Annotated in this window: 53 protein-coding genes, 5 tRNA genes and 4 pseudogenes (1 of these 62 running past the window's edge); 27 read left to right on the top strand and 35 right to left on the bottom strand. The window is 37.9% G+C overall.

Features of this window, described 5'->3' with window-relative positions; translation table 11 throughout:
• Positions 1–186: 186 nt before the first annotated feature.
• From ABDV70_RS01705 to ABDV70_RS01725, 5 genes are read left to right on the top strand one after another with little or no spacing between them, the layout of a single operon-like run.
• Complete coding sequence (locus ABDV70_RS01705; RefSeq protein ID WP_343594926.1) at positions 187–597, top strand: type IV pilin protein; 411 nt, start codon at positions 187–189, stop codon at positions 595–597.
• A complete protein-coding gene (locus tag ABDV70_RS01710; RefSeq protein WP_343594927.1) occupies positions 591–1,100 on the top strand; it encodes a prepilin-type N-terminal cleavage/methylation domain-containing protein in 510 nt (169 codons plus the stop codon). Before ABDV70_RS01705 ends, ABDV70_RS01710 begins: the two co-directional genes overlap by 7 nt.
• Positions 1,078–1,500 (top strand): hypothetical protein, encoded by a 423-nt coding sequence (locus ABDV70_RS01715; RefSeq protein WP_343594928.1) that lies wholly within the window; start codon positions 1,078–1,080, stop codon positions 1,498–1,500. The genes ABDV70_RS01710 and ABDV70_RS01715 overlap by 23 nt, the downstream gene beginning before the upstream one ends.
• Positions 1,500–2,144, top strand: coding sequence for a hypothetical protein (locus ABDV70_RS01720; protein ID WP_343594930.1), 645 nt, complete (start codon positions 1,500–1,502; stop codon positions 2,142–2,144). Before ABDV70_RS01715 ends, ABDV70_RS01720 begins: the two co-directional genes overlap by 1 nt.
• A 10-nt stretch (positions 2,145–2,154) precedes the next feature.
• Entirely contained in the window at positions 2,155–4,068 is a 1,914-nt protein-coding gene (locus tag ABDV70_RS01725) for a hypothetical protein (protein ID WP_343594932.1), read from the top strand.
• A gap of 202 nt (positions 4,069–4,270) precedes the next feature.
• Here the strand turns inward: ABDV70_RS01725 and ABDV70_RS01730 are convergent, their stop codons facing one another.
• The 5 genes from ABDV70_RS01730 to ABDV70_RS01750 all read right to left on the bottom strand — a co-directional run bounded on the left by ABDV70_RS01730 (position 4,271) and on the right by ABDV70_RS01750 (position 9,671).
• Positions 4,271–5,578 carry an MFS transporter gene (locus ABDV70_RS01730; RefSeq protein ID WP_343594934.1) on the bottom strand — a complete coding sequence of 436 codons (1,308 nt, stop codon included), beginning with the start codon at positions 5,576–5,578 and terminating at the stop codon, positions 4,271–4,273.
• 232 nt (positions 5,579–5,810) lie between these two features.
• Positions 5,811–7,445: a chaperonin GroEL gene (groL, locus tag ABDV70_RS01735; RefSeq protein WP_343594936.1), complete on the bottom strand. Its 1,635-nt coding sequence runs from the start codon at positions 7,443–7,445 to the stop codon at positions 5,811–5,813.
• 57 nt (positions 7,446–7,502) lie between these two features.
• Positions 7,503–7,793, bottom strand: a complete 291-nt coding sequence (locus tag ABDV70_RS01740; RefSeq protein ID WP_000065579.1) for a co-chaperone GroES — start codon at positions 7,791–7,793, stop codon at positions 7,503–7,505.
• 194 nt (positions 7,794–7,987) lie between these two features.
• Complete coding sequence (locus ABDV70_RS01745; RefSeq protein WP_343594938.1) at positions 7,988–8,749, bottom strand: metallophosphoesterase; 762 nt, start codon at positions 8,747–8,749, stop codon at positions 7,988–7,990.
• Positions 8,730–9,671 (bottom strand): diacylglycerol kinase family protein, encoded by a 942-nt coding sequence (locus ABDV70_RS01750; RefSeq protein ID WP_343594939.1) that lies wholly within the window; start codon positions 9,669–9,671, stop codon positions 8,730–8,732. Before ABDV70_RS01750 ends, ABDV70_RS01745 begins: the two co-directional genes overlap by 20 nt.
• Positions 9,672–10,064: 393 nt before the next feature.
• Here ABDV70_RS01750 and ABDV70_RS01755 point away from each other — a divergent pair, with 393 nt between their 5' ends.
• Together ABDV70_RS01755 and ABDV70_RS01760 are read left to right on the top strand one after the other, a co-directional pair.
• On the top strand, positions 10,065–11,903 hold the full coding sequence (locus ABDV70_RS01755) for a phosphoenolpyruvate carboxykinase (GTP) (protein WP_343594941.1): 1,839 nt from the start codon (positions 10,065–10,067) through the stop codon (positions 11,901–11,903).
• A gap of 112 nt (positions 11,904–12,015) precedes the next feature.
• Positions 12,016–12,408, top strand: a complete 393-nt coding sequence (locus ABDV70_RS01760) for a hypothetical protein (protein WP_343594943.1) — start codon at positions 12,016–12,018, stop codon at positions 12,406–12,408.
• Positions 12,409–12,479: 71 nt separating this feature from the next.
• Here ABDV70_RS01760 and ABDV70_RS01765 read toward each other — a convergent pair whose 3' ends face one another.
• Positions 12,480–13,778 carry an MFS transporter gene (locus tag ABDV70_RS01765; RefSeq protein ID WP_343594945.1) on the bottom strand — a complete coding sequence of 433 codons (1,299 nt, stop codon included), beginning with the start codon at positions 13,776–13,778 and terminating at the stop codon, positions 12,480–12,482.
• Between the two features lie 233 nt (positions 13,779–14,011).
• Between ABDV70_RS01765 and ABDV70_RS01770 the strand changes: the two genes are divergently transcribed.
• A complete protein-coding gene (locus ABDV70_RS01770) occupies positions 14,012–14,437 on the top strand; it encodes a hypothetical protein (protein WP_343594947.1) in 426 nt (141 codons plus the stop codon).
• Positions 14,438–14,491: 54 nt separating this feature from the next.
• Here the strand turns inward: ABDV70_RS01770 and ABDV70_RS01775 are convergent, their stop codons facing one another.
• Both ABDV70_RS01775 and folD read right to left on the bottom strand, forming a co-directional pair.
• Positions 14,492–15,163 carry a 50S ribosomal protein L11 methyltransferase gene (locus tag ABDV70_RS01775; protein ID WP_343594949.1) on the bottom strand — a complete coding sequence of 224 codons (672 nt, stop codon included), beginning with the start codon at positions 15,161–15,163 and terminating at the stop codon, positions 14,492–14,494.
• Positions 15,164–15,264: 101 nt separating this feature from the next.
• Entirely contained in the window at positions 15,265–16,116 is an 852-nt protein-coding gene (folD, locus tag ABDV70_RS01780) for a bifunctional methylenetetrahydrofolate dehydrogenase/methenyltetrahydrofolate cyclohydrolase FolD (RefSeq protein WP_343594951.1), read from the bottom strand.
• Between the two features lie 154 nt (positions 16,117–16,270).
• On the opposite strand from folD, the gene ABDV70_RS01785 reads away from it, so the two are divergent.
• From ABDV70_RS01785 to ABDV70_RS01795, 3 genes are all read left to right on the top strand, one after another.
• Positions 16,271–16,344 (top strand) — tRNA-Cys (locus ABDV70_RS01785).
• A 14-nt stretch (positions 16,345–16,358) separates the two neighbouring features.
• A tRNA-Leu gene (locus tag ABDV70_RS01790) sits at positions 16,359–16,444 on the top strand.
• Between the two features lie 224 nt (positions 16,445–16,668).
• Positions 16,669–16,754, top strand: a tRNA-Leu gene (locus ABDV70_RS01795).
• Between the two features lie 94 nt (positions 16,755–16,848).
• Here the strand turns inward: ABDV70_RS01795 and ABDV70_RS01800 are convergent.
• Positions 16,849–17,244 (bottom strand): rhodanese-like domain-containing protein, encoded by a 396-nt coding sequence (locus ABDV70_RS01800; RefSeq protein ID WP_343594953.1) that lies wholly within the window; start codon positions 17,242–17,244, stop codon positions 16,849–16,851.
• A 199-nt stretch (positions 17,245–17,443) separates the two neighbouring features.
• Between ABDV70_RS01800 and ABDV70_RS01805 the strand changes: the two genes are divergently transcribed.
• From ABDV70_RS01805 to lon, 3 genes are all read left to right on the top strand, one after another.
• Positions 17,444–17,529: transfer RNA gene (locus ABDV70_RS01805), tRNA-Leu, on the top strand.
• Positions 17,530–17,707: 178 nt separating this feature from the next.
• Entirely contained in the window at positions 17,708–18,301 is a 594-nt protein-coding gene (locus ABDV70_RS01810) for a 5-formyltetrahydrofolate cyclo-ligase (protein ID WP_343594955.1), read from the top strand.
• Positions 18,302–18,426: 125 nt separating this feature from the next.
• Positions 18,427–20,859: an endopeptidase La gene (gene lon, locus ABDV70_RS01815; protein ID WP_343594957.1), complete on the top strand. Its 2,433-nt coding sequence runs from the start codon at positions 18,427–18,429 to the stop codon at positions 20,857–20,859.
• A 170-nt stretch (positions 20,860–21,029) separates the two neighbouring features.
• Here lon and ABDV70_RS01820 read toward each other — a convergent pair whose 3' ends face one another.
• Complete coding sequence (locus ABDV70_RS01820; RefSeq protein ID WP_343594959.1) at positions 21,030–21,443, bottom strand: RcnB family protein; 414 nt, start codon at positions 21,441–21,443, stop codon at positions 21,030–21,032.
• 376 nt (positions 21,444–21,819) lie between these two features.
• A complete protein-coding gene (locus ABDV70_RS01825; protein ID WP_343594960.1) occupies positions 21,820–22,092 on the bottom strand; it encodes a hypothetical protein in 273 nt (90 codons plus the stop codon).
• A 572-nt stretch (positions 22,093–22,664) separates the two neighbouring features.
• On the opposite strand from ABDV70_RS01825, the gene rlmH reads away from it, so the two are divergent.
• On the top strand, positions 22,665–23,144 hold the full coding sequence (rlmH, locus tag ABDV70_RS01830) for a 23S rRNA (pseudouridine(1915)-N(3))-methyltransferase RlmH (RefSeq protein ID WP_343594961.1): 480 nt from the start codon (positions 22,665–22,667) through the stop codon (positions 23,142–23,144).
• 45 nt (positions 23,145–23,189) lie between these two features.
• Positions 23,190–23,966, top strand: a complete 777-nt coding sequence (locus ABDV70_RS01835) for a class III extradiol ring-cleavage dioxygenase (RefSeq protein WP_343594963.1) — start codon at positions 23,190–23,192, stop codon at positions 23,964–23,966.
• An 82-nt stretch (positions 23,967–24,048) separates the two neighbouring features.
• On the opposite strand, the gene ABDV70_RS01840 is transcribed toward ABDV70_RS01835, so the two are convergent.
• Entirely contained in the window at positions 24,049–24,885 is an 837-nt protein-coding gene (locus ABDV70_RS01840) for a class III extradiol ring-cleavage dioxygenase (protein ID WP_343594965.1), read from the bottom strand.
• A gap of 224 nt (positions 24,886–25,109) precedes the next feature.
• On the opposite strand from ABDV70_RS01840, the gene yegQ reads away from it, so the two are divergent.
• Both yegQ and ABDV70_RS01850 read left to right on the top strand, forming a co-directional pair.
• Positions 25,110–26,477, top strand: a complete 1,368-nt coding sequence (gene yegQ, locus ABDV70_RS01845; RefSeq protein WP_343594966.1) for a tRNA 5-hydroxyuridine modification protein YegQ — start codon at positions 25,110–25,112, stop codon at positions 26,475–26,477.
• A gap of 3 nt (positions 26,478–26,480) precedes the next feature.
• Positions 26,481–26,729, top strand: a complete 249-nt coding sequence (locus tag ABDV70_RS01850; protein ID WP_343594967.1) for a YfhL family 4Fe-4S dicluster ferredoxin — start codon at positions 26,481–26,483, stop codon at positions 26,727–26,729.
• Positions 26,730–27,215: 486 nt separating this feature from the next.
• On the opposite strand, the gene ahpF is transcribed toward ABDV70_RS01850, so the two are convergent.
• The 3 genes from ahpF to glyA form a co-directional block, all read right to left on the bottom strand.
• Complete coding sequence (gene ahpF, locus ABDV70_RS01855; RefSeq protein WP_343594968.1) at positions 27,216–28,781, bottom strand: alkyl hydroperoxide reductase subunit F; 1,566 nt, start codon at positions 28,779–28,781, stop codon at positions 27,216–27,218.
• Between the two features lie 106 nt (positions 28,782–28,887).
• A complete protein-coding gene (locus tag ABDV70_RS01860) occupies positions 28,888–30,015 on the bottom strand; it encodes an acyltransferase (protein WP_343594970.1) in 1,128 nt (375 codons plus the stop codon).
• An 89-nt stretch (positions 30,016–30,104) separates the two neighbouring features.
• Positions 30,105–31,358: a serine hydroxymethyltransferase gene (gene glyA, locus ABDV70_RS01865; protein ID WP_343594972.1), complete on the bottom strand. Its 1,254-nt coding sequence runs from the start codon at positions 31,356–31,358 to the stop codon at positions 30,105–30,107.
• Positions 31,359–31,684: 326 nt separating this feature from the next.
• On the opposite strand from glyA, the gene ABDV70_RS01870 reads away from it, so the two are divergent.
• On the top strand, positions 31,685–32,374 hold the full coding sequence (locus tag ABDV70_RS01870; protein WP_343594973.1) for a DUF3820 family protein: 690 nt from the start codon (positions 31,685–31,687) through the stop codon (positions 32,372–32,374).
• Between the two features lie 304 nt (positions 32,375–32,678).
• Here the strand turns inward: ABDV70_RS01870 and ABDV70_RS01875 are convergent, their stop codons facing one another.
• The 7 genes and pseudogenes from ABDV70_RS01875 to ABDV70_RS01905 form a co-directional block, all read right to left on the bottom strand.
• Positions 32,679–33,836, bottom strand: a complete 1,158-nt coding sequence (locus ABDV70_RS01875) for an aminotransferase class V-fold PLP-dependent enzyme (protein WP_343594975.1) — start codon at positions 33,834–33,836, stop codon at positions 32,679–32,681.
• An 88-nt stretch (positions 33,837–33,924) separates the two neighbouring features.
• Positions 33,925–34,497, bottom strand: a pseudogene (locus ABDV70_RS01880) (insulinase family protein); the annotation flags it as partial.
• A gap of 373 nt (positions 34,498–34,870) precedes the next feature.
• A pseudogene (locus ABDV70_RS01885) lies at positions 34,871–35,589 on the bottom strand (AAA family ATPase).
• Positions 35,586–35,738 carry a hypothetical protein gene (locus ABDV70_RS01890; RefSeq protein ID WP_343594977.1) on the bottom strand — a complete coding sequence of 51 codons (153 nt, stop codon included), beginning with the start codon at positions 35,736–35,738 and terminating at the stop codon, positions 35,586–35,588. The pseudogene ABDV70_RS01885 and the gene ABDV70_RS01890 overlap by 4 nt, the downstream one beginning before the upstream one ends.
• Before the next feature lie 87 nt (positions 35,739–35,825).
• Positions 35,826–36,296 carry an Lrp/AsnC family transcriptional regulator gene (locus ABDV70_RS01895; RefSeq protein WP_343594978.1) on the bottom strand — a complete coding sequence of 157 codons (471 nt, stop codon included), beginning with the start codon at positions 36,294–36,296 and terminating at the stop codon, positions 35,826–35,828.
• Positions 36,297–36,572: 276 nt separating this feature from the next.
• Entirely contained in the window at positions 36,573–37,181 is a 609-nt protein-coding gene (locus tag ABDV70_RS01900) for an alpha-ketoglutarate-dependent dioxygenase AlkB (protein ID WP_343594980.1), read from the bottom strand.
• Positions 37,182–37,259: 78 nt separating this feature from the next.
• Positions 37,260–38,114, bottom strand: coding sequence for a methylated-DNA--[protein]-cysteine S-methyltransferase (locus tag ABDV70_RS01905; RefSeq protein WP_343594982.1), 855 nt, complete (start codon positions 38,112–38,114; stop codon positions 37,260–37,262).
• 739 nt (positions 38,115–38,853) lie between these two features.
• Between ABDV70_RS01905 and ABDV70_RS01910 the strand changes: the two genes are divergently transcribed.
• The 3 genes from ABDV70_RS01910 (at position 38,854) to ABDV70_RS01920 (ending at position 41,548) form a co-directional block, all read left to right on the top strand.
• Positions 38,854–39,846 (top strand): DUF1852 domain-containing protein, encoded by a 993-nt coding sequence (locus tag ABDV70_RS01910; protein ID WP_343594984.1) that lies wholly within the window; start codon positions 38,854–38,856, stop codon positions 39,844–39,846.
• Positions 39,847–39,883: 37 nt separating this feature from the next.
• A complete protein-coding gene (locus ABDV70_RS01915; RefSeq protein WP_343594986.1) occupies positions 39,884–40,915 on the top strand; it encodes a methionine synthase in 1,032 nt (343 codons plus the stop codon).
• Between the two features lie 141 nt (positions 40,916–41,056).
• A complete protein-coding gene (locus ABDV70_RS01920; RefSeq protein ID WP_343594988.1) occupies positions 41,057–41,548 on the top strand; it encodes a flavin reductase in 492 nt (163 codons plus the stop codon).
• A gap of 141 nt (positions 41,549–41,689) precedes the next feature.
• Here ABDV70_RS01920 and ABDV70_RS01925 read toward each other — a convergent pair.
• A pseudogene (locus tag ABDV70_RS01925) lies at positions 41,690–41,797 on the bottom strand (IS982 family transposase); the annotation flags it as partial.
• A 154-nt stretch (positions 41,798–41,951) separates the two neighbouring features.
• On the opposite strand from ABDV70_RS01925, the pseudogene ABDV70_RS01930 reads away from it, so the two are divergent.
• Positions 41,952–42,355 (top strand): annotated as a pseudogene (locus ABDV70_RS01930) (hypothetical protein).
• Between the two features lie 1,145 nt (positions 42,356–43,500).
• Here ABDV70_RS01930 and ABDV70_RS01935 read toward each other — a convergent pair.
• The 12 genes from ABDV70_RS01935 to ABDV70_RS01990 all read right to left on the bottom strand — a co-directional run bounded on the left by ABDV70_RS01935 (position 43,501) and on the right by ABDV70_RS01990 (position 54,379).
• Complete coding sequence (locus ABDV70_RS01935; RefSeq protein ID WP_343594990.1) at positions 43,501–44,199, bottom strand: 4'-phosphopantetheinyl transferase superfamily protein; 699 nt, start codon at positions 44,197–44,199, stop codon at positions 43,501–43,503.
• A 102-nt stretch (positions 44,200–44,301) separates the two neighbouring features.
• A complete protein-coding gene (gene elbB / locus ABDV70_RS01940; protein ID WP_343594991.1) occupies positions 44,302–44,964 on the bottom strand; it encodes an isoprenoid biosynthesis glyoxalase ElbB in 663 nt (220 codons plus the stop codon).
• A gap of 90 nt (positions 44,965–45,054) precedes the next feature.
• The gene (locus tag ABDV70_RS01945) at positions 45,055–45,861 is read right to left on the bottom strand and encodes an AraC family transcriptional regulator (RefSeq protein ID WP_343594992.1); all 807 of its coding nucleotides are present in this window, start codon (positions 45,859–45,861) and stop codon (positions 45,055–45,057) included.
• Positions 45,862–46,030: 169 nt separating this feature from the next.
• On the bottom strand, positions 46,031–50,233 hold the full coding sequence (locus ABDV70_RS01950; RefSeq protein WP_343594994.1) for an AMP-binding protein: 4,203 nt from the start codon (positions 50,231–50,233) through the stop codon (positions 46,031–46,033).
• On the bottom strand, positions 50,205–50,375 hold the full coding sequence (locus ABDV70_RS01955) for a hypothetical protein (protein ID WP_343594996.1): 171 nt from the start codon (positions 50,373–50,375) through the stop codon (positions 50,205–50,207). Before ABDV70_RS01955 ends, ABDV70_RS01950 begins: the two co-directional genes overlap by 29 nt.
• Positions 50,376–50,470: 95 nt before the next feature.
• On the bottom strand, positions 50,471–51,013 hold the full coding sequence (locus ABDV70_RS01960) for a YbhB/YbcL family Raf kinase inhibitor-like protein (protein WP_343594998.1): 543 nt from the start codon (positions 51,011–51,013) through the stop codon (positions 50,471–50,473).
• Between the two features lie 272 nt (positions 51,014–51,285).
• A complete protein-coding gene (locus tag ABDV70_RS01965; RefSeq protein WP_343595000.1) occupies positions 51,286–51,603 on the bottom strand; it encodes a hypothetical protein in 318 nt (105 codons plus the stop codon).
• 104 nt (positions 51,604–51,707) lie between these two features.
• Entirely contained in the window at positions 51,708–51,932 is a 225-nt protein-coding gene (locus ABDV70_RS01970; RefSeq protein WP_343595001.1) for a hypothetical protein, read from the bottom strand.
• 26 nt (positions 51,933–51,958) lie between these two features.
• Positions 51,959–52,654, bottom strand: a complete 696-nt coding sequence (locus ABDV70_RS01975) for a nucleotidyl transferase AbiEii/AbiGii toxin family protein (protein ID WP_343595002.1) — start codon at positions 52,652–52,654, stop codon at positions 51,959–51,961.
• The gene (locus ABDV70_RS01980) at positions 52,647–53,045 is read right to left on the bottom strand and encodes a DUF6088 family protein (RefSeq protein WP_343595003.1); all 399 of its coding nucleotides are present in this window, start codon (positions 53,043–53,045) and stop codon (positions 52,647–52,649) included. Before ABDV70_RS01980 ends, ABDV70_RS01975 begins: the two co-directional genes overlap by 8 nt.
• Before the next feature lie 156 nt (positions 53,046–53,201).
• A protein-coding gene (locus ABDV70_RS01985; protein WP_343595462.1) for an IS5 family transposase occupies positions 53,202–53,971 on the bottom strand; the annotation gives its coding sequence in 2 pieces (ribosomal slippage) (positions 53,202–53,725 and positions 53,725–53,971; 771 coding nt in all).
• Between the two features lie 332 nt (positions 53,972–54,303).
• A tRNA-Arg gene (locus tag ABDV70_RS01990) sits at positions 54,304–54,379 on the bottom strand.
• Positions 54,380–54,561: 182 nt separating this feature from the next.
• Here ABDV70_RS01990 and ABDV70_RS01995 point away from each other — a divergent pair.
• The 4 genes in view from ABDV70_RS01995 to ABDV70_RS02010 are tightly spaced (at most 20 nt apart) and all read left to right on the top strand, a layout consistent with a single transcriptional unit that may run on beyond the window.
• A complete protein-coding gene (locus ABDV70_RS01995; protein WP_343595004.1) occupies positions 54,562–55,497 on the top strand; it encodes an ABC transporter ATP-binding protein in 936 nt (311 codons plus the stop codon).
• The gene (locus ABDV70_RS02000; protein ID WP_343595005.1) at positions 55,494–56,267 is read left to right on the top strand and encodes an ABC transporter permease; all 774 of its coding nucleotides are present in this window, start codon (positions 55,494–55,496) and stop codon (positions 56,265–56,267) included. The genes ABDV70_RS01995 and ABDV70_RS02000 overlap by 4 nt, the downstream gene beginning before the upstream one ends.
• Complete coding sequence (gene queF, locus ABDV70_RS02005) at positions 56,264–57,079, top strand: NADPH-dependent 7-cyano-7-deazaguanine reductase QueF (RefSeq protein ID WP_343595007.1); 816 nt, start codon at positions 56,264–56,266, stop codon at positions 57,077–57,079. Before ABDV70_RS02000 ends, queF begins: the two co-directional genes overlap by 4 nt.
• 20 nt (positions 57,080–57,099) lie before the next feature.
• Positions 57,100–57,671, top strand: partial view of a hypothetical protein gene (locus tag ABDV70_RS02010; RefSeq protein ID WP_343595008.1) — the 5' portion only. It continues 79 nt past the right edge of the window; the window shows 572 of its 651 coding nt (coding positions 1–572); it begins with the start codon at positions 57,100–57,102; the stop codon falls past the right edge of the window.

Genomic DNA, 57,671 nt, shown 5'->3' on the forward strand with positions numbered 1-57,671 from the left:
TATACTAGAAAAAATATCATAATAAATTTATTTAAAATAAAAGAGTTGTTCTATTTTGAGAATAAAAATTTTAGACTATATTATTTATTATAGTTAATCCAACTTAAGTTGTAAGTTACCCTAGAATAATATTTATTATTTACAAAATAATTTGGTACAATATCTTTTTTACCATTAGGCAAAATAATGAAAAGCCAATTCTCCCAAGGGTTTACATTAATTGAGTTAATGATCACGGTTGTAATTCTTGCAATCTTAACTGCAATTTCTGTTCCTAGTTATAGTAATTATGTAAAAAAAGCACATATTAAAGCAGCCCAATCCGATTTAATTGCCTTAAGCCTTGTCTTTGAAAATTATTATCAACGTAATTTAAGTTATCCAACAACTACATATAATGCGACTGCGGATATTTCAACAGCATTTCCAACATGGCATGCCAGTGAAAATGTCTTTAACTTTAAAACAACGGTTGCAACAGCAACCTCATATACGTTACAAGCCGAAGGAACAGGAGATCTAACAGGCTGTACATTCAATATTACACAAGCAAATGTCCGAACAATCACCAACTGTCCTGGAGTTAGCTCGTGGTAGGTCATTATGTTCAAAGAGGCATTAGCTTAATTGAATTAATGGTCACTATTGCGATTCTGGCAATCTTAGTTGTTATGGGAACAGCCTTAACAACACAATGGTCTAAACAGGCTGAGCTAGATAAAGCTGTTTGGTCATTACAAAGCGCCATTGATCGGGCACGAGCTGAAGCTTTACGCAATGAATTTGCCATAGACCAATGGCAAGGCACTGTCACAAGTCAACTCTGCTGGAATAGCACAACCCAACAACTTACGATTCACCAAGCGACATCAAGTGGGGCTGCAAGCTGTTTAACACCCGTTGTTTTCAGTTATCAACTTGCCAATACAGTAACTATTAAACAGTTAGATGACAGCGCATTTACCTGTCTCGCATTTGATGACCGCGCCCAACTGATTGATGGAGCAACACAAAATATTAGTGGGTCAACAAACTGTTCAACGAGTCTTGGTCTCAAGATGAGCAATGGAGGATTAAATGAAACGCCAACATTTAATTAGCCGATATCAACACGGTGTAGGCATGCTTGAAGCCATCATTGCTGTTCTTCTATCCACTATTATTATTTTGGGTATTTCCTATGGTATGGGCCGTGTGCTGACTAGCCAAAAACAAACAAATTTACAATATGTTGTGGTCAATGCCTTACGTGCCCAGCTACAAACAGCTACCCCTGATCAAAAAACGAAATGGTGTAATGGTTCAGAAAGTCCTAACATTACTTTACCAAATGACACCACAGCTTTAACGATTACCACCACATGCCCTTCATTTGATGTCACGATAAATAGTCCAACCAATAATAATGCCAATGCCACAATCTCAATACAGCAACCCATTAAATTTACAGTGAGTAGCCCGTTATTAGGTGGCGATTTAATCGTTGGGGAAACACTATAATGAATGCACAAAAAGGTGTAACACTGATCAACCTCTTAATTGGTTTATTCATTGCAATGCTCTGTATCATTGCTGTTTTATCTTTATATCGCATCGTTGTACATACGGGTGCTGACTCACGTAAAGCCGCAACACATGACTCGCAACTACAGCAGGCCTTTTCTACAACACAGATGCTCATACAAAATGCAGGCTTTGGTTTAAACTCAACTATTCCGCAAGTGACTATGGGTAATATTGCCATTACGAGTACAAATCAAACCAATGTACAAGCATTGCTGTGGAGAGAAGCTGAATATGCCAATGGCCCTGCTTATTGTTATGGACTGGCAGATATTGCTGTTTCTGGAGCACGACAGCTCATCTCATTAAAAAGCACAGATGCAAATTGCTCATCCGCAAACTTAACCACATTAACATGGATACAAGATCGCGTTTTAGCACAATTAAGTGATATTTCTGCCGATTCTTCAAATCCGGCACAGGTTATATTTAACTTAAATTCTACTGCCTGCACCCCCTATGGCGCTGGCAATCTTGATCCATCTGTACTGCATCCTAATATTACAGTTTCTGCAACGACCAGTACTCATCAAACCATAAATATGAATATATGTTTACTGAACATTGTGGCATCGTCCTAGGAAAACAAAAATGACTCAATTAAATTTAAGTAAACGTCATGGACAACAAGGTTTTGCCACCATACTCATTGTGTTGCTTGTTGGTTTAGCACTTGCAGCATCTATGTTAGGGACAGCGTATTATGTGCGTAGTACGCAAAATAATCTGATCGCAGATCATGCGTTAACCAATGTTCAATCTGGTGTGTGGACAGGTGTAGAAGCGACTCGTCAATATTTACAGACATTAGATAAAGATCAATTGGTATCACTTGAACAAAAGACATTAACTTTAACCAGATCAAATACGACCACAGGTTCGTTGTCGAATGGTGGCTGGATGGTTGCTTATATTAATCAGATTACAGCACCCACTGGCACAAATACTGTTTACCAAGTCACAGCGACCATTACCAATAAAAGTAATGCATCCAGAGCATCGTCCAAAGTTCAGGTTATTTATAATGTAGATTATGGCAATAGTACCGGAACTAATACAACCAACCCACCAAGTAGCGGAACAACAGTTGCAAATATTTATTCTGACTTTGATGCAAGTGGAGGGATTAATATTACCCAAAACGGTACAAATACATCAGTCATCAATGTCGATGGGAACTTTAAAACGGGTGGTGTGAGTTTAACGGGAATACAAACCCTCAATGTAACAGGCAATGTAACTTTAACCAGTGCCACCCAAATTCCGTATGTATATGCAAATGGATATATCGAATTACAAGGTAGTGCTGCAATTACACAAACTGGATCGGCTAAGGGTTATATTACAAATAATGCTTGGGGAACAAATGGTGATTTTTATGCTGATGGAATAATTGCCAATAATGGTGGTTATATTAGAAACTTAAATACAAAAACAAATATCAATTTAAATAATTGGTCATCAATAAATACTGCTATTGCCAATGGTTCAATTACTTGTGTGAGTTCTGGGTGGAATAATTTTACATCTCTAGCGGCAAGTAGTTTTTCCAATTGTCAAAAATCATCAAAAGTCATCACCAATACAAATCTTTCCGCTACAGGTGCGCTTGCAACAGTAAGTATGACAAATAAACCTGTTATTAATGCCCTGTCTTATGAAGCTTCTGCAAATTATATTTTTAGTGTAGATAGCAGTAATAATATTAAAGTTAAAGTCCAAAATGTGAGTGGTATAACCGCAGGAGAATATTATCTTGCTAAAAACCCTTCAGACCCATATCAAGGACAATCACAAGTCTATTTATGTGCATCTGGTAATAGTTGTTCTAACCCTGTAGGTAAAGTTGCAGACCCATATTGGGGATATAATCCGATTAGTTATAGCTTAGGCACATGGTCATTAAGTGATACTCGAGGCGTTTCGCCAGCAATAGCGCCTGGTATTATATTGTTTAAAGGAAATGTGTCTATGACACTCGGTGCACATTATATTAATGCCATCCTTGCAACAGGCAATATTAGTTATGGTGGAAGTGTTATCTTATATTCGCCAAACTATGCTGGAGCCTCAGCCGTTTGTAATACGCAATATGCAATACCTACCAATTTATGTAGCTCAAGCTCTACCCTTATTCCTTTAGGTTTAGGCAATATTGCGTTACTTTCTGGTTCTTGCACGGACCCAACTTCTGTTGATACATGTTCGGCAAATTATACGGGTGGCAATATCACATTAGGTGCATCAGCCAAAGTTTATGGTAATGTCATTGCAGGTAATTTATTTAATACGAGTGGAAGTACCACAATCGTTGGTGGAATTACAGCAACGGCATTAAATAATTCTTCGAAACAATCCTCAAAAGTTGGTGGCTCAACAAATATTGATTTAACTGGCTTAAATAATCATACCGACTTTACACCAGGCACATCTCCTCCTGAAGGAAATACATCAAATAATAATGCTACCCCCATTGCGACAATGAAATGGGCACGTTATTTATAATCATTCTTTATTCTATTTTTTCCAGAGTTGTATATTCCCATATACAACTCTTTTTTATTAAAACATTATTATTGGTGTGATTTTTCCTCTAGAAAATACAGCCCATCTTTCAAAATTTGATTTATTTTAATTTCAGCGATTTTCATATTTAAATTCATCATCACTAACGCATTTAAATAGGTCATCAATCTGCTTAAATTTATTACTTTGGCCATTTATGATGATAATCATCAATCATAAATTCATGTTCATGCCGCCCATTATGATAATGCTGAACCAAATGTTCATGCCCTACAGGTAAATCATCATGCGTATGAAATAAAACTAAATCATCTTGTTCAGGCCAAATAAAATAGGCAAAAACCATTGCGCCTAAAGCGATCATTGCCATAGGAATAAATGTGAACAATGTTCCAAAATGGGTACTTAACCAACCAACTAAAGGATACGTAACTAACCAGCAGGCATGAGAAAATGCAAATTGTGCTGCAAACAAAGAAGTCCTATTTTCACTTGATGCAGATTTACGAATTAACCGACCTGTCGGAGTTTGCGAAACTGAATAGCCAATCCCTAAAATAAACCAAAGTGCTAAAAGCCAATAATAAGAAGGGATTAAATAGCCACAAAATAGCCCAACGACGAGGATTACAGCCCCACTGAGCATCACTGAACGATCATTAAACTGATCAAGCACTCTTGGAAGAATAAATGCGGACAGCATAGAACCCAGACCAAATAACCCTAAAGCCCATGTGGTTGCATGCTCAGTTAATCTGAAGGTAGATTGAACCAGCACAACTGTATTTACAATAACCACAGCACTAGCCGATGCAATCGCAAGATTTAAAAGTAACAGTGCTTTCAAACGCGGGGTATTAAAATAAATTTTTGCGCCTTTTTTGATTCGACTATATACACCTTGAAACTCTGCAACTTTCGCAGTAGGTAACTTGGCACTCACAACAAAAAGTGCTGAACCAATAAAACCGATCACGGTACCTAAAAATAAATTGTGGTAGCTCATATAACTCAGTAAGAAACCAGCCAACATTGGGCTGATAATATTTTCTAAATCATAAGCCAAACGTGATAAGGACAATGCATTGGTATATTCCTTTTCTGCTGGTAAAACATCTGGAATCATTGCTTGGAATGTTGGAGTAAATGCAGCCGATGCAGATTGCAAAATAAAGATCAGAATATAAATTTGCCAAATTTGCGTAACAAATGGCAGACATAACGTAATCAAAGCACGAATAATATCTAACGAAACCAAAACCTTTTTACGCGGAAGCCTCTCTGCAAATGCCGAAGCAATAGGAGCAACGCCAATGTAAGCCAACATTTTTATGGCCAAAGCAATCCCAAGCACCTGAGCAGCCTGACCTTTTGCAAGATCATAAGCCAAGAAAGCCAATGCAATTGTAATCAACCCTGTGCCAACCAACGCAATCACTTGAGCTAAGAATAAGTGCCTATATGTTATATTTTTCAATACTGCAAACATGATCGTTTTCTAACACAATATACTGTGACCTAAATCATGCTATATCAATATTGGGGATTCCTTAAAGTTGTATATTCAGTTGTTATAAGTATTCAACAAAAAGGCCGCATTATTAATTAATGCGACCTTCTTTATTACCACACAATGATTTGTGAGTAATAGGGTAAGTAAATAACTAAGATATTTTGATGTTATCTTTATATATCAGCAATTTACTCAAGTACAAAGCGGATTACATCATGCCGCCCATTCCACCCATACCGCCCATGTCTGGCGCAGCTGGTTTGTCTTCTGGAATTTCAGTAATCATACATTCAGTTGTTAGCATTAAACCAGCAACAGATGCCGCATGTTCAAGTGCTGAACGCGTTACTTTAGCTGGGTCAAGAATACCCATTTCAAGCATATCGCCATATTCGCCAGTCGCAGCGTTATAACCGAAGTTACCTTGACCATTTTTAACAGCATTAATCACAACAGAAGGCTCATCACCTGCGTTTGCAACGATTTGACGAAGTGGTGCTTCGATGGCACGACGTAAAATGTTGATACCCGCAGTTTGATCTTCATTAATACCTTTAAGACCATCAAGAGCATTTACAGCGCGAACAAGCGCAACGCCACCACCTGCTACAACACCTTCTTCAACTGCTGCACGTGTTGCATGAAGCGCATCGTCTACACGATCTTTCTTCTCTTTCATTTCAACTTCAGTTGCAGCACCAATTTTAATTACTGCAACACCGCCTGCTAATTTAGCAACACGTTCTTGAAGTTTTTCTTTGTCATATTCAGACGTAGATTCTTCAATTTGTGCACGGATTTGTTGAACACGCTCAGCGATTTGAGCAGCATCACCGGCACCATCAACGATCACAGTATTTTCTTTAGAAACAGTGATTTTATGTGCTGTACCTAAGTCTTGAAGAGTAGCCTGTTCTAAAGACATACCTACTTCTTCAGAAATAACAGTTGCACCAGTCAAAATCGCGATATCTTGAAGCATTGCTTTACGGCGGTCACCAAAACCAGGTGCTTTCACCGCACATACTTTAATAATACCGCGCATGTTGTTCACAACAAGTGTAGCAAGTGCTTCGCCTTCAACATCTTCAGCGATGATAAGAAGTGGTTTACCCGTTTTAGCAACTGCTTCTAAAGTCGAAATCAATTCACGGATGTTGCTGATTTTTTTATCAACAAGCAAAATGAACGGATTCTCAAGTTCAGCAGTAAGCGTATCTTGTTTGTTAGCGAAGTATGGAGAAATATAACCACGGTCAAACTGCATACCTTCAACAACGTCTAAAGCATCTTCGAAGCCAGAACCTTCTTCTACAGTGATTACACCTTCTTTACCTACTTTTTCCATCGCTTGAGCAATTAATTTACCCACAGTATGGTCAGAGTTAGCAGAGATCGAACCCACTTGTTCAATCGCTTTAAAGTCATCAGCAGGTTTTGCAGTTGTGCGAATGCTTTCAACAACTGATTTAACCGCAATATCGATACCACGTTTTAAATCCATTGGGTTCATACCAGCAGTCACTGATTTGATCCCTTCATTTAAAATTGCCTGAGCAAGTACAGTTGCAGTTGTTGTACCGTCACCTGCGATATCGTTAGTTTTTGAAGACACTTCGCGCACAAGTTGTGCACCCATGTTTTCAAATTTGTCTTTTAAAGAAATTTCTTTAGCAACAGTTACACCATCTTTGGTGATGTGTGGCGCGCCGAAAGAACGGTCGATCACAACATTACGACCTTTAGGGCCTAAAGTTACTTTTACAGCATCTGCAAGCACGTTTACGCCTGCGATCATTTTTGAACGAGCTGAGTCACCAAATTTTACATCTTTAGCTGACATGTTTTACTCCGAATTTTTTAATAAATACTTGATCTGATAAAAATGAAGTCTTTCGGCTTAGCCTTCTAACACTGCTAAAATGTCAGACTCTTTCATGATTAATAGCTCTTCGCCATTCACTTTTACAGTTGTACCTGCATAAGTACCAAACAATACTTTATCGCCTACTTTTACATCTAATGCACGAACGCCATTATCTGTAATTTGACCATTACCAACAGCGATCACTTCACCTTGAGATGGTTTTTCAGCCGCTGAACCAGGTAATAAAATTCCACCTGCAGTTTTGGTTTCTTCTTCTACACGACGAATCACAACACGATCATGTAATGGACGAATATTGCTCATAGGAAACTCCATCAGATTAAGTTTTTCCACGGTTAATGATGACTTTTTATTCCTTAAAGCCATCAATAAAGAAATTTATAAGGATGTCATTGTTTTGGGGATGGAAAATTTTGCTTCAAGGGTAAGCCCTAAAAAAAATATCATTTTTTTGCATAATTTTTAAAACATCAGATCAATAGATTGTTTTTTAAGCACTAATGACTCAAAATAAATTGGCGTTGAATACGGTCAAATACATAGTGTTCAACCCTTCCTTCTTTGGTCAATACATTAAAACTATTCGGATGATCACGACGTAACCGAAAAGAGGTCGATGTTCCTGCATGAATTTCAAGTACAGGATGCTGTTGATGCAAATGATAAATCTGGTTTAAATCATATACAGCTGTTTGATGTAAATGCCCATGTAATAAAGCAAAAAGCCCATTTTTACTCCAGATTTGTAATGCCATTTTCCCAAGAACAGGACAATCTTTTAGACCATGTGGATGCTGCGCAGACGCATAAAAAGGTTGATGAACCACTATAATTTTTAATTTATCAGCTGGTGCCCGTTTTAAAATTTCATCGATATATTGAATTTGCTCTAACGAAATATGCCCTTTGGTATGATGCCGACGACGAATACTATTCACCCCAATCAGATAATAATGTTCGGTTTCCAGAACGCCTTCTGCTTCCCCAAAAAATGCGTTATAACCAGCAAACGGACTCATGATTCGATGCCAAACATGATACAGCGGTATATCGTGATTACCCGGCACGACCAAATAAGGAATTTTGAGACCTTCCAGAAATTTTTTACATCTTAAAAATTGTAAAAGTCGCGCGCGTTGTGTCAAGTCGCCACTCACTGCGATGACCTCAATTTCATGTTGCTGACAAAACAACTCAATTGCCGTCAGGCATTCAGGCTGCTCTGTTCCGAAATGCAAATCAGACAGATGTAACAACATAAGGCACCATTAAATTTAGAGCATTTTGATCAACAGTTAACTTCAGAGGTAACGTTTCCGTATGTAGCTCCCCATCTACTGCAACACGTAAACTTTTTGCTTTTTTTGCATAAATTTCCACATGATCAGCACTAAAACTATATACATCTGGGGTACGCTCAATTTCACCACGAACCAACTGAAACAAAAGTTTAAATAAAGCTGATTTGCCACTTTTTGCAACCACAATTCCCGCCAATTTACCTAATTTTGCACATTGAGCAATTTGAAGATTCATTTCTTTGAGTTGTAAAGGATTATTCCCAAAAAATACCAATGGCGTTTTGACTGGATACTTTTCACCATCCACAACAACTTCAAGCTTTAGGTCGGGATATTGCCTGAATAAAACATCAAGAGCTGACGTATAAGCATGAATTTTAAAACGCCCAAACCAGCGATTATAATATTCACGTTTTTCAATAAATAAAGGATACAAACCCAAGCTGGCATTATTTAAATAGATGAGATTGTTTAGCTTTGCTACATGAATTGGCAGAACCTGCCCCGTTGCAATCACCTTGGCCGCCTCAATCAACTCTAGCGGAACATTATATGCTCGGGCAACATAATTAAATGTACCGAGTGGCAAAATACCTAAAGGAATGTTTGTATGAATCAAATAAGCTGCAACAGCATTTAAAGTTCCATCCCCACCCGCTGCAACCACAACACCCTGATCTGTCGCTTGCTGATGACGTAACAGTATTTGCTGCATCGCCTCATCAACTAAATTTTGTTCTGTAAATTCAAAAACTTGTATCTCAAAACCATAATCAGTAAAAATAGTCATCATTTGCTCATACACACCTTCTTTATTTTGTGCATGAAACCCTGATTTTCCATTATATAGAATTGAAAGCGGCTTTAAATGCTCTGCCATATCTTCATTCCTGTTTTTCTTCTATTTTGATGGTTTTATAGACACAATATAGTGCGTTTATGTAAAGGAAAGACCTATTGAACTTTGTACTCGTTACATTTTTGAACTTTTACTCTATTCCATAAGATATTGAATTAAATAAACATTCAAAAAATAAATGAAATAAATTTAACTATTTTTTAGAAAAATAATGAAGTAAAAATAAAAGTAACATCATGTTTTTTAAAATTTAAATTTAAATCATCCATTTCAATATATTGCAGGCTCAATGTTTAGACATCTTAAACTTTAGCAAGCTTTGTGGTTTAATAGCGCCAATTTTTAACACACTCACGATTAGCGCTTGTTGTTATCTCTGTGTGTTTGGTTTCCTTATTTTAAAAGGCCATCAACATGACCCAAGTGAATGCACCAGAATTCGTTCGCCACCCTAAGCTTATTGCATGGGTAGAAGAAATTGCTAAATTAACCAAACCAGCAAAAATCGAATGGTGTGACGGCAGCGAAGAAGAATATCAACGTCTTATCGACTTGATGATCGCTAACGGCACTATGCAAAAACTCAACGAAGAAAAGCACCCTGGCTCTTATTTAGCGAACTCTGACCCTTCAGATGTTGCTCGTGTTGAAGACCGTACTTTTATCTGTTCAGAAAAAAAAGAAGATGCTGGCGCAACAAATAACTGGGAAAACCCAGCAATTATGCGCGAAAAATTAAATGGTTTATTTGATGGCTCAATGAAAGGCCGTACCATGTATGTTGTTCCATTCTCTATGGGACCACTAGGTAGCCACATTGCCCACATCGGTATCGAATTAACTGACTCTCCTTACGTTGCTGTTAGCATGCGTAAAATGGCGCGTATGGGTAAAGCAGTTTATGACGTTTTAGGTACAGATGGTGAATTTGTTCCTTGCGTACACTCTGTTGGTGCACCACTTGAAGAAGGTCAAAAAGACGTTGTTTGGCCATGTAATGCTGATAAATACATCGTGCATTATCCAGAAACTCGTGAAATCTGGTCATTCGGTTCTGGCTACGGCGGTAACGCATTACTCGGTAAAAAATGTTTGGCACTTCGTATCGCATCTGTGATGGGTCGTGAACAAGGCTGGTTAGCAGAACACATGCTTATTCTTGGTGTAACGAACCCTCAAGGTGAGAAACACTACATCGCAGCAGCATTCCCATCAGCTTGTGGTAAAACCAACTTTGCAATGTTGATTCCACCAGCAGGTTATGAAGGTTGGAAAATTGAAACTGTAGGTGATGACATTGCTTGGATCAAACCAGGTGAAGATGGTCGCCTTTATGCAATCAACCCAGAAGCAGGTTTCTTTGGTGTAGCACCAGGTACAAACACCAAAACTAACCCGAACTGCATCAAAACAATGTATAAAGATGTCATTTATACTAACGTTGCTGTAACTGAAGACGGTCAAGTTTGGTGGGAAGGTTTAACCAAAGAAGTTCCTGAAAACCTAACAACATGGAAAGGTCAACCACATGTTGCAGGTGAAAAAGCAGCTCACCCGAACTCTCGTTTCACCGTTTCTGCATCTCAGTGTCCTTCTATTGACGCTGATTGGGAAAATCCAGCAGGTGTTCCAATTTCTGCATTTATCTTCGGTGGTCGTCGTGCAGACACCGTACCATTAATCACAGAAGCATTTGACTGGGTTGATGGCGTATATAAAGCTGCAACAATGGGTTCAGAAACAACTGCTGCTGCCGTTGGTCAACAAGGCGTGGTACGTCGTGACCCATTCGCAATGTTGCCATTTACCGGTTACAACATGGCAGATTACTTCAGCCATTGGTTAGAAATGGGTAAAAATGTTGGCGCTAAAGCAGAAGCTGCTGGCAACAAATTACCAAAAATCTTTAACGTAAACTGGTTCCGTCGTGACGAAGAAGGTAACTTCGTATGGCCTGGTTTCGGTCAAAACACACGTGTTCTTGAGTGGATCATTGACCGTGTTGAAGGTCGTGCCAATGCAGTTGAAACACCAATTGGTTTTGTTCCAACATATGAAGATATTAACTGGACAGGCAGCGACTTCTCTAAACAAGATTTTGAGAAAGTAACCTCTCAAGATAAAGATCTTTGGTTAAAAGAAATCGAAAGCCACACTGAATTGTTCAACAAACTTGGTGAACGCTTACCTAAAGCATTAAAAGATCGCCAAGCTGAGCTTCTAAATGCCATTAAAGCATCAGATGCTGCTTAATTTGTAAAATATAAAAAAGCCGCGCTAGCGGCTTTTTTATACAAAAAATAAATACAATCTATCAAAACTGAAGTTTTAGCAATAATTTTATAACCAACCTAAGGGGAACCTTTTGAAAAAATATCTCATTACAACAACGCTTCTTATGACATTTTGTGGGGAAATCTATGCAAATGATCACACAGCATTAAGCAGCCAAAAAACGACTTTGCCAAAAACAGCACCAATTTGTCTTATTTCTGGAACACCAACAGGTTATCAATTTACAGAAATAAAACGCATAAAAGTTGCTAAAGGAACTTATGGCAGCGTAACAGAGTTATATCCAAAGATTCTCAATAAAGCGCATAAATTAAATGCAGATGCAGTGATTCAATATAATGCAAGTCAACGATTTGGCTTTTGGCCATGGAGAATTGTAAGACCTGTGATGACAGGTACTGCAATTAAATGGCTGTCTACACCGCCAAGCTGTGCATCACTCGGTGGAACAGAAATCAAATAACCGAATGATTCAAATGCCAATCCGTCAATGAACTGATTGGCATTTTTTATTTCAGGAAAGTGATTTACAGATTAATGATCATGATGTAAATATTCTGGTTCTTTTGGTAACTTCCAACTACAAAAGAAGCAGATAACTAGCATAACAATCACATAAATAAAGAATGTATTTTCAATTCCCGCACCTTTAAATTGCAATGCAACTGCTGGTGCAGAACCACCAAAAATTGCATTGGCGACTGCGTAAGAAAAGCCGACACCAAGGGCACGTACATGCGGTGGGAACATCTCAGCTTTAATCAAACCACTAATAGACGTATAAAAACTTAACAGTAACATTAAGAAAATCAGTAACAACGTAATCATCACAGGTGAGCCACTCACTGCATGCATTCCTGTAACCATCACTGGATAAATACAGATCGCCAAAGATGCACTAAAAATCAGCATGGCTTTACGACGACCAATCCGATCCGCAATTGCACCAAACACAGGTTGCGCCAGCATATAAACAAATAACGCCACCGTCATCATAATGCCGGCTGTTTTTCCAGGTATACCTAAAGCTGTAATATAGGTTTTTGAATAAACCGTAATGACATAAAAACTTAATGACCCTGCTGCGGTATAACCCACCACCAAGAGAAAAGATCTCCAATGTTTGGAAAATAACTCTCGTAAGCTACCAGATTCTTTCAGATTACTGTCTTGGTTTGATAAAGTTTCTTCAAGTCTACTACGCGCAAGCAATGAAATTAATGCAGTAATCCCACCAATCACGAAAGGAATACGCCAAGCACCATCCTGTAATTGCTGTTCAGTTAAAAAAGCCAGCATTATTACACCTAGCAAACTTGCCAGCAATTGACCACCAGAAAGTGTTACATATTGAAAAGACGCATAGAAACCGCGCTTTCCTTTTAATGCAATCTCACTCATATAGGTCGCAACTGCACCATACTCACCACCTACCGACAACCCTTGTAACAAGCGAACAAGCAACAATAAAAATGGTGCCATCATCCCAACCTGACCATAGGTCGGCAACGCTGCAAACAGAAATGAACTAAGTGCCATCAAACAAATGGAAACCACCATCGAACGCTTTCGGCCATATTTATCTGCAATTCGTCCAAAAACCCAACTACCAATTGGGCGCATAAAGAAACTTGCAGCAAACACCCCCCAAACATACACTGCTTTTGCAGTAGAATTCATATCGGGTGCTGTTAAGGCTTGCTGAAAATAAACTGCAAAAACTGCATAAATATAAAAGTCGAACCACTCAACCAAATTCCCTGATGCCGCACCGACAATACCAAATATACGTTTCCGTTTTTCCTCTGGGCTATATATGTGTTCCGTTGTCATATAACACTCCTCTCTAAGCTTTTATCCATTTTAGAATTGCTGTCATACCAATCGCTCATTTCGGCTTATATCAAAACCTGAACTCACTCATAGATATATCATGTTTTTTATAACAACTTAGTTCTTCTTCATAAAACTGGACATAAAACTTTTACAAGGGCGGTCACACACAAACAGATGAGTATTTATTTGAGCTATGGCATACTACAATAAAATGCTATAGGTCATACCAAATGAACAAAACATTAAAACTAATAAGTCTTGCTCTTTTTGCAACAGGATTAACAGCCTGTCAAAATATGCCTCAAAGCTACAACGGCAATTCAGGCTATAAAGTCGAAAGCCAAACAAACAACAGTGCCATCATTAGCTACACCCTTGCTGTTCGAGCAAATCAGAACCCTAACCCAACCAAACTCCAAAATGTTTGTAAACGTGTTTTAGGCGCAAATCACGATTATAAAATTGATGTACTCAGTACCAATGAAATTGTTAATCCAGCAAATCAGCCAGAACAAACAGGTGTAAAAATTGGCCACACCAACGCAACTTTTGGTTTAAGTAATACCAGTTTAAGTAACGATGACAATGTTGCCCTACGCAATGCAATGCAAACTCGACCAAGTACGCTTACGGTTATACGCTATCGTTGTTCTTGATTTATTTATTGTTATAAAAGATGTACTTACAACAAAGTGCATCTTTCTTTAATCTCATTGATTATGATAAAAACTGACTGTATTAAATTCTTTTGCTTCGTCTAAATCAGGCCATGTCGTCGCTTCTTTTTCAGTTGTTTTTATATAATTAGGATGATTAAAATTTCGAACACGACTATCGGCAACCCAAACATTTTGAGTAAATTTCAAAAAATCATCTAAAAAGAATCGATTAGACTGATCATATAAAACATCTGCGGCTAATAATACATCTACTTCTTCCGCACGATATAAATCATCTAAATATTCAAGTTCTACACCATTTAATTCAGCATTTTCACGACAGGCTGCCAAGCTCACAGGGTCAATATCACAGCAGATCACTCTTTTTGCACCTGCCATTTTAGCTGCAATGGCAACCACGCCTGAACCTGAACCAAAATCAAGCACGGTTTTACCCTTAACATGCTGTGGTTCTGCAAGTAGCCACTGCGCCATCGCCAAACCCGAAGCCCAACAAAAAATCCAGTATGGCGTATCATTCCAAATACGACGAATCACCTCATCATCCAATCGTTCCGTTGGAAATACAGATGGAATCAACCACAAAGAAATTGGGGTTTTGGGTAACTGCTGAACCACTAAATCTGTATCAGGAATAATCTGATGTAATGCATCCAACAACTGCCGTGGTGCAAATAACTGTTTACTTTCTATAGTTTGCATATTTTTATTTTAGCCCCACCGACCTCTCCATCAACCATAAAAAATCACCATGCTGATATAACATCATCCATGGTGATCATTCGCTTAAAGTTTAAATCAACTTATTGCGCTAAAGCTTTTTCAGCAGCTTCTACTGTTTGACGAATCAATGTTGTAATCGTCATTGGGCCAACGCCCCCTGGTACTGGTGTATACGCAGATGCAATTTCTTCAATTCCTTGAAGTTGAATATCGCCCACACCGCCATTTTCACGTGGATGAAAACCTGCATCAACAACTACAGCACCCGCTTTAATCCAGTCTTTTTGAATTAATTCAGCTTTACCTACAGCACCCACCACAATATCCGCCTGCTTAACAAGCTCTGGAAGGTTTTGAGTACGTGAGTGGCAGATTGTAACTGTTGCATTTTCTTGCAACAACATCATTGCCATTGGTTTACCTAAAATTGCTGAACGACCAACCACTACGGCATGTTTACCAGAAATTTCAATATTGTTTTCTTTTAGAATCGTCATAATCCCTGCTGGCGTTGCAGAACCATACGCTGCTTCACCCATTGCCATACGACCAAAACCAAGACAAGTTACGCCATCAACATCTTTTGCCAAAGAAATAGCATCAAAACATGCACGCTCATCAATTTGCGCAGGCACAGGATGTTGTAACAAGATACCATGAACATCTGGATTAGCATTGAGCTTCTCAATTTCAGCCAACAATTGTGCTGTTGTTGTTTCTTGAGGAAGTTCAATTTTTAATGAATCCATTCCAACACGACGACAAGCATTTCCCTTCATACGCACATAAGTCGCTGAAGCGCCATCATCACCCACCAAAATTGTTGCCAAAATTGGGGTACGACCTGATTTTGCTTTCAATACTTCCACTCGTGCAAGTAAATCAGCTTCAATTTGCTTCGCTAACGCTTTTCCATCTAGAACCAATGCCACAATGCTTCTCCAAAGGCTGGTATCAACTAATTTTGCAAATGATACATGATTATTTCACCAAATTTCTTTATAGATGTTGATTTTATGTGCATATCGACACTACACCCTATTGTTTTTTTTTCAAAGGTTGCTAATATGTGCATCACCAAGACAAGGCGGGGTGGCAGAGTGGTCATGCAGCGGACTGCAACTCCGTGGACGCCGGTTCGATTCCGACCTCCGCCTCCAATCTTGGTAAAAACGCCCGGGTGGTGAAATAGGTAGACACAGGGGATTTAAAATCCCCCGCCCACAAAGCGTGCCGGTTCGAGTCCGGCCCCGGGCACCATTTTATATAGCTTAAAATGGTGCAAATAAAAGATCCAGCGTAAGCTGGTTTTTTTATGTCTAAAATTTATAATCTAATGCTTTTGATCAACCTCCTCCTTTCATATCTTCCTTTTTCTTCGTTTATGGGTTCATTGATAAAAGGAATTCATTTTGCATAAAACATCGACAAACAAATAAAAAATACTTGCGAATACAATCACCTTATTTTATTATTGCGCCCATGCCCGGGTGGTGAAATAGGTAGACACAGGGGATTTAAAATCCCCCGCCCACAAAGCGTGCCGGTTCGAGTCCGGCCCCGGGCACCATTTTATATAACTTAAAATGGTGCAAACAAAAGATCCAGCCTAAGCTGGTTTTTTTATGTCTGACAAATTGAAATCTAATTTCATTACAACAAACTCAACATCCACAGTCTATTTTATTTTTAATCGCTGCTGACTGGCTTGTTGCATATCCATCCCGCTTCCACCAATCCAAACCGCCGATCAACTCTTTGACTTTAAATCCCAAAGTCAGCAACTTTAATGCTGTTTTTGTAGAAGCGTTACAACCAATACCATCGCAATAACACACATAAGTCTTATTTCTATCTAACTTAGCGGTATTATTTGTATTCAATTCTTTATGCCATAAATTGATTGCTTCAGGAATATGCTCAACAGCAAAGGCTTCGGGTGAACGACCATCGACGATAATATAATTGTGATCATTTATCTCACATGCGCTGTAGAGATCTGACGAATCCATTTCATACTCAAGTTTTGCCTGATAATGCACCATTTGACTCAATGACATTTTATACACCTCCTTATTATTTCCATTTATGGCGATCAATTTTAATTACTTATTTCTCTTAAGAAATTTGATCTATTTTCAAAAATACAGATCTGTTGCATTTATTTATAGCAAATAACAATTAAGTTGTGTAAAACATCTACAAATAAATGCACCGATACTTGCCAAGTGTTATTTGATTCTCTATGATTGCGCCCATGCCCGGGTGGTGAAATAGGTAGACACAGGGGATTTAAAATCCCCCGCCCACAAAGCGTGCCGGTTCGAGTCCGGCCCCGGGCACCATTTTATATAGCTTAAAATGGTGCAAACAAAAGATCCAGCGTAAGCTGGTTTTTTTATGTCTATTTTTTCAATATCCTGCCATACTCTTTAGATTACTTCATCATTCTCTTTACAGTTCTTGTTTTACGTTGCTGTTCTCTTTACACTAAAATCAGCTTATCTATAGCATATTTTTAAAATGTTATTATCCTTTGCTGAACTCAAACCGTTACGTCAACAATTACGCAAACAACGTCGTCAGCTCAATGCCTTTCAACAAAAGCAAGCGGCTATCGCACTGTTACAGTGTGTCTCTCGTAGCCCTCAATTTAAACACGCCAAAAAAGTTGGGCTTTATTTACATGCTTTTGGTGAAATCGAAACAACCCGACTCATTGAAGCATGCTTCAAATTAGGCAAAACGGTCTATTTCCCCCAAGTCTGTAGCATGAATTTAGGTTTAAACTGGGTTAGGGTCACACGCCAGCAATGGCTAAACCGCCAATTTTCATTACATCATCTGGGTATGTTAGAACCTAAACAAAGGGGTGTCGGCATTCAACATCTAGATTTGCTCCTCTTACCTTTACTGGCCTGTGATGCAAAAGGAACACGTTTAGGTATGGGCGGTGGATTTTATGACCGCACCTTAAAACATGCTACTCATGTTCCCTACCGTTTAGGAATTGCGCACGATTTTCAATACTTATCAGCTATTTTACCAAGGCAACCTTGGGATCAACCTTTAGATGCATTGTATACCCCAAAACACAGGTGTATATTTAATCGCTAAGCGGGTCATATTTTTAATCAAATTCCGACTTTTTTACTTTTTTCCTATAACTGCCCTTGTAATTTAGAAAAAACACATCACTATAATTTTCATGGCAACACTGTTGTCACTCATTAGGAGTGCCCATGACTAAACAAATTTTAAACAATGAAAGTTCGCAAGAACAAGCAGTTCCAAACGTATTACCATTATTGGCACTACGTGATGTAGTGGTCTATCCACACATGCAAATCGCGCTTTTTGTTGGTCGTGAAAAATCAATTAAAGCAGTCGATGTGGCGCGTAGCAGTGACAATTTGGTTTTCGTGGTTGCACAAAAAGATTCGCTCACAGAAGATATTGATCAAGAAAATCTGTATCAATACGGTACTGTTGCGAAAATTGTCCAAGTGGTGAACCATGAAAACGATGAAAACTGTATTAAAGTTTTAATCGAAGGCATACACCGTGCAAAACTTGAACAGATTATCGACCATGAAGATCATTTTACGGCAGAACATTCGTTAAGCCCAATTCATGTGACATTAGATACAGAAGCACAAGCAGATCGATTACAAGAATTAAAAGCACTCTTTGCTCAATATGCTGAAGCAAAACTACGCAATGCGCGTGAACTGATTGCAGCAGCAAATAAAATTGATGATGTATTGCAACTTTTATTCTTTGTCGCGACTCGTGTCCCACTGAATATAGATGTAAAACAAAATTTCTTAGAGCAAGATGAGTTTGAAGCACATTTTAAAGAGTTAATGACTTATTTGTTGCATCAATCTGAAGAGCAACAAATTGAGCAGACTTTACATGACAATGTAAAACGTCAAATGGAAAAGAACCAACGTGAATACTTCCTCAATGAAAAGATGAAGGTTATTCAACGTGAACTTTCCGATATGAATGGCGGTGCTGAAGACGATGTCGCAGAGCTTGAAAAACGTCTTGCAGAGGCTGATTTGCCTGAGCATGTTCGTAAAAAAGCCGATGCAGAGTTCCGTAAGTTAAAAGCAATGCAACCTGCTTCAAGTGAAGCGGCTGTGGTGCGTAATTACCTCGATGTGATTTTAGATACACCGTGGAACAAAGCCAGCAAAGTCAGCATTAACTTGGCAAAAGCACAAGAAATTTTAGACACAGATCATTATGGTCTGGACGAAGTAAAAGCTCGAATCGTTGAGTACTTAGCAGTTCAATCTCGTGTGAAAAAACTTCGCGGGCCAATTTTGTGTTTGGTCGGTCCTCCAGGGGTGGGTAAAACGTCTTTGGGTGAATCTATTGCCAAAGCAACTGGTCGTGAGTTTGTACGTATGGCACTTGGTGGTGTACGTGACGAAGCAGAAATTCGTGGTCACCGTCGTACTTATATTGGTGCGATGCCGGGTAAAATTGTCCAATCATTGTCTAAAGTTGGCGTAAAGAACCCATTGTTCTTGCTTGATGAAATTGACAAGATGGCACAAGACTACCGTGGCGACCCTGCATCTGCATTGCTTGAAGTACTTGATCCATCTCAAAATAGTAAGTTTAACGACCACTATTTAGACTTAGATTTGGACTTGTCTGAGGTGATGTTTATCTGTACAGCCAACAGCATGAACATTCCCGAAGCATTGCTTGACCGTATGGAGGTCATTCGTCTACCGGGCTACACCGAAGATGAGAAAGTCAATATTGCTTCGCGTTACCTTGTTCCAAAAGCAATTAAAGACAATGGTTTACGTGCTAAAGAACTCACCGTTCATGAAGAAGCAATCCGCGATATCGTGCAGCGTTATACACGCGAGGCAGGTGTCCGTAGTCTAGAACGTGAAGTTTCTAAAATTGCACGTAAAGTGGTGAAAGAGGCTGTAAGTAAAAAGGCTAAAAACTTACAGGCAGATATTACCTCTGCAAATCTTCCTGACTACTTAGGTCCACATAAATTTGACTTTGGTATGGCAGAAGAAGAAGCGCAAGTCGGACGTGTTAACGGTTTAGCATGGACTTCGGTGGGTGGTGAATTACTCACAATTGAAGTTGCTGCGGTAAAAGGTAAAGGTAAATTCATTACTACGGGTTCACTCGGTGATGTCATGAAAGAATCAATTACTGCCGCAATGACTGTCGTTCGCACACGTGCTGATGAGTTAGGTATTGAAGCCTCTCGTTTTGAAGAAACTGACGTACACGTGCATTTACCTGAAGGTGCAACACCAAAAGATGGTCCATCGGCAGGTTTGGCACTGACAACAGCTTTAGTTTCTGCTTTTACAGGAATTGCGATTCGTCCAGATATTGCTATGACAGGTGAAACAAGCCTTGGTGGTCGTGCAATGCGTATCGGTGGATTAAAAGAGAAACTTCTTGCAGCACATCGTGGTGGCGTGAAGTTAGTCTTTATCCCACAAGAGAATGTCCGCGATTTAGCTGAAATTCCAGATAATGTTAAAGAAGGACTAGAAATCAAAGCAGTGAAAAGCATTGATGAAATCTTGCCACTTGCATTAGTCGAAATGCCAAAACCGCTACCTAAAACACCGATTGTTAAAGCAATTGATGAAGGTAATGCGATTGCTCGACATTAATTTGTTCTGTTCATAAAATGAAACCCTGCTTGTAAAAGCAGGGTTTTTTATTCTAGCTAAAATCTGGCTAAGAACAGTTTTAATATTGCCTGATAAAAAGCAAAAATCACCGCCCCACGTGGAACGATGATTTTAAAATTTAATGAACTAAATACGAGTGACGGCTTTATTTAATGTGAACCGAGCAAGATTGCAGTAATTAGACTGGATGCTGCTGCAACCAAAACATAATCACCATTAATTCTCATCCAACGATGACCATACGGTGGTGGTGGTAAACGCTGTTCATGCCAGTCTACATAGTAGCGCTCATCCATATAACCACGTGGAATATATTCGCCTTCATGCCAATAACGAACTGGGTGATCTCGATCTCGCCAGTAATCATGAGGTGGATAATATCTCCAATCATGCGGTGGATGGTCTCGCCAATCGTGTGGTGGCTCATCCCAATGGTGATCATGATGATACCCATAATATTCTGATGGTCGATCACCATGCTCCCACGGATCTGCCAAAGTTAGACCCGATGCAAGACTGGTGCTGAGTGCCAAGACGACCGCCATCCATTTTGACTTACGCATTTCTATCTCCTACCATTTTGCATCTAGATATCATTTAGAGCAAATAGAGCAAAATATTGATACTTTCACGCATACATTTAATTTGATGTACCGTGCTACGCTTTTCACCAATGTACGTCAATATTTAAGAGAAACCATGTAGATCTGTGCAGATTTATGCAATGCTTTGTCCGATTTCACTACGCAATTACTGCAATTTTTAGTGGCTTAAGCAAATCTTAATTTTTTGATTTTATGAAAATTTACGGTAAATCCACATAAAAAAACTGCTTCAAAGGAAGCAGTTTTCTAGTCAAATATAATCGATTTTTAAAATGATCGAATCACTTGCGCAGTGACACCAAAACCATTGTCATCAATAGCTCACGACATGTGCCTAACGGTGTGAATATGGTGCGCGATGCTCATTCCAATTTACATGATGGTAACGAGGTGAAAAGCGCTCTCCATGTGACCAACGATCTCGTCTATGGTCCCACCCTCCGTGGCGATGATCCCAACCACGGTAATCTCGGTGATCTCGATAATCACCTCGGTAGTTATAGCCATGACGATCTCCACCACGGTCATGCCAAGGATTTGCCATTGCTAAGCTACTGGTGGCTACTGTCGAAACCACTAACACAGTGGTTATAATTTTCTTCAACATCGCTATTTACCTCTTTTTTTTCACCATCAAGCCAAGACCTGACTAAAAATATTAAGGATTTGCATCAACTCCGCTTTCTTACAAAACTTTGAAGATGGATCCTGCTTGAGAAATAAATTAGTCCTTAAATATAGGTTGATGATGTAGAGAGTCATTTCCTTATGTAATAAGTTTTGCATATTCTATTTCGAATTAATCTATTTGTTTAACAAACCCACTCTTTTGTGCGGCTTCTGTAACATTTAAAGTGATTTTTAACAAATATGCTGTGATCTCGATGGGTTTTAATGTCCCAACTAAGCGACTAAACAATATTGTCAACTCAGATCAAAAGCTCACTTTCCCTACCTACTGCAATACACACGCTATTTTTGATTGATCTTTATTTATCTTCTTATCACTCAAGCATAGCTTTCGCCTTCTTGCGAAGCTTTAGCCGCTTCTCAAGACAAAGCCTTGCTTTGTTTATCTTCTTATCACTCAAGCATAGCTTTCGCCTTGCGCTCAGACAAAGCCTTGCTTTGTTTATCTTCGCTCAGGTTATAATTGTTTTTTTCGCAAAGATTGTCACAATGAAGATTCGTATTTTAACTATCGGGCAGAAAATGCCTGCTTGGGTGTTGACTGGTGTAGATGACTATTTAAAACGGATTCAACCCTTTGTACAAACTCAATTTGTTGAACTACCGATGGCGAAACGTGGCAAGAATGATTCAGAAGCAGATATTTTAAAGTATTGTCAGGTTGAAGGTGAGGCAATTCTTGCAGCACTCAAACCCAATGAAACACTCATTGCACTAGAAGTTGGTGGCCGGGAACTCAGTACAGAAAAACTTGCAACCACTATGCAAAGCTGGATGCTCGATGGTCAGGATATTGCGCTTGCCATTGGCGGGCCTGATGGTTTAAGCGATGCTGTACGTCAGGCTGCAAAATGGCATTGGTCATTGTCCAAACTGACCTTACCCCACCCTCTGGTTCGCGTTATGTTAATAGAACAACTTTATCGTGCCATGAGTATTAACCATAATCATCCCTATCATCGTGCCTAATTTTTGCAAATTTTCATTTTTCACTGATTTAATGTTTAGGTTTTTATGAATTTACAGACGCTTCCTGGTTTATTTATTTCTCATGGTTCGCCTATGTTGGCACTTGACCCTGAACAGGTTGGCCCTGCGCTAGAACGTTTGAGTTTTAATTTACCTAAACCGCAGGCAATCATTGTAATGTCAGCGCATTGGGAAAGTCAGGCACTCGAAGTCAGCACTGCCAACCGACCTGAAACTTGGCATGATTTTCGTGGATTTCCTGAAGAACTTTATCGAATTCGTTACCCTGCTGCGGGAAACCCAGCACTTGCGGAACAACTACTGTTTTTATTGGCTGAGGCTGGCTTTCAAGCACATGCCAATAGCACTCGCCCACGAGATCATGGCGTATGGATGCCTCTGCTCCATATGTACCCGCAAGCAGATATCCCTGTCATTGAAATTTCATTACCCAAGTATTTTTCTGCTGAAAAATTATATCAACTTGGTCAGACACTTCGTAGTTTAAGACAACAGCAAATATTGATTATCGGATCAGGTAGCATCACTCATAATCTATCTACCCTTGCATGGCATACACCAGATGCCGAAGTCCCTCATTGGGCAACTGAGTTTCGTCAATATGTGGTGCAAAAACTGGCACATCAAGATTATGAAGCGGTTTTAGATTGGGAAAATTTACCCTATATTCAGCAGAATCATCCGAGTTTAGAACATCTTGCCCCTTTATTCTTTGCGATGGGTACGGGACATCGTTTTAATCTGGTACATAGTAGTTTTTCGATGGGAAGTCTAGGGATGGATATTTATCGTTTCGATTAAAATTTATTTTTACGTAAAAAGCTGATGTTGTCGGCATCTTAAACGAGGCAGGAAATAACCAAGCCTGCCCCGTATTTACCCACTAAACAGCAGTTAGATTGTGTTGACCAAATGCAAAGTTAGACACCCACACCCCACCGACGAATTGGGTTTCGTGGTAACTTCTCACCGCTTCTTCTTGCTCTGCTGCACCTGCTGCCACCATCAAAGGTAACAAATGTTCCTCACGTGGATGTGCCATACGTGCAGCGGGCGCTTGCTCCCAAGCATTCAAGAGTTGATTGCGTTGCTCACCTTTATGCTCTACAACCGCAGTATATAACCATTCATCAAATGCCTGAGAAGGTTTTGCTGCAAGATAATTGAACATTCCTAAATTGTGATAACTCAAACCACTTCCAATAATGAGTACATTTTCATCTCGCAGAGGTGCAAGTGCACGACCCAGTTCAATATGAGCTTGCGGGTCTAAACCACGCTTCAAAGAAAGCTGTACCACAGGAATATCTGCTGTCGGATTGATGACCTGCATCGGTGAAAACATACCGTGGTCATATCCCCGTTGTGCATTTTGACGCACCTCAATCTTTGCAACCTGAAGCAATTCCGTCACCCGTTGTGCCAATACAGGAGAGCCATCGGATGAGTAATGTACATGATAAGTATGTTCAGGGAATCCACCATAATCATAAATCATGTCAGGTTTTAGCGTGGTTTGCACTGTAAACTGCGACTCTTCCCAATGTGCAGACACCATCAGGATTGCTTTTGGACGTTGTGGCAAAGAAGGCAATAATGCAGCCAAAGATTGTGCCAATTTTGCATAAACTGTTTTTAATTGCTCAGGCATCCACGGCCAAGGCCCACCACCATGAGAAATAAAATAAACAGGTTGGCGAGTCACTATACCTTTTGACATAACACACCTTCTTTTTTAAGTTATTGAATATCCACTACTCTAAAAATATATGATGCTTCGTTCAATCATAAAAATAGAACACTCAAGTCAAGATATAAAACAGCCAAATTTAGCATCTATTTCCACGTCAATTCCGACTGATTTACTGGGTTGAGTCCATGTTTCAGTACGACTAAAATAATTCCCTATTTTTTATCAGCCTTACTTGCCTGATTTGACCGACTATGAAAACAGAACTACTCTCACCTGCTGGATCTTTAAAAAACATGCGTTACGCCTTTGCCTATGGTGCAGATGCGGTATATGCAGGACAACCTCGTTATAGCTTACGTGTGCGAAATAACGAATTTGACCATGATAATTTACAGATCGGGATCAACGAAGCACATGCTTTAGGGAAAAAGTTCTATGTCGTGGTCAACATTCAACCACACAACAGCAAATTAAAAAACTTTTTACGTGATTTAGAACCGATTGTTGCCATGCAACCCGATGCACTGATTATGTCAGATGCAGGTTTAATCATGATGGTACGTGAGCATTTTCCTGACATGCCAATCCATCTTTCAGTACAAGCCAATGCCATTAACTGGGCCACAGTTAAATTCTGGAAAGATTATGGTCTAACACGGGTTATTTTGTCGCGTGAACTGTCTATTGAAGAGATTGAAGAAATTCAACAACATGTACCCAATATTGAGCTTGAAGTCTTTGTGCATGGCGCATTATGTATGGCCTACTCTGGACGCTGCATGCTTTCAGGTTATATGAATAAACGTGATGCCAACCAAGGTGCATGCACCAATGCTTGCCGTTGGGAATATAAAATCCATGAAGCAAAAGAAGATGAATCTGGCGATATTATTCCTGTTCAGCAAGTTGAAACGAAAAAAAGCTGCTGTTCAAGTGAGAATGACCAGCATCACTTTGCCGAACCTGTTTTAGTACAGCGCAATGAAGAAGAAATGTTTGCTGCGGAAGAAGATGAACATGGTACATATTTTATGAACTCGAAAGATCTTCGTGCGGTACAACATGTCGAACGTTTGAGTAAAATTGGGGTTGCTTCACTCAAAATTGAAGGCCGTACCAAATCATATTTCTACTGCGCCCGTACTGCACAGATTTATCGTAAAGCCATTGATGATGCATTGGCAGGTCGACCATTTGACCCAAGTTTAATGACCCAGCTTGAAGGTTTGGCCAACCGTGGTTATACCGAAGGCTTCTTGCGTCGCCATATTCACACCGAATACCAAAACTATGAAGATGGTTCATCACACTTTGACTATCAACAGTTTTGCGGCGAAGTGATTGAACGCAATGGGGATTACATCAAAATTGAAGTAAAAAATCGTTTCGTGGTTGGTGACTCCTTAGAATTAATGACACCTCAGGGCAACATTAACTTTACACTCACTGAAATGCGGGATCGTAAAGGTAATTTCATTGACAATGCAAAAGGCTCAGGGCATGTGGTCGAAATTCCGATGGATCCGAATATTGATGTTACTTTTGCCCTTTTGGTGCGTAATTTGCCTGAAGCAAAAGAAAATATCACGGCATCTGCTTTAGCATATTCAGCAGGCTAAGCTATGGCTTTACGAATTACCGATGAATGCATTAACTGTGATATGTGCCTTCCTGAATGCCCCAATACGGCGATTTCAGAGGGTAAAAAAGTCTATGAAATTGATGCACATCGCTGTACAGAATGTGTGGGGTTTTATGAAGCCCCAACCTGCATGGCAGTGTGTCCAATTAACTGTATCGAAACGGATCCTGAACACGTAGAAGATAAAGCGCAGTTACTGGAAAAATTTAAAGCACTCAATATTATTTAAGTCTATTTTTTATCGCTATAAAAACACCATTGCATATTCAAGACGTGGTGTTTTTTACATTATTCAATATTCAATGAGATAAAATCTATTTCTACAAATTACATCTCATGGCCTTCGACCAATACATGATAGATCAGCGAATGGTCTAAATTATGACATACTGATGACTTATCATACGCTAGATCTGTCAATACATCATAAATTATAGAATGTGATAAGGCATTTTCTATCGACTCGTGACTCACTTCATCTGGACTTGAAGTATCATGATGGAATTGAACCAGCATATTCATTTGGATTCCCTCACATAGTGCTGCAAGTTTTCAGTAAATGAGAAGTCGTTCATAAAACGAAAGGCGGAATTATAAATGTATTGAATCAAAAATCAATAAAAATAACTCGATAGCAAATACGATAAAAAACATTATATTTTCCATAAACATAAAAAAACCAGAGACGAATCTCTGGTTCTTCTTTACGCGTCGATTACTGACCAGAACGGATAATATAATCAAATGCAGATAATGCCGCTTTTGCACCTTCGCCTGTTGCGATAATGATTTGTTTATATGGCACGGTGGTACAGTCACCCGCAGCAAATACACCTTTTACATTGGTTTCATTGCGTTCATTAATCACAATTTCACCACGGTTAGAAAGTTCAACGGCTGTCTCTTTCAAGAAATCTGTGTTTGGTAATAAACCAATTTGCACAAAGATTCCTTCTAAAGCAATATTATGTTCTTCATTTGAAATACGGTCTAAATATTTCAAACCTGTCACTTGTGCACCATCACCTAACACTTCAGTGGTTTGAGCACTTTTAATCACTGTTGCATTTGGCAAGCTGTTTAATTTGTCCTGCAACACTTGGTCAGCACGTAAAACATCACCAAACTCAAGCAAAGTCACGTGTTCAACAATCCCCGCCAAGTCAATTGCTGCTTCGACACCCGAGTTACCACCACCAACAACCGCGACACGTTTACCTTTAAACAATGGACCATCACAGTGAGGACAGTACGCAACACCACGGGTACGATATTCTTTTTCGCCCGGTACATTCATTTCTCTCCAACGCGCACCTGTTGAAAGAATCACCGTTTTAGACTGAAGTTTTGCACCGTTTTCAAGCTCAACTTCAACCAAGCCATTACTGGTCTGATCTGCCCCTGTAATATGGCTCACACGTTGCAGGTTCATTAAGTCCACATCGTATTCACGAACATGCGCTTCTAAATCTGCTGCAAATTTAGGTCCTTGGGTTTTTTGTACAGAGGTAAAGTTTTCAATATCCATAGTATCTAACACCTGACCACCAAAGCGCTCAGCGACAATACCTGTTTGAATGCCTTTACGTGCCGCATAGATTGCAGAGGTTGCCCCTGCTGGCCCACCCCCAATCACCAACACATCAAACTCACCTTTGGCATTGATTGCAGCAACATCTTTTTCAGCAGCGTTTACGTCCAGTTTCGCCACAATTTCTTCAAGTGTCATACGACCTTGACCAATGTGTTCATTATTTTGAAACACCATTGGAACCGCCATAATTTTGCGTTCTTCAACTTCGTCTTGGAAGAAAGCACCATCAATCATGGTTGTAGTGGTTTCAGGGTTGTAGATGGCAATAAGGTTCAATGCCTGTACAACATCTGGACAGTTATGACAGCTTAATGATACAAATACATCAAAATTCGCTTTTAATTTCAAAGTTTTAATCTGATTTAATACTTCATCAGAAACTTTCGGTGCATAACCTGACACTTGTAACAAAGCTAAAATTAATGATGTAAATTCATGTCCCATTGGCAGACCGGCAAAAAATACACGAGGTTGCTCGCCTTTTTTTGCAATCCCAAAACTCGGGCGGCGTGAATTTTGTCCATCAAAACGTGCAGTCACTAAATCAGATAATTCTGCAATTTCACTCACCAGTTCCTTGATCTTTTCTGCCTTGTCAGAATTGTCCAGTGCAGCAACCAATTCAATTGGGCTTTCCAAGCGTTCAAGATAGGCTTTTAATTGTGTTTTAATGTTTTGATCTAACATGCTAACCCTCTCCAAAGGAGTAAAATGTTTAACTTGAAATCATAATACCCCATCATTTTTCATTGTAGAAACAGTATATACTTATTCAGTTAATCGGTTTTCTGAATTAAATTTCAGATTTACCCTTAGCTAAAAACCAACGACGGATTTTCTGATTCAGTGGTGTGGCATAGTATTTTTCAATCAGTGCAGCCAATATACAAGAACCAACCAGAAAGAGAACCAATAACAATAACTTGATGTCTGGCGAGGTTTCCGCAGGTATAAAAAAGACTTTTAGGAGCCCCAAAATAATCAGATGAAAAAGATATAACTCATAGCTTCTTTTTCCCAACCACACCCATACCGATACCCATCTGCCCTTCATTTCGTTTTGCTGAAAAGTTCGCTGATTCAAGGATAAAATCAAAATAGCAGTTAGACTGGCAAACACTGTCATTGACCATGTTGCGACTTCTTTAATAGGTGCATATAGATACAATGAAATCAATAAAACACTGATACAAAGTTGTATCCACTTTTTGGTTAACCACTGAAAGCGAAAGTTTTCCCATAACAAAGCAGTTAAACATCCGATTGCAATCGCATCGAAACTGGAAAAATAATGATAGAGATACGCTTCATTTTCATCTAAAAAATACAATGACCGAAAATAAGGCGCATACGCAATGATCGCCAAAAGCATGATGACAAAAATAGCTGTACGGCGGGCGAATAAACATAAAACAGGAAAAACCAAATAAAAGACTTCTTCAACTGAAAGTGACCACAACACACCTAAGGCATAATTCACCCAACCATAATGAATGATCAAAATATTCATCCAAAAAGTAAACGCAGCAAATACCGTTTTTCCGTAAGACACCTCTACTCCATTGGGTGTATGGTTGACAAAAGGCGATAACCCCAAACAACCTAAAATAGACACCAATGCTACCAACAGAACCAAACATGGGACAATTCGAGCAATACGTCGGATATAAAATGCGCCTATGTCTATTTTGGATAACTGCCCATAACGGCTTAAGCTATGTTGGGTAATTAAAAATCCCGAGATTACAAAAAACATGGTCACGCCATAATTGCCATTTCGTGCGATTAACGTGCTCAAAGGTTCTCCAAAAACCGATACGCCCAAAAATGTTGTGTGTAATTTATAAGGGATATTAAAGTGATGTAATAACACTAAAAAAATGGAGATACCTCGGAGGATATCCATTGAGGAAAAATACATATAGGTTTTCCATAATTTTATTTTCTACGTTTTTTATAATCATAAAAAAGCCTCCTGATGTGAGGAGGCTTTTCGTTACAATGGCTTAATTACGCAGCATATACTGGAAATTTTGCACAAAGTACTGCAACTTTTTCTTTTACTGCTGCAATTACAGCTTCGTCGCCTTTGCTGTCTAGGATGTCAGCAATCCAACCTGCAAGTGCACGAACTTCTTCTTCACCGAAACCACGAGTGGTTACCGCAGGTGTACCGATACGAATACCTGAAGTGACAAATGGAGAACGTGGGTCGTTTGGAACAGAGTTTTTGTTCACAGTAATGTGCGCTGCACCTAACCATGCATCAGCGTCTTTACCAGTCACGTCTTGTTTAATCAAAGACAATAAGAACAAGTGGTTGTCTGTACCGCCAGAAACAACGTCGTAGCCACGTGCAATGAACACTTCAGCCATTGCTTGCGCATTTTTCACAACTTGTTGTTGATATGCTTTGTATTCTGGTGCCATTGCTTCTTTAAAGCAGATTGCTTTAGCAGCAACAGCATGCATTAAAGGACCACCTTGGTTTCCTGGGAATACAGCAGATTGAAGTTTTTTCTCAATCTCTTCGTTTGCTTTCGCAAGAATTAGACCAGAACGTGGACCACGCAATGTTTTATGTGTTGTCGTTGTTGTAACGTCTGCAATTTGTACTGGACTTGGGTAAACACCCGCAGCAACCAAACCTGCAACGTGCGCCATATCAACAAAAAGGTATGCACCTACTTTGTCTGCGATATCGCGGAAACGCTGCCAGTCAACAACACGGCTGTATGCAGAGAAACCTGCAACGATCATACGTGGTTTATGTTCTACAGCTAGACGTTCAACTTCTTCATAATCGATTTCGCCAGTTTCAGGGTTTAAACCGTATTGAACAGCGTTATAAGTTTTACCAGAGAAGCTTACTTTAGCACCGTGAGTCAAGTGACCACCATGAGCCAAGCTCATACCTAAAACCGTGTCGCCTGGGTTTAACAATGCAAGGTAAACAGCAGAGTTTGCTTGAGAACCCGCATGTGGCTGAACGTTTGCATAGTCTGCACCAAATAATTCTTTAGCACGGTCAATTGCAAGCTGTTCAATGACGTCTACATATTCACAACCACCATAATAGCGTTTGCCTGGATAGCCTTCAGCGTATTTATTGGTTAATTTGCTTCCTTGAGCTTCCATAACTGCTGGTGAGCAATAGTTTTCAGAAGCAATTAATTCAATGTGCGCTTCTTGGCGCTCACCTTCAGAAGCAATAGCTTTTGCTAAATCTGGATCGAATTCAGAAATAGAGATGTTGGCAAACATTAGCGAGGTCCTATTATGTAGGGCTTTTAAGCCGTGCTAAAATCGAAAGATATTCTAACAGAAAATTAATCCTTTTAGACATGAAGTTTGTGCAGTATTGAATAAAATTCTCTTAAGCTTCGATTAAATTTCTATTTTGCGATACCCATAGCACAACAAACGGACATCTTCTGCTCTAATTTAAAATTTTTTATAATTTCACAATGAATTCAACATGATTTTTTGAATTAGATCGCTTTTTACCAACAATCATTCAGCTTAAATCCTTCATTTCAGGATAACTCGTTATATAATCAATCCAATTACGTTTTTAATGTTTCATTTCCATGCAAACGATTATCCTTGACACTGAAACACACACACTAAATGGCCTTCCCATCGAGATTGCCTATGCCCCTATTCAGCTTTTGGATGGCAAACTCACTTTAAATAAAAATCAGATTTTTGATCAACTTTATCAGGTTAATGAACCGATTTCTTATGCTTCAATGGCGGTTCATCATATTTTAGAGTCTGACCTGATTGGTCAACCCGAATACACCACTTTCCGACTGCCTGCTGAAACCCAATATATTATTGGTCATAATATTGACTATGACATTCAAGCAATTGCGCGTTGCGGTGTTGATGTCAGCCAATTAAAACCGATTTGTACCCTCGCGTTGGCACGTCAAGTCTGGCCAAATGCAGAAGCACATAATATTTCAGCACTGATTTATCAAATCAGTAAAGGTAGCACTAAAGCACGTGAATTACTAAAAGGTGCGCACCGTGCGGACGCTGATATTATTTTAACCGCCAATATTTTAATGCACATCATTGCTCAGCTAGGCATTCAGTCTGTCGAAGAACTCTATCTTGCCTCCGAAGATGCACGTATTCCTAAAACCATGACTTTTGGAAAACATAAAGGAACTGCAATTGCGGAGTTGCCTGCGGATTATGTGAAATGGTTGCTTCGTCAAGATGAGCTAGATCCTTATCTGAAGTCTGCACTGGAAAACCTGGGTTTTTAATTCTAGATTTTAAAACCGCTTCGCTAAGCTCAGCATAAAAAATGTAGAACAGCCTTATACATATAATTTATTATTCTTAATAAATTATATGTATAAGGCTTTTCTATTTTCGATCCACTTGAATAATTGTCTTTTATTAAATGAAGGATACAGGCATAAACATCGTGGGTTCGGCCCAAACAAGCTTTTCACCAATATAATAAAAGTCAAAGAGCATATACGTTTAAGGGTTTTACCGCACTTGGTCAATAAAGTGTGGTTGATCTTATGAGTTTAAACTACATCTCATCAGTGATTAAAACATCTACTTAAAACTCACAAAATTTTCAATCTGACAGTCTTCAACCGCATCTAACACACATTGAATATCCTGTTCAGTGGTGTATGCCCCAAAACTAAAACGTATAGCACGACTTGCTAAGTCCGTTGGAACTTCTAATGCATTCAATACGTGTGAAGCTGCTAATTGATTTGAATTGCATGCGGAACCACTCGATACCGCAGCAACGGTTTGAATTGCAGCGATCACAACATCGGCTTGTTTACCTGTAAAGCTGACATTCAGATAGTTTTCTACACGTTGGGTAGGACTTCCATTTAGTTGTACTGAGGTTAAAGCTTGTAAGCCCTGCCATAATTTTTGGCGTAATGCAGCTAAACGAATTTGCTCGCCTTCAAGTTTAACTTTTGCTAAAGCAAAGGCTGCCCCCATTCCAACAATTTGATGCGTTGCCAATGTCCCCGAACGCATACCATTTTCATGTCCACCACCATGTATTTGTGCCTTTAATTGCACCGTTGGGCGGACATACAATGCACCTATTCCCTTTGGTCCATAAATTTTATGACCTGAAAAACTCATTAAATCAATTTTCATCGTTGATAGGTCAATGGCTGTTTTACCTGCTGCCTGTGCTGCATCGACATGAAAAAGGCTGCCATTGTTTTTTACAATTTCAGCAATTTGAGCAACATCAGTCAGTGTGCCGATTTCATTATTCACCATCATCAATGAAACCAAAATTGTATCTGGTCGTAAAGCCTGCTGTACCATCTCTGGCGTAATTAAGCCTGTTTGGGGTTCAGGTTGAAGATAAGTGACATCAAAACCGTGTTGTTCCAGTTCATGACAAGTATCTAAAATGGCCTTGTGTTCAATCTGACTGGTAATAATATGCTTGCCTTGATCTGCATATTGTTGTGCAATACCTTTCAAGGCAAGATTATTAGATTCTGTTGCCCCTGATGTCCAAATAATGGCTTGAGGGTTCGCACCAATTAAATCGGCAACTTGTTGGCGGGCTTTTTCTACGGCTAAACTCGCATTTTGACCATAACGATGTGAACGTGACGCTGGATTTCCAAAGTTATTTCGAAACCCCATATATCGAACCATTTCCTCAATGATTTGTTCATCAATCGGTGTTGTCGCAGCATAATCTAAATATATTAAGTTATTCATAGTATTCAATATTTAATTTATATTAGAAGGCTCGATTTCTATCAGAATATAACAAAAATCGAATACCCAAAATCTTAGAATCAATCCTTTATACAACTTTGTATGTGTCAAAGCCAAGCTGTTTTACAAGTTCCTCTTTTGCCATAGAAGCAACTACTGATTTCTGTACAACATCGGCATGTAAGTAATTCTGAACGATACGCTTTAAATCATCTAGTGTGACATTCAACATTTGTTGGCGTAACCGTTGTCTGGTTGCTTCCGTTCGACCATGCAATGCAGCATGGCAAGCGCTTATAGCTTCTTGTGCTGGAGATGACGGTTTATCCATACCCGAAATTGCAGTCAAAATTGCAGATTCCAAAGCTTGCTGGTCATCTTGTTGCTGCAATAACCATTCTAAACTTGCATCAAAATCAGTAAATGTTTCTGCTAAACGTGGGTCACGATAGCTAAAAAACTGGAAAGCACAGGCATTGACATCGTAACTCGCACCACCGCCATAAGCTCCTCCCTGTTCACGAATAGCATGATGCAAGAAACCATTTTTCAGATACGGCCCGAGTACCATAAAGGCAGCGGCATCATCATGTTCAGCAGTCACCGCGGGATAGGCCTGTGAACAAAACTGTACATTACTTTGTGTTAACCCCAATTTTTCCCATTCACTAAAGCTATTTACAACAATAGTAGAACCACGAAAAACGGGCGTATTCACTAAACCATCAAAGCGTTGCGGTGTGCGTCCTAAATTAATTACATCTGTACTAAATTGGTTCATTGTACAATCCAAGAAATATGTCAAATTCATTTCAATTTCATTTCAAATTGATGATAGTGAGATTTCATTGGATATAAATTTTAATTTTTTCTCTTTTTTAGATAAAAAATGGATTTATATTTACTTTTAAAATAAAAAAATAGAATTAAAATTCAATAAATCTTTGCTAAATTAAAATATGATTTACTTATTTTTTGGCATTAATATTGCTAATTTATTCGATTTTTCTCAATTTACTATTCTGAATTTTTGGTTAATCATCATTGATAATTTGCTGGATTTTTTTAGGGTAGTTATTTAAAAAATCTTTTGTCACTTGAAAATGTTCAGTTTGTTCATAACTGATTTGGCAAATGCCTGTATCAGAAAACTGATAAATTTTGGCATGTGGATATGCCAATAAAATCGGTGAGTGCGTAGCAATAATCATCTGAGAATAATTGTTTTGACACAATTCATGGATAGCAGACAATGCAACCAACTGCATTGTGGGTGAAAGTGCAGCTTCTGGTTCATCCATCAGATAAAGCCCCTCACCCTTGAATTTATGGGTCAATAATTTGATAAATGCTTCCCCATGTGAGCGTGCGTGAATATTGCCACCATAACCCTCTAAATAGTTCAATTCATTCATATATGTGCCGACGTTATAGTAACTTTCAGCTCTTAAAAAATAATGATCTTTAGGCCTTTTAAAACTTTTAATTGTTCTTAAATATTGAAATAAATTCGATGTGCTACTGGCAGAATCCAACCTGACATTTAAAGTACCACCCTCTTCTGAAAACCCGAGTGCCAAAGCAATGGCTTCTAAAATAGTTGATTTTCCCCCACAAAAAAAGTGACATCAGGGTGAAATATTAACTGTTCAATATCATTGACGGCAGGTACCGCAAAGGGATAAATCGACCAGTCTGGTTGCAGTTCTGCTTTAATTTTTACTGAGCGTAGATAGGGTCTTGCATCAATCATAAACCGAGCCGATCTTTAATATCCTGTGTATACAATATACTTCGGTCTAGTTGGCTAATTTTGACATTATAGCCCGAAGCGATCATTTTCGAAGTTGCAGATAAGGCTTCATCTAACGTTGGAATGATGCCACCACTATGAAATTGCACTAAAATTGCCGTCACGGCATGTTTAGAAATTTAATCGTTGTCATCCTTTTTTTATTTTCCTCTCAATGTATTTTGAATATGTATAATTTAGAAAAAATTTAAAGGGAGCTCTGTAGTGTATTTAATTTGTTCCATCGCAAAACTAGAACTAACGTCTGTTAAACCTGAAATCTGAATTAGCTTTTTATAAACTTTATCATATTCAGCAACATCAGACACAGCAACTTTAAGCAAATAATCTGTTTCACCCGCCATTCGATAGACTTCAATCACTTCATCAATTCCATTAATGTGAGAATGAAATTTTTGAATCCATTCTACATTGTGTTGTGCTGTTTTTATAAACACCATCACAATCACATTAATATTAAGCTTTTTACGATCCAATAAGGCAACCTTCGCCCGAATAATGCCGTCTTCTTCCATTTTATGGATTCTTCGCCAACATGCGGTGTTACTTAGTCCAACTTTTTCAGCAATATCCCCTATCGCCCATGTACAGTCTTTTTGTAGAAGATCTAAGATGACTCGATCATATTTATCCAAATTTAATTTCATATCGCCAATCTTCTCTGCACTGTCTATCCGTGAAAAACAATCTTAAAGGATGATTTATTCGCATGTGATTCTAATTTTTAGCAATAAATCTCCAAAAGTTATTGCAAAAACCCTCTCAAACTACACCAAGAATCCTACTAAGGGAATCAATACTGAACTAGACTTCCATTTTATACCATCACTTACTAAAACATATTTTTAATGACTAATTCCAGACCATTGCTCAGTACATACAGCAACTCTCTTTGGCAATCTAATCATCATTATGTTTCAGCGTTAAAGCTTTTCAATCTGTCGAAACGTTAAATTAATCCGTGCTGTTATGATTTTTTTACTCGGTGGAAGGCGATGTAGCCAATAGGTTTGTGTTGTATCTTTCATCACCAATAAACTGCCATGTGCCAAAAATAGCTCAACTTTTTCGTTGGTCACTTTATGCTTAAATGCAAACCTCCTTTCAGCACCCAAACTTAACGATGCAATCGCACCATTTCGCTTTAAATCGCTTTCACCATCGCTATGCCACGCCATTCCTTCATCTCCATCATGATAAAGGTTCAGCAAGCAAGAGTTAAAAGATTCACCCGTACAACGCTCTACAATTTCTTTCAATTCGAGTAATACAGGGTTCCAAGCCAGAGCATGTTTTGTTGTTTTTGAATATGTATATGAAAATGAATCATCACCGTACCAAGCCACTTTACGCTTAGTCACGATACGTTTTCCGTAAATAATCGCTTCATCATGCTGCCAAGCCACTGAATGCAATAATTTATCGAAATACGCATTTGCTTGTTGTAATGCAATAATCGACCCGAAATATAATACTGTGCCGTCATAAGGTAGAAGGTTACGATTTATATTGTCTTGCTCAAACAGATCCATTTTCCCAATCCATATATGCCTTTCCTGCACTGCTGACAAAGATGAGATCCGAAGACAAATAAGTCCTTCAGACTCATCTCAATCTGAATCGGTTGCATGTGTTTTTGCTCCTTCCCAACCGATGATTGCTGTTTTTCGTGTCGTTCCCCACATGTACCCACCAATATGACCAGAGGATTGAATCACCCGATGACATGGAATGAGAAATGCAACAGGATTGCTCCCTATTGCAGTACCAACAGCACGACACGCCTTATTATTGCCAATGCCCTTGGCAATGGCGCTATACGTGGTCAATTCGCCCATAGGAATTTTAAGTAAACTTTCCCAAACCTTTAACTGAAATTCAGTTCCTTTCAAATGTAATTTAATTTCTGACAAGTTATTTGGGTTGAGTTGAAAAATACTCATGGCTTTTCTTTGTAATTCGTTTTCCTGCTGCACAAATTTTGCATTTGGAAACTGCGCCTGAAGCTGTGAAAAAGCGTCTTCATGGTTTTCAGTAAATGCCATATGACAAATACCTTTAGCCGTTGAAGCAATAATGATTAACCCAAATCGTGTTTCTGAAAAACTATAATGAATTTGTAATGATTCACCACCATTTTTATATTCAGCAGGTGACATCCCTTCTATCTGAATAAACAAATCATGCAACCGACTGATGCTAGACAAGCCTGTATCAAATGCAGCATCTAACACACTATTTTCTTTATTATTTTTTAAAATAGATTTGGCATGTTCTAAACTAATATATTGCAAAAACTTCTTTGGGCTAATCCCTGCCCACGCTGTAAAAACACGCTGAAAATGTGCCTGACTCAAATGAATATGCTCTGCTATTTCTGATAAGCTCGGCTGCTCTTTAAAATTTTGACTGATGTACTCAATCGCTTTAGCAACACGGATATAATTGGTATTTTCAGACATCATTTTTCTCTAAAGCATATAAACAACAATAAATTATCAAATATAGCCCTTTAAAAAAATCCGATTCTTGCTATAAAAAAGTTTATCCAATTTTAATATTGGCAAATTATTTTCATACCGCATGATTAAAGATGAGTCTGTGAAGTACCTCCCAACAAATAGATCATGGATTTCAGTTGCGAATAGATTCATTTCACATTCAAAATCATCCTTTTATGGACTCATAAACAATATGCTTCATGTTAAAAAACACTCAACGAATCATTTATTTAAGTCTTTTATTCACCCATTTAATTTATATTCAACCCTATTAAAATGCTTCGCTTACAATTCTTCCAAACAACCGTGCTCTGCTTTTAAATGAAAAAAAAGACATCCATGCCCAAAAAATGAGTAAAAATAATCTAATTTTTTATATAAAAACACAAGAAACCACAAACTCAATAAATTTTAAAATAAAAAAATAAAAACAATAGTTTAAATACAAATAAATCATACTAACATGCCCTAATATGTTTTGTTCCATTGTCTGTTTAAGCACATCAAAAACACTCCTTAACATGGACGAAAAAACAAAACCATAAGACAGCACAACTCATTTTAAATACAACAGCAACCTCCAACATGAATTTCACTCACTTTGTAGTGAGAAAAGATCATTTTTATTCATGTCATAATTCAGGTATAAATTACATTATTCAAGCAATTTAGATTTAATCTCAAAAATTAGGACGACATCACCATGAGTACAGAGTTTGCATGTTCAATCAAACGCATTCGTTTTGATGAAAACTATCAACCAGCAGATAGCACACGCTTAACAACGAACTTTGCTAACTTAGCGCGTGGTGAAAGCCGTGAGCAAAATCTACGCAATACGCTTCGAATGATTAATAATCGTTTCAATGCCTTAGCACAATCAGACAACCCAAATGGTGATCGCTATTCACTTGAAATTGATATTATTTCTGCTGATTTAGATATTGAAGGAAATGGTCAAACTTTCCCAATTATTGAAATGCTAAAAAGCACAATTATCGATCATCAGACCAATCAACGTATTGAAGGCATGATTGGAAACAGCTTCTCATCTTATGTACGTGACTATGATTTCAGCGTGGTGCTCAAAGAACATAATAAAGAGAACTCGGCTTCTTACGCACCTGAAGGTTTTGGTGATTTACATGGTAAGTTGTATCAATACCTAGTGAACTCAGAAACTTTTAAAGCTGAGTTTAATCAACAGCCTGTGATCTGCTTAAGCGTTTCAACGGCTCGAACTTATCATCGTACCACCAATGAACACCCGATTTTGGGTGTCGAGTATAAGCAAGATCAATACTCACGTACCGATGAATATTTCCATAAAATGGGCTTACAGGTTCGCTTCTTTATGCCAAAAGGCAGCGTTGCACCTTTAGCATTCTATTTTGCGGGTGATTTACTGCGTGATTACACCGATTTTGAATTGATCAGCGCGATCAGCACCATGGAAACCTTCCAAAAGATTTATCGCCCTGAAATTTACAATGCAAACTCATCGGCTGCACAAGTTTATCAAGCAAGTCTAGAGTACCCAGATTACTCATTAACACGAATTGTCTATGACCGAGTTGAACGTGGTCAACTTGCAGTTAAACAAGGCAAATGGACTGAAGAAAACTTTATTAAGCCATATCAAGACATTCTTGAACAATGGGCTGCCAACTACACTGTAGACAGTAACGCTGCGTAATTTACCTGAAATAGAACATAGAGATAGAAGATTTAAAATGGCAATTTTATTACCAACATCGACCGCTGGCAGCTTACCGAAACCGTCTTGGTTGGCAGAACCTGAAAAACTTTGGTCACCGTGGAAACTCGAAGGCGAGCAACTGCTTGAAGCCAAACAAGATGCTTTGCGTTTGTCATTGCAAGAACAGCAACATGCAGGCATTGATATTGTCAGTGACGGCGAACAAACTCGCCAACATTTTGTTACCACGTTTATTGAACATCTTGACGGTGTAGATTTTCAAAAGCGCGAAACGGTTCGCATCCGTAACCGTTATGATGCCAGTGTTCCATCTGTCGTAGGTGCAGTATCTCGTCAAAAGCCTGTGTTTGTTGAAGATGCTAAGTTTTTACGCAGCCAAACTACACAACCAATTAAATGGGCGCTCCCTGGCCCAATGACCATGATTGATACACTTTATGATGGTCATTACAAAAGCCGTGAAAAATTGGCTTGGGAATTTGCCAAAATTTTGAACCAAGAAGCGCTCGAATTAGAAGCTGCTGGTGTTGATATCATTCAGTTCGATGAACCTGCATTTAATGTGTTCTTTGATGAAGTGAATGACTGGGGTGTGGCAACATTAGAACGCGCACTTGAAGGCTTGAAGTGTGAAACTGCGGTACATATCTGCTATGGTTACGGCATTAAAGCCAATACTGATTGGAAAAAGACTTTAGGTTCAGAATGGCGTCAATACGAGGAAGCATTCCCTAAACTTCAACAATCTAAAATTGACATCGTTTCACTTGAGTGCCAAAACTCACGTGTGCCAATGGATCTGATTGAATTGATTCGTGGTAAAAAAGTCATGGTGGGTGCAATTGATGTGGCAACCAACACCATTGAAACAGCAGAAGAAGTGGCTGATACACTGCGTAAGGCACTTCAGTTTGTCGATGCAGATAAGCTTTATCCATCTACCAACTGTGGTATGGCACCTTTATCTCGTGAGGTTGCCAGAGGCAAACTTAATGCGTTAAGTGCAGGTGCGGAAATCATCCGTCAAGAACTCGCAACAAAGTAATCATGATGTTGTGATGTGCAAAGGGTTGCCGTGTTGAGTCTTCGGATAAACGGGTGGCCCTCACCTCATTCCACTCAAAACACATTCAGATGGTATTGTTAAATCTGAATAAAAAATACGGTTCAATTGAGGAACAAAGTGATGGTTGAAGCAACAGACTTTAGAAATGCAATGTCTTTATTAACAAGTGCAGTCAGTGTCGTGACCACAGCAGGTTTGTCTGGTCGTTATGGATTTACGGCATCTGCAGTGTGTAGCGTAACTGACACTCCCCCAACTTTGTTGGTTTGTATGAATAAAGGCTCTAGCTCACACGCTCATTTTGTAGACAATAAAATTTTAACCGTCAATGTGTTAAGTGCAGATCATGAGCATATTTCTAAAGCCTTTGCATCTAAGCTGAACCCAGAAGAACGCTTTAAACATGGGACATGGACAGAACTTGAAACGGGTGCGCCTGTTTTAAATGATGCTTTAGTGAATTTTGATTGTGAGATTGATCAAATTCAAGAAGTCGGTACGCACACGATTTTTATGTGCCATATTGTCGCGATTCAACAAAGTCAGCAAGAGCAGAGTTTGGTGTATTTTAATCGGGCTTATCATCAAGTGGGGCAAACAGAAGTTGCTTAAACAGGTTGGCTTTTTGATTTTGTCGCATTTAAAATTTGAGTGTGAACATTAAAAGCTTTTATCTCAGAAAACAAAACCATGCTTATTTCTAGGTATAAATACCTTCATCTGGCCATTGAAGCAACCTACATAATTTTATAAATAAGTCGAGTTCTCAAACATTTTTAGAAAAAAATTATCAACAATACAGAACAATTTGGTACTATTGAACAGAAGAACTAGCGTTGTGAGTTTCATATGATAATTCACCAGATGGTTCTAGATCTTATATTTTTCAAATCAACCTCATCCTTAAAAATTATTATAATTTATATCAATGTATTATATAAATTTAAATATTATATCGCTTTATTTGAATCAATATATTTTTTACATCGTATGTGAATAAATAAGAGTATTACTTGTGAAAATTGAATTTATTATTAGATGTATTTATGCACTTTGTCTTATAGGTGCGGGGTTCAACCACTTGCAAACCATTTTGATACATGGTTTGTTTTGGGACTACAATCATGCACCTTTATTTACCTGTATCTATTATTTATCGATCCTCTTGCAGCACTCTTTCTATTTTATAGGCCTCGCATTGGTTTAGCCCTAACTTTTCTAATTATATTTAGTGACGTCATTCATAACACTTGGATTACATTGAAATTTGATCTAAATTTACTCAACTATATGTATGTTTCTCAATTTTCATTTCTGCTTTTTGTTTTATGCACAATCCGGTTTCCATGGACGACTCATAAAATTAGAACATCCATTCATTTAATCAATAAATCTAAAAATGAAAATTTAAATAGTTAAGCTCTAATATTTGATTGATCACTTTGTTAAGTTTTTCAGAAAATTATTAGCTAATTTCTTTCATTAAATGAAAACATATCTAAGTTTTAGGTACAAATGATCAGAGTTTTTACGGCGATTGCTGATAGCAGACTTAATCTTGCTATCTGTAAAACTTACAACAGTTCTAGCCATGTTAATAGTACATTTTTGAGTGTTGTTTTGATGTACTGCTAAATATACCACTAAAAAAGTGGATTATAGTAGTACAACGTGAAACAATGTTAAGAGAAATAATGCTGTGTTTATAATGATTTGAGGTTATTTTGGTACATGTTAAAACATGTAAGTGGTGCGCTCAGCGCGCACAGGAAATATGAAATAAAATATTGATTAATAAATAAATTTATAATTAAAAAATAAAATTACCGCAATAATTACCGTAATAGAATTTTTATATTAACGGTATGAAACAAGTAATTCAAAGTTATATTTTTGCCATAAACTCAATATAATCTAGATTTTACATAATTTATTTTGATTTGGAACGCACTGCGTTCCATATTTCAAAAATGAACACTACTACGCGTAGCAGAAGCCAGTCTAAAAAAAGGAATTGAAGGTACTTACAATCTGCATGGCTATGAAGAGGAATGTGCAATATGGTTACAAAAATGGCCTGATTATATGGATGGTTTGATATAGGCAAACTAAGCATCTTTAACCAGATCAAATCTGACAGATACTAAGCGTATCTGTCAGATTTGAGCTAGTACAACTTAGAGAGCTTACTTTAATTTGGAACTCAATGCGTTCCGAATTATACAGATCAACAGATCTCGTTTAGATTATATCTCATATCTCTTTGCCGATTGTGTATAGAGCCACATAAGGATCCATCATAATTCCACTTTCACTTTGGACAATTATTTATAGACAAGATCAGGATCATCGACTTTAGGCACCATTCCTTTCAAGAACTCTAAAAACTGGTGAATATAGATATCTTTTCCTGATAGCTTCGACCATACAAGATAACAACCATCACCAGTAGAAATGGCTGTCTTGAACGGGAGTGACCCTAAACACTATCAGAGGATTGATCCGTTAAAAAAACAGGTGGTTTATCCGATACTTAATTTTAAAGTAAGTCCTTACAGATTTTTTTACTGAGCGACCAACGTAAGTATATGATCTTTTATGATTCTAGCTGTAACTGTGACCTTTTTATTAAGTTTTAGCTCTTGAACCTCAAAAGTCATGGAAATAACATGGTTCCTATTGATTGAAGTGGATAGCTTAATATTTTCAAAATTTATGCCATGTTTAATTTGTTTTGAAAATGCCTTAAAAATACTTTCCTTTGCTGAAAAAATTAATGTTGCAGCTACCTCCCTGTTAATTCCATGAACCATCAATGAATTGAGTTCGTTGCATGTAAATACCTTCCTTTCTACAGCAAAGCTAACAGCTCTTGTCATAGTAGGCTCAATATCAACACCTAAATAATGAACTTCTTTTGAAGTAGTAACTGCACATATTGCCATTATATGGCTATGAGATAATGTTCCAATCAAATTATCTGGAAAAATTGGCTGTTTACGTAAGCCTACAACCACTTGATCAAAACATAATTTTCTATCTATTGCAGTTAAGGCTAACTTAGCTGCATATCGTCCAGCCAAAAACTCACTCTGCCTAACAAATAAAGAAGAAATCAAATTAACTGGACGATCAATTGCAAGCTCGTCAAAAAGACTTTCATCAAAAGATTGGTAATCGAACTCACATAATGCCAAATACAATTCAGTATAGGGATCAAATAATATCTTGTGAGATTTTATAAATCGATTAGGGAGTTCCAAACGAGTAAATACATTAATAAATCGATTTAGCACAGTTTAAGCTCAGATGATTGAGGCAAATCAACAAGGGCAGTAATCTCAATACCCTTATTCTTGAAAAAATTATTGACTAAGGCTAACCATAGCTTTAACCAATTTAGAGATTCCTTGAGAGATGTCTTTCAGGTTAGCTGTATCATCCATATATGCTGGTGTAGTAACTAATAAGTTACCCGTATCTACGACACAATCATTTGTTTCACATACTTTATGGATTGCTCCTGTTTTTTCGATTTCTGCAGCAGTATCAGCATGACTGCCGATCGTTAGAACGGGCTTTAGTTCACCGAAGGTAAGTGCTAGTAAAGCTGGTGAAATGCAAATTGCACCAATTGGTTTATTACTTTCATTAAAATCTTTCAAAATAGACTTAATTGTTGGATCAACCTCACTCACTGATCCTTGAAATGCAAACTTAGATAAATTCTTGGCAACGCCGAATCCACCCGGTATTACAAGCCCATCAAATTTAGTTGAATCAAGTTCAGTAATTGGGCTGATCTTACCACGAGCAATACGCCCAGCTTCTTCAAGTACATTTCTGGTCAAGGTTTCGTCAGGCATTTGTGCAACATGATTCACTACATGATGCTGCTGTATATCAGGTGCAAAGATATTGTATTCAATACCTTCATTGTCCAATGCTAATAGTGTTAAGACCGACTCTCTAATTTCTGAACCATCTAAATAACCACAACCAGATAAAATAACAGCTACCTTGTTCATTTTTTTCCTTAAAATAGTTGATGCGTTTATCAATACATCATATCCTCACCTAAAAAGGTTAAATACATCAAAAAACGTCAGGAATTATCTCTAATCGATCATTTTAGTTTTACGGATTTCTCTTGGTGTCATACCAAATAAGAGCTTAAACTGATCAGTAAATCTTGACTGTGATTGATAACCACATTTTTCAGCTATATTCCCAATTTGCAATTGGGTAGTTTGAAGTAAATGAAGTCCATATCCTAAACGTGCCCTATTTCTAATATCTTGTAATGTATTTCCTTCGTTTTTGAGTTTACGCCGTAAAGTAGACATACTCATAAATAAGTTAGAAGCGATTAACTCAACAGACCAATCAAAGGAAATATCTTCCAAAATCATAGATTGAACCTTTTCACTCACGTTGGGAGACTTAATGATATTGCAAACATCAGAATATCCAGAGTAATAAATAATCTCTAAAATCTCTCTTTTCCTACGCTTCATTACATGAGAGGGAGCAAACGAACAAAACTCCATATATTGTGAAAGGGTATTGGCAAGCAGTTCATTGATTTCACCTTGAAAATATTTTTTCGAAGGCAACGAATTTTTAGGCAATTCTGAAAAATCATCATGATCAAAATCAATTAGCACTGCAAAATATTCTTCTTGAATAGGAATATTACGCATATCAATTCTTGGGCTGTTTGATAGAAATACAAAACTTCCAGACTGACATTCCACCAAATCAGTATTACCCAATTGTTTTGTACCGTTTAATATAAAAATAAGTAAGGGTTTTAGAATAGGAACATTATTTATCTTCTGTTCTTTATATGATGAATAAACAGAAAATGGGAGCTGGGTATTATCTTGAATTTCATTTTTAGCAATATTAATCAAGTTATTCATTATACAATTATTACTTTTTTCAATTACTTATAATCTAATTTTACTCGATATATCATTAAATTTAAAGGTCAAAACTATATACTTTATACTAATAAAAAGTGCCCTTACATTTAAGTAAGGGCACTTAGTCCAACAACAGAATGCTAATTTTTTAATCAGATCCAAATATTTATTGGTACTGGGTATCTAAAGTCATTTGTGTTTTCTGCAATGGTTTTGTTTTTAACAAAGCTTTGTCAATTATGGCAATTACTTCGTTTAAATCATTTGTTTCCATTATTTCTTGCATTGAAATTGAGACCTTATTACCCAGTGTGGAAAATTCAGATTCCAAAGCACTAACAAATTGCACAATTCCAAGGGAAGCCAATCCATTGTCATTTAAGCTTAGGGTTTTGTCTGCATCAAAACCTGAAATTCTGGAGGCAATCTTTAAAACAACATCAGCAGTATCAACATGTTGTTGATTCACGTGGTCTTTATTATTCCCAATATTCTTAACAAAATTAACAATACAAGCTGTACCATTTCGAAGATAGATATCTGCTGGTTGAATCAACTTTGCAAAAAGCACAACCAAACCAACAACATAAAAATATTCATACCATTCAACAGGTACAGGCTCTGGGCTGAACCAATAAAAACTTTTACGATTTTCCCACCAATTCCACCAATCACCACGAGTTGCTGCGTAATACCATTGACCAACCATTTGATGAAATAGAAAACAAGCATAAGCAGTTGGTGCTAGAACTTGAGATAAAGGACTTGATTTTAAAATCCTTGCTGTGACACCTTTGCCAGTACTTAAAGCAAAAATCCAAAGTACGGTTAGTGGTGCGAATGACCGACTATAGATTTCATCCCAAATACGATTAGTGATAGAAGGATCTGCATAACTATTTGCAGCTTCAGGTCGCATAAAGTATGCATCGACTGGCACTTGATTCATAGTAGGATCAAAATGTGTATAGCCTTGAGCAATATGAGCGATACTTACACAGAGGATAATTAAAGTAATCGCATCTGCAACATACCCCCAGATATAAGAATACTTTTGTTCGGTTGGTCTAATTGCATCATATAAAAATGCGGCACCGATTCCGACTAAGAAATAGATCATCCAGAACGGTGCAAATAAATAAAACCCTAATCCTATTGCATTATCTTTTCCTGCCAATGCAATTTGAGACACAGTGGGAATAATAGTACGTAAACCAGTTATTGGATCAAAATGCCCAAAGCCAACAAAATCAACTGCAAATCCGAACCAGAATCCGAACCAGAATCCGAACAAGATTACAGCATTAACCACCAAACCAACCCCAATATACGTGAGGATTTTATTTACATTTCCTCTATGCTTGTACATTGCATTATAAATGATTGGGAATACAACAAGGCATTGGAAATACATTGAAATAAACCACAAATAGAATCCAATAAACCAGCTTGCTCCCCATAAAGGCGTTGCTTGCAACCCAGTCACATGAATAACAAATGAAGAAATTACATTCCAAAACCAAGAGCCTTCTATCCAAGGAGTACCTTGACAGAAGGATTTCCCAGCTTCATGGGTGAATGGTCCCCAACTGAAAGTTGGAATAAATGTTGACAGATTGCAACTGACAAATAAGTTTGTCATAGCAAAAACCATTGCTAAAAAATAAAGTGGGTACATAACAACTACCCTTGACTTCACAAAAGCAAATTTTTTCGAAATATACGAAGGCATTAGTACAGCTAACGAAAATCCAGCCAAAATAAAGAAGCTATTTACGTGCCACTGAAACTGACGAAGATTATTGAATGCTTCCCAAGAATTATTTGCCCCAATGTGCATAAACATTACATAACATGCCAGTATAAATCTAAAACCAGCAATAGTGTCCCAATCTACATCTGGTTTATCTTTGTGATTAACCTTAGCCACACTAGTAGAATTTGATACTTCTTTTTGTTTTTCGCTCTTTACGCCTGTTCCACTATTTTTTTCATTATTATTTGAAGCTAAATCAGTTATACCAAACACATCTGCCATAACATTACGCTTGTATTTCTTACTACTCGTCATCGGCAAATCATTTTTATCAACGACACGCCAAACTGTTGGAATTTTGTGTGGAGATACCCCTCGTGTATGGAGGAATTTCCGAAGTTCTTTAACCCACTGCGCCTGTTTCTCCATGGAAAATTCAGGATCACTTGAAACAATAGCACACCCAACTTCCTCGCCATACAGCTCAGATGGAACAGGGAAGCATATTGCGATGTCAACACTTGAATGACATGCTAGATGTCCCTCAATTTCAACTGGAGCAATTTGCTCTCCCCCTCTTTTAATTAACTCTTTCAAACGCCCTTCTAAACTTAAATTACCAGATGCATCTAATTGCCCTAAGTCTCCAGTTAAAAACCATGTGCGAATGTCACTTGTATTAGGGATTGGCATTACAAATCTGGATTTGCTATTTGCTTCAGGATTATCCTTGTAACCTGAAAAAACGGTCTGACCTGAAATTGCAACCTCCCCAGCCTCACCGTAAGGTAATGGAGAAAGGGTTTGTGGATCTACAATTGCCATCGAAGCTACTAAAGGCACACCAACCGAGCTAGGCTTAATATCCCAACTAATTTCATTTTGTGCCGGCTGAGATATAGGCATTAACTCAGACATGCTATAGGTTGGCAATACTGGGCAATCATAAGTTTTTATTAATGCTTGTCGATCGTCTTCATTAAGTGCTGCTGCCCCCGACCTGATAAGTCTTAAATTATGCTCACTCCAAGTTCCATCATCATTCAAATATTTTTCTTTATTGGCGTGAACATAACGCAATGTAGATAACTGAATGGTTGGTACAGCAGAATACCAAGTTGGTTTAGGATTTGAATTGACCAATGCTTCAGCCATTAACTGAGGATTGTATGTACCATCACATGTGATTGCTGCACCAACTGATAAACTCGCCAAAATTGATGCTGAAATTCCCCCAATATGATCTAAAGGCATCACACTGTAAGTTACATCAAACTCATTAATTCCAATACTATCCGCTAAAATTGCTCCATTGATAACTAGATCCATTTGTTTAAGTGGAACAACTTTAGGCGTAGATGTAGTCCCTGATGTTCTCAGTAGAAGTATATTGTCATTAGCATTTGAGATTGGTTTTAGAAATGTCGAATAATCGCTTAGCGATTCTTCAAACATAAATAATCCCGGCTTATTCTTCGATAATGGCTTTACATGATGAAGTTTCTTATCGTTATTATTGCGATACTTTTCACAAGCATTGATTACATTCTTAGCAATTACCCCATCAAAAATTATAATGTGATCAACTTTAAGTTGTTGAAGTGCTTCTAATGTTTCTGATTCAGTCAAGGAAGAAGACAGTGGTACTGCACATGCCTGAGAAGCAACAGTAAGAAATGCAGCGGCGCTTTCTGCTGTACCACCAGATGGTGCTAGATATGCAACAATCTGTCCTGTGACAACCCCGATTCTTCGTAAGTCCCCCTCACCACCAGAACTGATAAATTTAAGCATATCCCCATAGGTTGTGCATATTTCACTATTTTGCTCTCTAGCATTTCTAAACAAAGGGGCTTCTGGGCTTCTTCGTTCTAATAGCTCCGAAATTGTCTTTGCTAGAGCCTGAGTTCTTATTGATACATTAGCAACTTGATAGTCAGAATCGATTTTTATCGAGCTTAAGCTACATGAAGGCTTAATAGTAGCTTCTAATGAACAGTCTTCTCTTGAATTACCATTAATTGTGTTTTTTATTGCTTCTTTAACTGTAACAGGTACATCACTTGTAATTTCGTGCTCACTATCTAAATAATAAATTTGAGTTTTAGGATTTATAGCTTGAACTGCAATTAATTCAGACCATGGTTTTAAACCATCAAATTTCCCCATCAAATGAATATTATTATTTGTATGTGTTTTTTCGGTATTCTCTGGTAGCCCAGCAAGTCTTCTAATATCATTTAATGGATATGCACCACCAGCACAGGCATATACAGCAGTATTAAAAAGACTCATAGAAGCAAACTCTTGCTTCCATTTAGAACCCATGTGTTTTTTTAGTGCAGCTAAAAGAATAGGATCATGTTGTAAATTATTTACTAAATTGACTATATAAGCCCCCTGACTAAATCCGTAAATCGCATCAAAAGGTCCACTTTTCTCAATAGCAATTAGAATTACTTCTAGTGCTCGGCAAATAATTTGTAGTACTGCCTGATCACTGAGTTGATCTAATTCATATTTAGGAGGAAGCCACGAATACCAAGGTCCAGTAATTAAATCTACAACGTTTTTCAAGCTTTCATCAGGGATGATTGACTTGGATCGTTCCATTTAAACAGGTCAGCTCGTAATATTTTTCATTAATATCCAAGTTCTGAAGCTGTAGTTGGGTGATCGCTTTATTACTACCATTGCCATGTAGTGCTAAAATTTTGGGGTGTCTCATCGATAATTCGACTTCATGCGTTGACATGTTTTTTCCTTTGAACAAGAAACATGTATTTCTTCAATATCATTCAATAGACTTGAAGCTACATTTTCAAAGTAGCCCCAAGAAATAGTATTTGCTTAACGTTTATATAGTGCTTCGATAGTACTTGAACCCAATGAATGAGCTTTAACCATATAACCTGTTAATGCAGCAGATGCACCTGCTGGTAATTCAAGTTTTTGATCAAGTGCATATACGGTAAATTGGTAACGATGCACACCATGATCTTTCGGTGGACAAGCCCCACCGAACCCTTTTTGACCATAATCATTAGTTACATTAATCACATCTTTATAACTAAGCTTTCCATCACCTGAAGGAATTGAATTAACATCAACAGGAATGTTTACAACTTGCCAATGCCACCAACCACTTCCAGTAGGAGCATCAGGATCATAAGCAAACACTGCGAATGCTTTAGTTCCACTTGGTGCACCACTCCAAGATAATTGAGGTGACTTATTTCCACCTGTACAACCAAAACCATTAAATTCAAAATTAGAACTCATGAAACTACCATGAGAAATATCACTACTTGATAATTTAAATTCTTGGGCATGGCTATAACCAGCAGTTAGTCCAATTAGAGGAAATAAGATTTTTAAAAGTGATTTATACATCAGATTCTCAATGTTTAAAAAAGCACGGTATCTTAATTTTTTTATTACAGATAAAATCTCTTCAAACCATCATTATTTCGCCTGAAAAGCTCAGTTTTTAAATTAATTTTTTGTTATAAAACTTGGACTAGCATTTGAATACAAATTTATAGGCTTTTTTCATTGGTCCTTTTTATTTATCCCTATAGAAGAAAACTAAAGAGAATATGAGCAATTATGAAAGAAAAATATTATTACTATCTATATCTAAAGCTTTAACATCTGCACGATACTTACTTCCCAAATATTTTTTCTATTTCTGCATTTTTTAGTAAGGGCAATTGTGTATAACAATATCCACTATTACAACGATCACAAGCCCACTTTAGTACAAACCTAATTCCCTGATTTATCCATTTTGCTATTAATTTTTTAGCCGTATTATGCTCTAATGTCTCTGGCGTATATTCCAATCCACATGCTGGGGCGGGGCAAAAGAATTTTGCATGCTTATTCTCTGCTTTAACTTGTAATGCTTCAATAATTTTAATCAGTTGATTACTTTCATTGAGTGCATACGTCCAAGTTATTTTTTCTTTTTTATAGACCATAACATCACATAGTAGATTAATTATTTCTTAAGTAGATTACTATAAAAATATTTAAAATGATCATATTTTTCAACTTTTAAATATAGCGAAAATATAAATCTATTTCATAACTTGAGCTGAGCAAAGATCCTTTGAACTGAATCTGCAAAATGAGAATAGGCTTGCTCCCATGTTACCTTCTCATCTCCAAATACCATTGGAGTCACAAAATTATTAAATCTTTCCTTATATAAAGGATTTTGACCTAACTCATCTAAGCCAAATAATAGTTCCACCACTGGTTCTTCACCCATTAACGTGTATTGACGACCATAACGCTGAATATCCATTTTTATAACTTTTGCTGCTAGATCAGCTAAATAAACAAAATTTTGTGATCCCCATGAGTAATTTTAAAGTAGTCATAAATATGGCGAACCAAAGATTCATCATCTACTCTTTCGGCATTTCTAGCGAAGGCTGCTGTGCGCCGTAAAATCGCAATTAGTTTTTCAATACTTGTACTTGCAATAGTGACACAGGGAAAGCTATCAACAATGCATCCTTGCTGCGTTAAATCATAAACAAATGAAGTAATGTTTCTCTTCTCAAAAGGTTCAAGTAAATTTGTTTCTACTAGCTCTAGCTTAATAAATGGTCGCAAGCAAGGTGACTGATTAAAAGTTTGAGGATATCGAATTAATAACTCAATATAACGATATTCATCATTAACTATTGGCTTACCTTCTATCATGAAAACATTAGACTTTGATATTTCTTCTTGTATTTGCTGAAATAACTGCTTTCGTACAACTTTACTTTGAGATCGACTTAATACAATTTCTGATTTAGGTACGATTTTGATATCGACATCTTCAGACATGCGATTCAATTGAATACTTGCTTTAGCTAAAGATGTACCGCCTGCAAAGACCAAATCATGACTATCGAATTTTAAAGGTTGTAGTATCTTTAGCAATTCAACAACATAATAGTCTTTTTCAACGATAGATGTTGCGCCAATACCAAGAGCATCAGCGACATCCGTAAACAAATTTTTTATATCAGACATTAATTTGGCTACGACCAACAGATAGCTGGCGTGTAAAGCGACGTGGCGTTTTTATCTGAGTAAATGCAGGAATTTGAGTAGATTCACCTGACAAATATTTTGCTGTAGCTTCACCTAATGTAATTTTTATATTTAGCCGATTCAAGGCTTCCAAAATCACAGCATCTGCACCTTCTGGACAGGCTGGCATTACTTTTCCAGTAATCTGATTTTTTCTTGCTTTTGTATAGATGCCATAGCCAACTTTGAGCAACTCACCTTCTTGAACCAAGTTTCGTAGAACCCTTCCAATTTGGTCATAGTCTGCAATATCTTTAAAGTCATCACGTATAAAAACATAGTGCTTCGAGCGTTTGATACGCATCTGCATTTTTGCTTTGATCGTCATCATACCCTCCTGACACTGATTATTAGCATATTTAAGGTAGCAAAAATACGACATTTTGTCGACCAAAAGTTAGTTTTTTACAGGTAGCTACATACTCTTATTAACTTGAACAGATAGTCTCATATTACTTGGGCACTCTTAAATTACTAGGGCGTGTCCTCATTTGGCTTTGCACCAAATCAACATACAAGCAATGTAAACCATAGACTGATAATTTCGTGCAAGCTTATCAAATCGGGTCGCTATCGCTCGGAAATGTTTTAATCTCGCAAAGGCATTTTCAACTAAATGCCTTAAGCGATATAAATATTTATCAAATTCTTTGTTTTCTCTCTTACTATTTGATTTCATTGGGATGATTGGCACCATATTTTGCTTTCTTGCCAGTATTCTGATTTTTTCTGAATCATAGCCTTTATCGGCAATCAGGTAATCTACTTGACCAATCTCACAAATCAACTGCTCTGCAACTTGGCTGTCATGGATTTCACCTCCAGTGATTTTAAAATCAATCGGGAATCCATTCACATCGGCTGCAAGATGGATTTTTGTGGTTCTTCCACCTCTAGACAGCCCAATTGCTCGCTTGGAACCACGCCGAGCTCCACTTGCATGCTGATGCGCGCGTATGTAGCTTCCGTCAATGAATACCCATTCTTGATCCAATATGCCTCGTAGTTTAAAAAAAATTTATCCCACAAGCCCTTACATGCCCAACGATTAAAGCGATTATATGCTGTTTTCCAAGGACAAAATTCTTCAGGAATATCACGCCATGTCGCACCTGTACGTAATTTCCATAAGATGGCTTCCATGATATTTCTACTGTTCTTTGAACAATAACAACCATGAGACTGCAGAGTAGATTGAATCTGTTGCCAAATATCATCGGTGAGTAGAGTGCGTGCCCTTGAAAAATATACAAATATAAAGAGGTTAAATAACTCTTTTAAACCTTTAAAACCAATTTTTCAAATGAGGACACGCCCTAGTTCTATGCCTAGGTCTTAATTGTGAGTGTCCGTTTTAATTGGGGGTTAATACAATTGCAGCTTTAAGTTGCTTATCGGTTAGATTTATAACAATTTTTGCCATGATTTGCGGTAACCAAATTGATTGATTTACAACTTACCGCATTTATTACCGCTAAAAATTACGGTAATCAACGGAATTAGTCGGACACTATGGGATAGTATTATGGACTAAAACCTTTTATTTACAATACTTACAGGACTTTATTGGACGGGGTAGAACAAGAAGATGGTGCGCTCAGCGGGACTCGAACCCACGCCACAGGCTTCGGAGACCTGTACTCTATCCAGTTGAGCTATGAGCGCATGCGCTGCAATCATAACAAAAAAAAATATAAGGTAAAGCCTTAAATTAGCTTACCTCCTGTTTTATGCTCATCCTTTAAACAACTTACAAATAAATGAAACAGAGAATTCCACCATCATTGCTTGGTTTCTACGCAAAGATCACTCACAATATATGGGATTTTAATTTTTGCGAGAACGATATGACGCATGCTTTGGTGCTCAAAGACGTATCTAAAATTTATAAAAATGGCTTTCAGGCATTAAAAGGAATTAACCTCTGTGTACCAGAAGGTGAATTCTATGCTTTATTAGGGCCAAATGGCGCTGGCAAATCAACCACCATCAGCATTATCAGCTCATTAATCAAAAAAACAGCGGGTACTGTTGAAATTTTTGGGCATAGTTTAGATACAAACCCATCTTTAGCCAAACAACAGCTCGGTATTGTCCCGCAAGAATTCAACTTCGGTCATTTTGAAAAGATTTTTGACATTTTAGTGACCCAAGCAGGTTATTACGGCATCCCGAAAAAAGTTGCCGAACAACGCGCCGAATATTATCTTGAAAAACTTGGTTTATGGTCTAAACGTCATGTCCAAGCACGAATGCTTTCAGGCGGAATGAAACGTCGTTTAATGATTGCCCGTGCCATGATGCACGAGCCCAAATTATTGATTTTAGATGAACCCACTGCGGGCGTAGATATCGAATTACGTCGCTCGATGTGGGACTTTCTGATCGAGATGAATCAAAAAGGCACAACCATCATCTTAACCACGCATTATTTAGAAGAAGCTGAAACGCTGTGTCGTCAAATTGCCATTATCGATCATGGAGTGATTAAAGAAGACACCAGCATGAAAGCATTTCTCGGTCAGCTTAACGAAGAGTCTTTCATTTTTGACTTGGCAGAGCCAATTGAGCCAATTCAGCTCGATTTAATCGGTATCCAACTTCATCTCATTGACCCGATGACACTTCAAGTCACCATGGATAAAGCACACAGCCTCAATGAAATTTTTCAACTTTTCGAATCTTTGGGAATTCAAATACAAAGTATGCGCAATAAAACCAATCGCCTTGAAGAACTTTTTGTCAGAATGGTTGAAAAAAATTTACAAGGAGAAAGTGCATGAATTTCCAACAATTACAAACTGCACTTTGGACACTGGTTCATAAAGAAATTCGTCGTTTTCTTCGAATTTGGCCACAGACGCTTCTTCCACCTGCCATTACCATGACCTTATATTTTGTGATTTTTGGCAACTTGGTTGGTTCTCGCATCGGACAAATGGGTGGCTTTAGTTACATTCAATTTATTGTTCCGGGCTTGGTGATGATGTCGGTGATTACCAACAGCTATGCCAACGTCTGTTCAAGTTTTTTCAGTGCCAAGTTTCAACGCAGCATTGAAGAATTAATTATGAGTCCTATCCCACTCAGCCTGATATTATGGGGCTATGTGATTGGTGGGGTCTGTCGTGGCGTTCTCGTCGGCTTTATTGTGACACTTGTGAGCCTGTTTTTTACCGACCTTCACTTATATAATCTATTTGTGACAATCTACACGGTCATTATTACCAGTTTATTATTTTCAATTGCTGGTTTTATTAATGCCTTTTATGCGCGTTCATTTGATGATATTTCAATTGTCCCAACCTTTGTGCTGACTCCACTTACCTATTTAGGTGGTGTATTCTATGCCATTAGCGCATTAAGTCCTTTCTGGCAAAAATTATCGCTGATTAATCCGATTGTATATATGGTCAATGCCTTCCGTTATGGCATTTTGGGTCATAGCGATATTAATGTCACAATCTCCCTAATTGTAATGAGTTTATTCTGTGCCGTATTTTATGGTTTTGCATACTATTTATTGGCACGTGGTTCAGGAATCCGTGAATGAGTGTAGAAAAATCTTTATTGGGTAAAGACACTTCTTATCCAACCCAATATCAACCTGATATTTTATTTCCAATTGAACGTGCGCCTTCGCGCACGGCATATCAGGATGTTGCTGGTATTTATCAGGGTAAAGACTGGTGGCATGTGTTTGAACTGTCTTGGTTGAACGCAAATGGCTTGCCTCAAGTTGCCATTGGGCGTTTAACATTGCCTGCACAGTCACCTTATCTCATCGAGTCTAAATCGTTAAAACTGTATTTTAATAGTTTAAATTTCACTCGTTTTGAGTCGAATGAAAAATTGGTTGAAACGGTTGAAAAAGATCTCTCCAATGCAGCGCAAGCAACTGTCCAGTTAGAACTTATTGATGCCAATCATCTTGCCGTTTCCGAACCGCAAGGCATTTCTTTAGATCAACAAATCCCAGAGCGACTTTCAGAACATCCTGATGCAACTTTGTTGAAACATGATGCAGATGGCCAGATCATTGAGACACAATATTTCTCGAACTTGCTCAGAAGTAATTGCCCTGTTACTGGACAGCCAGACTGGGGCACGATTTTTATTCGTTATCGTGGTCAAAAACCGTGTTTAGACAGTTTATTGGCCTATATTATTTCGTATCGACAACATAATGGTTTTCATGAACAATGTGTTGAACAAATCTTTGCGGATATCTGGCAAAACTTACAACCAGAAAAACTCATGGTTTATGCTGCATATACCCGTCGTGGTGGTTTAGATATCAACCCTTGCCGTGTATCACATGCAGACTGGATGCCAGAGCAACCTGTCCGTTTGGCACGACAATAATTGAATTAAAGGAATGATTTATGGCTTTTTTTGGTTTTATCCCTTCTGAAAATTTATTCAATAATATTCAGACCTCTATAGCCAAAAAAAATTCTAAAGATGTGCTGTATCCACTACGTGACGAAATCGCACTACAAGTCAATGAAGAAATTATTGATGCAATTTTAACGCATGTGGTTCAGCACTTCCCTCAAAGTGAGAAAAAAGAAACGGCTGAAAAGTTGGCACACTTTGTGAAATCGAGCGTGGCGGTCTTACTCAAACAACTGTTAAGTAAGGCATCAAATGATGTTGTGAAACAGTCCATTGCATTTTCTGAGAAAAGCTTATTTAAAGATCCTCAAGGACAATTACGCATGGGGGAAAGTCTAGATCCAAGATTAGTGACCAACCTCAAACATTATTATGCACAGATTCATGCTGGTGAAAAAATTAATATTCAGGCTTTTGCCGAGAACTATAAGGTTTTTGCTGAAACAACAGTCAACCATTATATGCACGATTTTAATCACACGCTTGACCTTGGCATGATTAAGCGTAAAGCTTCTGATATTGGCTGTGCAGCTGTCATCAAAGCCGTACATATTGCGAT

It is taken from the genome of Acinetobacter sp. (assembly GCF_039596015.1).
GTDB lineage: Bacteria > Pseudomonadota > Gammaproteobacteria > Pseudomonadales > Moraxellaceae > Acinetobacter.

Coding starts and splice junctions, on each gene's coding strand:
- ABDV70_RS01705 (WP_343594926.1), top strand. CDS start 187: ATGAAAAGCCAATTCTCCCAAGGGTTTACATTAATTGAGTTAATGATC.
- ABDV70_RS01715 (WP_343594928.1), top strand. CDS start 1,078: ATGAAACGCCAACATTTAATTAGCCGATATCAACACGGTGTAGGCATG.
- ABDV70_RS01720 (WP_343594930.1), top strand. CDS start 1,500: ATGAATGCACAAAAAGGTGTAACACTGATCAACCTCTTAATTGGTTTA.
- ABDV70_RS01725 (WP_343594932.1), top strand. CDS start 2,155: ATGACTCAATTAAATTTAAGTAAACGTCATGGACAACAAGGTTTTGCC.
- ABDV70_RS01730 (WP_343594934.1), bottom strand. CDS start 5,578: ATGTTTGCAGTATTGAAAAATATAACATATAGGCACTTATTCTTAGCT.
- groL (WP_343594936.1), bottom strand. CDS start 7,445: ATGTCAGCTAAAGATGTAAAATTTGGTGACTCAGCTCGTTCAAAAATG.
- ABDV70_RS01740 (WP_000065579.1), bottom strand. CDS start 7,793: ATGAGCAATATTCGTCCATTACATGATCGTGTTGTGATTCGTCGTGTA.
- ABDV70_RS01745 (WP_343594938.1), bottom strand. CDS start 8,749: ATGTTGTTACATCTGTCTGATTTGCATTTCGGAACAGAGCAGCCTGAA.
- ABDV70_RS01750 (WP_343594939.1), bottom strand. CDS start 9,671: ATGGCAGAGCATTTAAAGCCGCTTTCAATTCTATATAATGGAAAATCA.
- ABDV70_RS01755 (WP_343594941.1), top strand. CDS start 10,065: ATGACCCAAGTGAATGCACCAGAATTCGTTCGCCACCCTAAGCTTATT.
- ABDV70_RS01765 (WP_343594945.1), bottom strand. CDS start 13,778: ATGACAACGGAACACATATATAGCCCAGAGGAAAAACGGAAACGTATA.
- ABDV70_RS01770 (WP_343594947.1), top strand. CDS start 14,012: ATGAACAAAACATTAAAACTAATAAGTCTTGCTCTTTTTGCAACAGGA.
- ABDV70_RS01775 (WP_343594949.1), bottom strand. CDS start 15,163: ATGCAAACTATAGAAAGTAAACAGTTATTTGCACCACGGCAGTTGTTG.
- ABDV70_RS01800 (WP_343594953.1), bottom strand. CDS start 17,244: ATGTCATTGAGTCAAATGGTGCATTATCAGGCAAAACTTGAGTATGAA.
- ABDV70_RS01810 (WP_343594955.1), top strand. CDS start 17,708: ATGTTATTATCCTTTGCTGAACTCAAACCGTTACGTCAACAATTACGC.
- lon (WP_343594957.1), top strand. CDS start 18,427: ATGACTAAACAAATTTTAAACAATGAAAGTTCGCAAGAACAAGCAGTT.
- ABDV70_RS01820 (WP_343594959.1), bottom strand. CDS start 21,443: ATGCGTAAGTCAAAATGGATGGCGGTCGTCTTGGCACTCAGCACCAGT.
- ABDV70_RS01825 (WP_343594960.1), bottom strand. CDS start 22,092: ATGTTGAAGAAAATTATAACCACTGTGTTAGTGGTTTCGACAGTAGCC.
- rlmH (WP_343594961.1), top strand. CDS start 22,665: ATGAAGATTCGTATTTTAACTATCGGGCAGAAAATGCCTGCTTGGGTG.
- ABDV70_RS01835 (WP_343594963.1), top strand. CDS start 23,190: ATGAATTTACAGACGCTTCCTGGTTTATTTATTTCTCATGGTTCGCCT.
- ABDV70_RS01840 (WP_343594965.1), bottom strand. CDS start 24,885: ATGTCAAAAGGTATAGTGACTCGCCAACCTGTTTATTTTATTTCTCAT.
- yegQ (WP_343594966.1), top strand. CDS start 25,110: ATGAAAACAGAACTACTCTCACCTGCTGGATCTTTAAAAAACATGCGT.
- ABDV70_RS01850 (WP_343594967.1), top strand. CDS start 26,481: ATGGCTTTACGAATTACCGATGAATGCATTAACTGTGATATGTGCCTT.
- ahpF (WP_343594968.1), bottom strand. CDS start 28,781: ATGTTAGATCAAAACATTAAAACACAATTAAAAGCCTATCTTGAACGC.
- ABDV70_RS01860 (WP_343594970.1), bottom strand. CDS start 30,015: ATGTATTTTTCCTCAATGGATATCCTCCGAGGTATCTCCATTTTTTTA.
- glyA (WP_343594972.1), bottom strand. CDS start 31,358: ATGTTTGCCAACATCTCTATTTCTGAATTCGATCCAGATTTAGCAAAA.
- ABDV70_RS01870 (WP_343594973.1), top strand. CDS start 31,685: ATGCAAACGATTATCCTTGACACTGAAACACACACACTAAATGGCCTT.
- ABDV70_RS01875 (WP_343594975.1), bottom strand. CDS start 33,836: ATGAATAACTTAATATATTTAGATTATGCTGCGACAACACCGATTGAT.
- ABDV70_RS01895 (WP_343594978.1), bottom strand. CDS start 36,296: ATGAAATTAAATTTGGATAAATATGATCGAGTCATCTTAGATCTTCTA.
- ABDV70_RS01900 (WP_343594980.1), bottom strand. CDS start 37,181: ATGGATCTGTTTGAGCAAGACAATATAAATCGTAACCTTCTACCTTAT.
- ABDV70_RS01905 (WP_343594982.1), bottom strand. CDS start 38,114: ATGATGTCTGAAAATACCAATTATATCCGTGTTGCTAAAGCGATTGAG.
- ABDV70_RS01910 (WP_343594984.1), top strand. CDS start 38,854: ATGAGTACAGAGTTTGCATGTTCAATCAAACGCATTCGTTTTGATGAA.
- ABDV70_RS01915 (WP_343594986.1), top strand. CDS start 39,884: ATGGCAATTTTATTACCAACATCGACCGCTGGCAGCTTACCGAAACCG.
- ABDV70_RS01920 (WP_343594988.1), top strand. CDS start 41,057: ATGGTTGAAGCAACAGACTTTAGAAATGCAATGTCTTTATTAACAAGT.
- elbB (WP_343594991.1), bottom strand. CDS start 44,964: ATGAACAAGGTAGCTGTTATTTTATCTGGTTGTGGTTATTTAGATGGT.
- ABDV70_RS01945 (WP_343594992.1), bottom strand. CDS start 45,861: ATGAATAACTTGATTAATATTGCTAAAAATGAAATTCAAGATAATACC.
- ABDV70_RS01950 (WP_343594994.1), bottom strand. CDS start 50,233: ATGGAACGATCCAAGTCAATCATCCCTGATGAAAGCTTGAAAAACGTT.
- ABDV70_RS01955 (WP_343594996.1), bottom strand. CDS start 50,375: ATGTCAACGCATGAAGTCGAATTATCGATGAGACACCCCAAAATTTTA.
- ABDV70_RS01960 (WP_343594998.1), bottom strand. CDS start 51,013: ATGTATAAATCACTTTTAAAAATCTTATTTCCTCTAATTGGACTAACT.
- ABDV70_RS01965 (WP_343595000.1), bottom strand. CDS start 51,603: ATGGTCTATAAAAAAGAAAAAATAACTTGGACGTATGCACTCAATGAA.
- ABDV70_RS01970 (WP_343595001.1), bottom strand. CDS start 51,932: ATGGATATTCAGCGTTATGGTCGTCAATACACGTTAATGGGTGAAGAA.
- ABDV70_RS01975 (WP_343595002.1), bottom strand. CDS start 52,654: ATGTCTGATATAAAAAATTTGTTTACGGATGTCGCTGATGCTCTTGGT.
- ABDV70_RS01980 (WP_343595003.1), bottom strand. CDS start 53,045: ATGATGACGATCAAAGCAAAAATGCAGATGCGTATCAAACGCTCGAAG.
- ABDV70_RS01995 (WP_343595004.1), top strand. CDS start 54,562: ATGACGCATGCTTTGGTGCTCAAAGACGTATCTAAAATTTATAAAAAT.
- ABDV70_RS02000 (WP_343595005.1), top strand. CDS start 55,494: ATGAATTTCCAACAATTACAAACTGCACTTTGGACACTGGTTCATAAA.
- queF (WP_343595007.1), top strand. CDS start 56,264: ATGAGTGTAGAAAAATCTTTATTGGGTAAAGACACTTCTTATCCAACC.